Below are 57,671 nucleotides of genomic sequence, written 5' to 3' on the forward strand. Positions count from 1 at the left end.
GGCTGAATATTGACTTAATGGGCGCCGGAGTCAAGGAGAAATACGTGTATCACAAAATGGGCATTCCCTTCCGTCAAATGCACTCCTGGGATTACAGCGGGCCTTATCATGGTTTTGACGGCTTCAAGATTTTTGCACGTGATATGGATATGACCATAAACAGTCCAGTATGGAGCCTGCTGCCGTCCCGGCAGACTGCGGAGGTGCCGGTATGAACGAGCGTCTGAACATTGTCGATCACAATCAGCTGTTTCGGCAGGATAAATATGTGCGCCAGCGTGAGGAGAAACGGGCCTTCGAGGCCCCTTGCTCGCCAGAGGAGGTTACCGCCACCCTAGAGTACACCAAGACCAAGGAATACAAGGATAAGAATTTCGCTCGTACAGCTGTAGTCGTGAACCCGGCCAAGGCTTGTCAGCCGCTGGGAGCGGTTATGGCTGCGCTGGGCTTCGAAAAAACGCTCCCGTTCATTCATGGCTCACAGGGCTGTACGGCTTATTTCCGTAGCCATCTTGCCCGCCACTTCAAAGAGCCTGTTCCTGCCGTCTCCACCTCGATGACCGAGGATGCCGCCGTATTCGGCGGCATGCGCAACCTCATTGACGGTATAGAGAACTGTATTGCCTTGTATCAGCCGGAGATGATTGCGGTATGCACGACCTGTATGGCAGAGGTGATCGGAGATGATCTGTCTGCCTTCTTGGCTAATGCCCGTCAGGAGGGAGCCCTTCCCGAGGATATGCCGGTTCCTTTTGCCAATACCCCCAGCTTCTCCGGTTCACATATTACAGGCTATGACGCCATGCTGCGCTCTGTACTGGAGACGCTGTATAACAAGTCAGGCCGGACGCCGCAGCCTGGTCATGAATTGAAGCTGAATGTACTGCTCGGGTTTGACGGGTATACGGGCAATTTTGCGGAAATGCGGCGCATACTGGGGATGTTCGGCGCTACGTATACCATTCTGGGTGACCACAGCAGTAATTTTGATTCAGGGGCCACTGGAGAGTACAGCTACTATTACGGGGGAACGCCGCTTAAGGATGTGCCCGAGGCCGCAGATGCTGCCGGCACGTTGGCGATCCAGCAGTACTCTCTTCGTAAAACATTAGGCTATATGAAGCGAACCTGGGGGCAGCAGGTGTCTTCCATCTCCACGCCGCTGGGCATCCGCGCTACTGATTGCTTGCTTGAAGAGATCAGCCGTCTGTCCGGAAAGGAAATTCCCGAGGCATTGAAGCAGGAGCGCGCCCGAATTGTGGATGCCATGATGGATTCGCATGCTTATCTGCACGGCAAACGAGTGGCTATGGCGGGAGACCCGGATATGCTCATCGGCCTGATTGGCTTTTGTCTGGAGTTGGGCATGGAGCCGGTGCATATTGTTTGCTCCAATGGGGACCGGAAATTTGAGAAGGAAGCAGAGCTTCTGCTGAAGTCCAGCCCTTACGGTGCAGAAGCCACGGTTCATTCCGGTCAGGATTTGTGGCATATGCGTTCGCTGCTGTTCCAGGACCCGGTGGACCTGGCTATTGGCAGCTCCCACCTGAAGTTCGCGGCCAAAGAGGCGAAAATTCCTTTGCTCCGTGTGGGCTTTCCGATCTTCGACAGGCATCATCTGCATCGTTATCCGATTATCGGCTACCAGGGTGCGCTGAATCTGCTTACCCAATTCGTGAATACCGTACTGGATGTCATGGAAGAGCAGGCTTCGGATCATAGCTTTGATCTGGTGCGCTAATTGCTGTACCGCGTAGATGGAAGTTGGCAGCTATTTCAATGGATTCTATCTGAAATAAGGGGGGTGTGCGGATGGAGCCGGCTGTGTCTAACGGAAGGCTGGAGGTATCCTGCGGCAACAAAATTCCCAAAAGCACGCCCTGTCCCCGGCCTGTGCCGGGGGAGGCTTCGGGTGGCTGCTCCTTTGACGGGGCCCAGATTACACTGATCCCCATTGCAGATGCGGCTCATCTGGTGCACGGGCCGATTGCCTGTCTCGGCAATAGCTGGGAGAGCAGAGGCAGCCTGTCCAGCGGCCCAGAGCTGTCGGCGTATGGCTTCACTACTGATCTTGGAGAACAGGACATCATTTTTGGTAGTGAACAGAAGCTGCATGAATCGATTCGCTACATTGTCAGCCGCTTTGCTCCTCCCGCTGTGTTTGTCTATACAACATGTGTCACAGCCCTCACCGGTGAAGATATCGAGGGGGTCTGCAAGGCTGAATCGGAGCGGATGGGGACGCCGATCATTCCGGTGAACAGTCCGGGATTTGTGGGCAGCAAGAATCTCGGGACCCGGCTGGCCGGAGACGTGCTGTTCCAGCATATTATCGGCAGCACCGAGCCGGAACAGACAACCTCCCATGATATCAATCTCATTGGGGAATACAATATTGCGGGCGAGATGTGGCATATCGAGCGGCTGATGCAGCAGGCGGGAATGAGTATCCTGTCCCGAATTACCGGGGACGGTCGGTTCCGTGAGGTGGGATGGGCGCATCGTGCCAAGGCCAATATGGTCGTATGCAGCCGGGCTTTGCTGGGCCTGGCAGTCCAAATGGAGCGTAAATACGGCATTCCTTATTTTGAAGGTTCATTTTATGGAGCAAAGGAGACGAGTTATTCCTTGCGGCAGATGGCTTACCTGACTGGAGATCGTGATGTAGAGCGACGGGTGGATAAGCTGGCCGCACGGGAGGAAATGAGGCTATCGCTGGAGCTGGAACCCTACCGCAAGCAACTGAAAGGAAAGCGGGCAGTGCTCTATACCGGAGGGGTAAAGAGCTGGTCTGTCATTACGGCTTTGCAAGAGCTGGGCATTAAGGTAGTTGGTGTAGGCACGAACAAGAGTACTGCCGAGGATGTATCCCGGATTGCTGACCGTATCGGAGATGATGCGGAATACATCCCGGAAGGCGGCGCCCGGCAGATTCTCAAGACCGTACGGAGCCGCAAGGCAGACATGGTCATTGCCGGGGGCCGGAACATGTATATGGCGCTTAAGGAACAGATTCCTTTTGTGGACATCAATCAAGAACGGCACAAAGCCTATGCGGGCTATGACGGGCTGTTGTCTCTAGCGAAACAGCTTGTGCATACGCTGCAGCATCCGGTATGGGAGCTGACCGCCAAATTGGCTCCATGGGAGGAGGAGACGGAATTTGCCGATTAAATCCGCCACGAAGCCTGTCAGTGTCAACCCGCTCAAGGTAGGACAGCCTCTGGGCGGCGTGTTGGCTCTGCAAGGGATGTATCGCTCAATGCCTTTGCTGCACGGCGCTCAGGGCTGCTCGGCCTTCTCCAAGGCGCTGCTGACTCGCCATTTTCGAGAGCCGATTGCCGTTCAGACCTCTGCGCTGCAAGAGATGGACGTTATATTTGATGCAGACCGGAATCTGGAGGAGGCGCTGGATCATATCTGGTCTAAGCATCATCCAGATGTCATCGGCGTTATCAGCACGGCTCTCACTGAGGTGGCAGGTGTTGATTTTCAGTCCAGGGTAAAAGCGTTCAAGCGAGAACGGGCCTTGAAGGAAAGTCTGCTGTTTTCTGTATCGCTGCCTGATTTTCACGGTTCTCTGGAGACGGGCTACAGCAGTACAGTAGAGTCGCTAATGGATGCCGTACTCGGGTTAGCCGGAGGCAAGTCCCCCAAAAAACAGCGCCGGACGCAGGTCAATCTGCTGCCGGCTTCTTATCTGACTGCCGGAGATGTCATGGAAATCAAGGATATTATCGCTTCCTTCGGCCTGGAGGTTATCACACTTCCCGATATCTCCACTTCCTTGTCCGGTCACCTGCTGACAGGTTTTTCCCCTTTGACGAGAGGGGGGACTCCGCTGGATTCAGCCTGCCAGATGCTGGAGTCTTCCTGCACCATTGCCATTGGCGCGAGCATGGAGCGTCCGGCGCGCAGGCTGACTCATGCCGCAGGCATTCCCTACCACTTGTTCACGGGTCTGTCTGGCTTGGCCGCGAGCGATGCGTTCATACATTTTCTGCAGAAAATCAGCCGCGAGCCAGCCCCTGTTCGCTTCCGCTGGCAGCGTGAAAATCTGTTGGACAGCATGCTGGATGCCCATTTCTATTATTCCGGCGCTTCCGCTGTAGTGGCGCTAGAACCGGATCATATGCTGTCGACCGCAGCCTGGCTGGAGGAGATGGGAGTGGAACTGAAACGGCTAATTACACCCTGCAGCACGCCCGCACTGCAAAAGACAGAACGGGAAGTCTGGATCGGTGATCTGGATGATGCAGAGGAGAGCGCGCAGGGCGTTGATTTGTGGATCAGCAATTCACATGGAAGAAAGGGAGCGGCACGGGCCGGGGCCTCATTCGTACCGGCAGGCTTGCCGGTGTATGACGAGCTGGGCGCCCACACATCGGTAAGCGTCGGATACCGTGGAACCATGGAGTGGGTGAACAAGGTGGGTAATGTATTGCTTACCGAGAGGGGGAGGGGAGGATGAAGGTTGCATTTGCGACGGAAGACGGTGTGCATGTGAATGCTCATTTTGGGCAGAGTCCCATGTTCACTGTATTCGAAATCCGGCACTCAGGCGTCCAGTTCCTGGAGCATCGGCGGATAGCCCTGGGGAGCGATGAGAACGAGGCGGGCAAGATCGCCAGCCGCATTGGCCTGATTGAGGATTGTGCCTTGATCTTCCTGGTACAGATTGGCGCTTCGGCCGCCGCACAGGTTACCAAACGGACCATTATGCCTGTGAAGGTGGCCTTCGGTAGCACCATTGAGGAGCAGGTCCAGCGTCTCCAGAATATGCTGGCTCGTAATCCGCCCATGTGGCTTGCCAAAATCCTGCACGCTGAGGAGGGCAGCGGCAAAGCCGAATCATGAGCCTTCTGTAAGGAAGAGCAACCGTATATGATGTCAAGATCCTGCGGACCGAATATCTTAAAGGCGGGAGCCGCACATGGAGGGGTGGACGAATGGTACAGCTGTTGGAAGACAGTAGATACGGACGCCAGTTGAAGCTGCTGGGAGTGGAAGGTCAGAACAGGCTAAAGCAGGCTACTGTTATGGTTGCAGGCATCGGAGGATTGGGAGGGACAGCGGCCATGTACCTGGCCGCTGCTGGAGTGGGAAAGCTGATATTGGCCCATGAGGGCGTAATCCATCTGCCCGATATGAACCGACAGGTGCTGATGGACAGCGGACGAATCGGGGAGGAACGGATGGAAACGGCATTGCAGCATTTGCACCGTATCAATCCGGAGACCCAGCTTGAGGGCCACGCCGACAGAATCACGGAAGAATCCTCTCGACCATGGGTAGAAGCGGCAGATATCGTGATTGATGCACGATATGACTTTCCGGAAAGATATGCGCTGAACAGACTATGTGTTCGACATGGCAGACCGATGATAGAGGCGGCCATGTACGCCTATGAAGTATCATTGATGACCATTGATCCCGGTAGGACGGCGTGCCTGGAATGTCTCTACCCAGAAGGAGGACAGCCTTGGGAGCCTCTGGGATTCCCGGTCCTGGGAGCCACCTCTGGCTTGATTGGCTGTATGGCTGCACTGGAAGCGGTCAAATGGATTACAGATGCGGGCAATCTGTTCACTGACCGCATGTACCGTATGAATGTGCTGGATATGAGCAGCTGCACCATAGCGGTCAAACGCAATCCGCGTTGTCCGTGCTGCGGAACGGGAGGGAATACAGATGAGTCGATTGCATATTTGTGATACGACACTTCGTGACGGAGAACAGGCTCCGGGCGTTGCCTTTTCGGCCGAGGAGAAAACTGAAATTGCCATCATGCTGGACTCGGCGGGGGTGGAGCAGGCTGAGATCGGAATTCCGGCAATGGGAGAGGCGGAGTGCAGGTCTATTGCCAGGATTGCTGCTCTCGGACTTCAGATGAAGCTAATGACCTGGAATCGCGCGGTGTTCACGGATATTGATGCAGCTGAATCGACAGGTGTCGGCTGGGCCCATATTTCGGTTCCCGTGTCGACGGTGCAGATGAAGGCCAAGCTGGGTATGAATCCTGAGCAGGTGACGGAGCTGATCCGCAAGTCAGTCGATTACGGTCTGTGTAAAGGATTGACTGTTTCCGTAGGCTTTGAGGATGCTTCAAGGGCAGATGACCTGTTCCTTGAGCAGTTGGCGAATCAGCTCTATAGGGATGGTATCCGGCGCTTCAGATATGCCGACACGCTGTCCGTTCACCATCCCGCTGCCATAGCTGCCCGTATAGACAGATTTGTATCGCGCGTGCCGCAGGATGTGGAGCTTGAGATTCACTGTCATAATGATTATGGCCTAGCGCTTGCCAATACTTTGGCAGCTTTGCAGGCGGGAGCTGTCTGGGCCAGTACCACAGTGTCGGGCCTTGGGGAAAGGGCAGGTAATACGGCGTTGGAGGAAGTGGTGATGTCGTGGAGGGATCTATATCAAGGAACCTGCAGTGTCCGCCCCGAACTGCTGAACCCGCTGGCTGCACTGGTCTCCAAAGCCTCCAACCGAATCATTCCCGAAGGTAAGCCAATTGTGGGAGACATGGTATTCGCCCATGAATCCGGCATACATATCAACGGTCTGCTAAAGGAGCGCGCCGCCTATCAGGCCCTTGATCCGACTGAGCTGGGTGCTGACCATTCGTTTGTACTCGGCAAGCATTCGGGCAGAAGTGCAGTTCAATATATGCTGGAGCAGGAAGGAATCGAGGCGGGCTCCGGTGAAATCAAGTTCCTGCTGGAGCGACTTCGCCTAGTCGGTGAAGATCCCAAGCGTGTCATTCATAGCGCGGATTTAAGGCGCTGGCTGCAGTATTATCCGGCAGAGCTGCCGAAATAATCGAAAAAGCGTTCCCGTCCGGTAAGTGTGACCGTGACTGGAACGCTTTCTTGCATATCTTTTAATTTCACAACCGGAGTCTCCAATTTGCTGGTTAAACGAAGCCGTTCAGAAGGGTATAATAAAATATAGTGCTGTATAAAGTGCGTATATATGGTTTTACAGCAGACAGGTTCGAATCTTATAACCATTACACGCTGATCTGGAAGGACGGCTATGGGCAATTGGAGGAATGCTTGTGGGAATGATGTTTTCTTTTCTAAAAAAATATCGGGTTCCAGCCATCGCAGCGCTCGTGATGATGTTGCTGGAATTGACGGTAGAGCTATCACAGCCATATTTGATCTCTAAAATCATTGATGAGGGCATCCGACAGCAGGATTTGTCCGTCGTCTGGTTATGGGGCAGTGTATTGGTGGGGAGTGCCGTTATCGCTTTTATGGCGGGGATATCCAGCTCTTTTTTTGCTTCACATGCAAGTCAGGGCTTCGGCTATGATTTGCGGGAAAAGCTGTACCGTAAAGTGCAATCCTTTTCGTATCCTGTGTTTAAACGTTTTGCCACTTCGTCGCTGATTACGCGCCTGACCGGGGATGTCACGCAAGTACAGGATACGGTGTTTATGAGCCTGCGTTTTATGACACGGGTTCCGCTTGTAGTCATCGGCAGTATTGTGATGGCACTGGTTGTACATTTCAGGCTTGGACTGCTATTGGCGGTTATGGCCCCAGTGCTGTTCGTGTTTGTGTTGGTGATGATGCGGAGGACGGTCACTTTGTTTAAAGGTGTCCAGCGACGCTTGGATGACGTTAACGGAGTAATTCAGGAGAATCTGACAGGTATCCGTCTCATCCGGGTTTTTGTGCGGATGCGGCATGAAATCGAACGTTTTGCCCATTACGGAGGCGAGTTGATGAAAGGGACGGTGTCCGCTCTACGCTGGACAGAAACGACGATGCCGTTCATTTTGTTTACGATGAATGCAGGGATTATTGCAGTACTTTGGTTCGGACGCGGCCAAATTTCCACTGGGGATGCCAGTGTAGGACAGGTGGTCGCAGTCGTCAATTATTCACTGCGGACAATTGGAGCCCTGTCTGCCTTATCAGGTATCGTTGTTGTATTTTCCCGGGCAACTGCATCTACGGGGCGGATTCGAGAGATATTGGAAACATCTAATGAAGATGGGCAAGAGCTGGAGCCTGTTTCAACACATCATACACAGATTGAGGGACAGGTGGAAATGGACCGGGTAAGCTTTCATTATCCGGGCAGTGATTTGGCTGTCCTAAAGGATATATCTTTTAAGGCGCAATCGGGCGAGCGGATAGCTATTATGGGGGCCACTGGCTCGGGCAAATCCTCACTTGTGCAGTTGATTACACGTCTGTATGAAGAAGATGAAGGTTATGTGCGCTTTGACGGAAAGGACGCTCGTGAACTGGATGCGTCCATATTGCGAGAGGCTATTGGCTATGTGCCTCAGGAGGTACTGCTATTCACCGGCTCGATTCGGGATAATATTGCTTGGGGGCTGGAGAATGCCAGCCTGGAGCAAATTAAGGAAGCTGCACGGATGGCGCAAATCCATAATATGATTGAACGCTTGCCGCAAGGCTATGACACGATGCTCGGGCAGCGTGGCGTCAATCTGTCTGGCGGACAGAAACAGCGGCTTTCGATTGCCCGCGCACTGGTGCGCCAGCCGACAGTGCTGATTTTGGACGACAGCACAAGTGCATTGGATGTAGGGACAGAAGCAGCACTACTGAATGCACTCGATGGCCTGTCCTGCACGACATTTCTCATTACGCAAAAAATCAGCTCGACGGCCTCAGCAGATCAGATTTTACTGCTGGATGAGGGTCGCCTGATGGCAAGTGGAAGTCATGAGCATCTCATGGATAGCTCGGATCTGTATCGGCGTATCTATGAATCACAATACGGAAAGGAGGAGTCGCATGTTCAAGGAACTCATTGAACCGTTCCGTCAGCCTACACCGCCGTCCGGTGTGCTGCGAAATCCGGTGGGAGCGGAAGGACGCCGCAAGGCCAAAGCGAAGAACTGGTCTGGTACGTTAGGACGGATATGGGCTTATCTGGCCAGCCGTAAGGCCAAACTGATGCTGGTGCTGTTCATGGTACTGCTCAGCTCCGGGCTGGCTCTGCTGGGTCCATATCTGGTCGGCGTAGCGGTGGATGATTTTCTCGAAGGTCCGGGTGGACGCACGTGGATTTATTTTCTCATCGGATTAGGAGCTGTATATCTGCTCAACTCGCTGACCTCCTGGTTGCAAAATATCTGGATGATTGAGATTGCCCAAGAGACGGTGTACCGCATGCGTTTCGATCTGTTTTCACATTTGCATCGACTACCGATTCCTTTCTACGGCAAACGTCAGCAGGGAGAGATTATGAGCCGTCTGACCAATGATATTGAAAATGTCAGTTCTACGCTTAACAGTTCCGCCATTCAGATTTTTTCGAGTATATTGACGCTAATCGGTACACTCACGGTGATGCTGTGGTTAAGCCCGCTGATGACCCTGCTGACCTTTATCGTGGTGCCGTTAATGGCTGCCGGGATGCGCTGGATTACACGTCGCACCGGGCCTTTATATAAGGAACGCCAGAAGAATTTGGGCGAACTGAACGGATACATCGAAGAAACACTGTCTGGGCAGCAGATTATTAAAGCATTTTCGCAGGAAAAGAGAGTCATCCGTGGTTTTGGCGAGCGTAATGACCGTATTCGGCTATCGGGCTTCTGGGCACAAACGATTTCAGGCTTTATACCGAAGCTGATGAACGGACTGAATAATCTCAGCTTTGCTATTGTAGCGGGGATCGGTGGGATTTTGGCCATTCGCGGCTCCATCACTATAGGTACAATTATTGTATTCGTAGAATATGCCCGCCAGTTCACCAGACCGTTGAATGATTTGGCTAACCAGTGGAACACCCTGCTGTCCGCTATTGCCGGAGCTGAACGAGTATTTGAAATATTGGATGAAGATGAAGAGTCCAAGGATGAACGCGGCGCAGTGGAGGTAGAGCATGTGGAGGGGGCGGTGCGGTTTACGGATGTTTCCTTCGGTTATGATGAGGGAAGCGCTACGCTGGAAGGTATCTCTTTTGAAGCCAAACCTGGTGAAATGATCGCACTAGTCGGCCCGACCGGGGCAGGAAAAACGACACTGATCCAGCTCCTTTCCAGATTTTATAGCCCCGACCAGGGAATGATTACGCTGGACGGGCGCGATATCACCACCATACAGCGTGAAAGCTTGCGCTCCCGCATGGCATTTGTGCTACAGGACTCCTTTCTGTTTCAGGGGACGATTCGTGAAAATATCCGCTTCGGCAGACTGGACGCCACCGATGAGGAGGTTGAACAAGCATCGAAACTGGCCAACGCCCATTCCTTTATCATGCGGATGAAGGACGGATACGACAAGGTGCTGGAAGCGAACGGCAGCGGCATCAGTCAAGGGCAAAAACAACTGTTGGCTATTGCCCGTGCTATTTTGGCCAACCCTTCCATCCTTGTACTCGACGAGGCAACAAGCAGCATCGACACCATTACCGAGATGAAGATACAAGAAGGACTGGAGCGGCTCATGCAGGGGCGAACAAGTTTCGTCATCGCGCATCGGCTGAATACCATTCGTCAGGCTGACCGGATTCTGGTCTTAAAGGATGGCCGTTTGGAGGAGCAGGGTTCTCATGATGAACTGCTGGCTCACAAAGGCTTTTACAGTAATTTATATTATGGTCAATTGAGTAAGCAAAGCTCTTAAGCCGGCTCGCGATCTACAGATTTACATGCATACTTAAAAGGACTACCTCGGGGGTGGCCCTTTTTAAGTATGCCTTTTTACAGGTACGTACTCTTAAAGAGGCGTTTGAAATGAAGATACTGCTTTCACACCATTAAATATACCCATACCCCGTATATGTATGTTAGTATGGATGTGCAAGAATAAAATCCCACTTCAAAGGAGAGATCATCATGAAAATCGCAATCATGCTTTTCGATGGAATTACGGCATTAGATGCAATGGGTCCATACGATGTATTTGCTGCTACACTGAAATGTGAAGTGAAGTTTGTCGCTAAGAAAAAAGGGTTAATCAAGCTGGACTCAAATATGGGTTATTTGCATGCCGATTACAGCTTTTCTGAAGTTAGTTCAGCTGATATTCTTGTTGTTCCAGGTTGCAGTCCGCCAAATTATAAAACTCCAATGAATGACGAAGAAACGTTAAATTGGATTCGCCAAATACATGAAACTACGAAATGGACCACGTCGGTTTGTAACGGCTCTTTGATTTTGAGCGCCGCAGGCTTGTTAAATGGAACCGTAGCCACCAGTCATTGGGGTTCCTTAGACCTGCTCCAATCTCTTGGAGCCATTCCAACAGATGAGAGAGTGGTTCGTCAGGGCAAAATCGTTACAGCAGCCGGTGTCTCCTCTGGTATTGATATGGCACTCCAGCTATTGGCATGGGAATTGGGAGAAGATATGAGTAAAGGAGTTCAGCTGATTTTGGAATACGATCCTCAGCCTCCGTTTGACACGGGTTCACCAAAGAAAGCACCTGCTATATTGGTAGAACAAATAAGAGGTATGTTACAAGAGTTTGCAAAACAGGAGCCTAATGTGTAAAGCAAGAATAAAAAGATCTCTTTCTGGTATTAGCTTGGCATAATAGGTTTGTAATTTTATTTACAAGGGTCCCTATTTCAACTAATATAGTTTACACATAGTAAAGGGTTACATAGTGTAAATGGTTGAAGGGGGTTACAAACATGAGCAGCTTACCTAAGTCTGCTACATTTCCACTTTTCATTCTGATGCTGAATTTGTTTATTGCTTTATTGGGTCAAGGTATGGTGATTCCCATTCTGCCTGAATATCTGAAACAATTTAATGCGGCAGGAGCTGCTGCGGGGTATCTTATTGCCGCTTTTGGAGCAGCACAGTTTATTTTTTCGCCCCTAGGTGGGCAGCTTTCGGATAGATGGGGGCGGAAATCCATGATCATCACCGGTCTGTTTTTAACCGTCATCTCGGATCTTATGTTTGCTGTTTCTACGACATTGCCTCTTCTATATATTGCCCGATTTATCGGGGGGATAGGTATTGGCTTAATGGTTCCTTCCAATATGGCCTACGTCGCTGATATTACCACTTCTGAAACCCGAGCTAAAGGAATGGGATACTTGGGTGCCTCCATGAATTTGGGTATGGTGCTTGGTCCGGGGTTAGGCGGTATGATCGCTGAGTTTGGCATAAGGGTGCCCTATTTTTTTGCTGGTGGACTTGGACTTGTAGCTACGCTGCTTAGCTTGTATATGCCAGAGACACTACCTAAGGAAAAACGAAAACCCGCTAGCCAATGGGTCCGCCGGGAGCCAATTCGCAACCAAATCCTAAATTCATTTCGGACATCTTATTTTCGTTATCTTCTCCTCATTCTGATCATGACATTAGGTTTGATGAATTATGAAACGGTGTATGCTCTTTTTGTGGAACGAAAATATGGTTTTGATGCCACTAAAATCTCAATGATCATTACGGTCGGTGCAATTATAGGCATCGTTGTGCAGATATGGCTACTTGATTATCTCATCAAGAGACTTGGTGAGATAAAGCTTATACGTCTCTCTTTGATCATGACAGCCATCGCTTTACTGTTAATGATAATTAAGGTCAATTTAGGTTATCTTCTGGCGGTATCGGCGCTGTTTTTTGCTTTTAATGCCTTCCTAAGGCCAACCGTAAGTACAATGATCGCGAACTCAGCTCGTGATCGTCAAGGATATGCCGCCGGATTGAATACGACGTATACCAGCCTAGGCAACATATTGGGACCCATTTTGGCGGGTTTGATGTTTGACAAACACATTCATATTCCTTATATTTTTGGTGCACTTATCCTTGCATCTGCCCTTTTCTTAACCTTACAAAAATCGAAAAATGAGAAACGGATGGTTGTTAATGACTGAGAACTGGCACCAGAATTTGAAAAATAAAAATCGGGAAGAACTCATTGCGGCTGCCAAGGAACTTTTTATGAAGCAAAGCTTTCTCAAAGTTAATATTAAGGATGTATGCAACGTGGCTGGTGTAAGTCGGGTCACATTCTATAAGCACTTTCAGTCCATGAACGAACTGATCTTTGAGGTTCAGATGGAAATCCTTGAGAGCATGACCGAATTTGTTAGAAGGGCACCTTCAGCCGAAATGAGCGGTAAGGAGATGCTTACTTCGATGCTTGATGCATGGATTGATTACGCTCGGCAACATCCAGAATACATCAAGTTTATTCTTCTATTCGATCTGCATTACGAAGCTTATGATTCAAATCAAGAACTCAAAGAACAGTACAAAAATTTTGTTAGCCGGGAAAAGGAACGACATTTCCTGATGGATGCTCTGGAAGTTGGATTCCAAGATGGATCATTAAAGTCCGACACAGAACCCTTGAAGACCGCTCATTTTATCTTCACGTCTATGATGGGTATACTACAGAAAATGAGTCTGACGTCCAAGGACGATTGGAATAACGAACTTGATGATATAGAAATTGCTAACCGATTTGCGGGAATGTTGATTCAGTATTTAAGTCCAAAAAGTGATAAATCCCCAACCTTTTAGGCAGGAGTCGCCTGCCATATTCCAGAGGATTTCAGATCGTCCGATGGAGTGAAATAGAAGTACAAGACTCAGTCTGTTAAACTGTGAAAATAGAGCGGTTGCAGATACGTTGTCGTGTTAGCCTTATCTATTTTTGTGGAGGTGCGGGGATGAACGGAAGTCTGTTTGAGCCACGGCTGCGTGACGGGGATTATATTCCCCGTTTTTTTGCTTACTATTACAAGCAATGGCATGACTACACCATGTCTTACCACGATCATCATTCTACCGAAATTATGTACATGATTTCCGGCTTTTGCAGGGTAGATGTACAAACGGGAGAGAATGTGGAAGAAAGCATCACGCTGCGTAAAGGCGAGTTTATTATGCTGGACGCAGGTGTACCGCATCGACTAGTGGTGGAAGGAGAACAACCGTGCCGGATGCTAAATGTAGAGTTTGGTTTTACGGAGGGAGTGAGGGTAGGGCCGTCTATCCGACAAATGGCAGCAGAGGAGCAGGAGGTCACGACTCTCATGTCACGTCCGTTCCCGTATCTGGTACTATCGGACCCAGAAGAGGTATATTATGCGCTGAAAAGTCTCGTGCTGGAGCTGGACCAACGAAAGGAACAGCCGGGTGCAATGGCAGAGATGCTTTTTATGCAATTGCTAGTACGAATTGCACGTCTACGGGAAGAGGCAGAGCGCAGCAACACGCAGCAAACGGATATGTACATCAAACGATGCATTGAATTTCTCCATCTGAACTATGACCGAGATATTGTGGTTAAGGACATGGCGGCAGCTGTGAATCTGCACCCAGGTTATTTGCACCGTATTTTCAAAAAACATACTGGGCAAACGCTTACCGCGTATTTAACGATGCTGCGAATGGACAAGGCCCGTATGCTTCTTCAGCAAACGGACATTCCCATTCAAGAAATTGCCGATTATGTAGGCGTGGCCAGCAGGCAGTATTTTCATATGTTGTTCAAAAAGCACACAGGCAAGACGCCTGTTGAATACCGCTCTGCTGTAGAGCGCAATGTGAGGAACTATGCGGAGGAGGATGGGAGCTGATAATAAGAAGCCTCTGAACCATTGCCGATTTAGGTCGGTATGACTCAGAGGACGTGTGTTTTGAAGCATTATAACATGTGTCCGGGCTTCTTGAGAGCTAAAGTTGGGTCATTTCCCAAGCCACATATTTTCCATCTGTTCAAGTGATCTCCCCTTGGTTTCGGGAACCTTGCGCCATATAAAGACCACGACGAACAACGAGATGGCTCCGAATAACCAGAAGGTGTTGGACGGACCGGCTGAACTCAGCAGAGGAGGGAATGCTTGCGATACCAGATAATCGCCGGCCCACAATGCCATCGAAGCGATGGCGACCGCTTTGCCGCGAATGCGGTTCGGAAAGATCTCCGAGATCATAACCCATACGATCGGCCCAAGCGATATAGCATAGGAGGCCACGTAGATCAATATCATGATGAGTACGAGCGGTCCGGTGGTCAAACCCATTTTGAATGCGGCTCCAATAATGACCAAACAGAGGGTCATCAACGAGGTGCCAATTATCAGCAGGACTTTTCGTCCCGCTTTGTCGATCAGCCATACGGATACGATGGTGAACAACACATTGATCAACCCGATCCAAATGGTCTGGGTCAAAGAAGCGTCCGTACCGAGTCCCATTCCTTTAAAGATAACCGGCGCGTAATACAAAATGGCATTGATGCCGGTAATATGCTGCATAATGGCGAGCATAACACCGATAAAGAGAGCGACCCGAATACCAGGAGCGAACAATTGTTTCAATGAGTTGTTCTCATTTTTGAATGATTCCTTGATATCAAGCACTTCCTGCTTAGCGGCTTCTTCACCGTGAATTTTCAGCAAAATCGGCAGCGCTTCATAAGGCCGATTCTGTTTAATAAGCCATCTCGGGCTTTCGGGTATGAAGAGCATCAAGAGCATAAAGATCAGTCCCGGAACGGCTCCCACTCCGAACATCCAGCGCCAGGCTGTTGAGACACCCCAGGCTTCATCTCCCATGCTGACGATCCACGAATTCTGAAAATAAACCAGGAAAATCCCTGTTACGATCGCCAACTGATTTAAAGCAACCAAACGACCTCGGTATTTGGCGGGAGCGATCTCCGCGTTGTACACCGGACAAACGGTGGAAGTGATTCCTATGCCAATGCCGCCGATCATGCGAAAGATAACATACCCGGTGAACGTGTCTTGAAGCGCAGAGCAGATCGAGCCGACGACGAATAAAAATCCGGCGGCCAGCAATACCTTTTTCCTGCCGATCTTTTCACTCATGTAGCCGGAGAGAGCCGCTCCAGTGACACTCCCGACAATCAGACTTGACACGGCCCAACCAACCTGAAATTCGCTCAGCGAAAAACGCTGCTGTAGGAATTCAACGGCTCCCGAAACAACCGCGATATCAAAACCGAACAGGATACCTCCGAGCGCAGCTACGATGGATACCAACGTCACAAAAAGCATATTGGGTTTTTCTGATTGCAGCGCTTTCTGTTGAGCGCTTTCATTATTGATGATTACTGCCATATGATCATCTCCCCTCCAGATCTCTGGAACCTCATTCCGTTCTTCGAGGAGAAGTATAACATGCGCTTATAAAAGAAAGGCCGGTTATCGTCTTCATTAAACGGACCTTTTCATGCACGATTTTGGCTTCGATTCCCGAATCGGGGATGGAGGGGCTGAACCTAGCATTACCTTGTCATTCGAGCTTAAAAAAATCCATGCCGATAGTCGGCATGGATGAATCTCTACTATTTTTGGCCTTTGAACTCAGTGGGAGGAACGCCCGTTATCTTCTTAAAGACGCGGCTAAAATAGTTCGGGTCCTTATAACCCACTTCAAAGCTGATTTCCTTAAGAGTAAGGTTGCCGGCCTTAATCAGAGAGATGGCTTTATCAATCCGCAGCCGGGTTAAGAAGTCGATGAAGGTTTCTCCGTATTCCTGTTTGAAAATTTTGCTGAAGTAGTGAGGATTCAAATGGACAAAATCAGCCACTTCTTCCAGCGAAAGATCATCGTTGAACCGTTCCTCGATATACATTTTCGCCCTACCCAGCATAGTCAGTGTTTGAACCTCTCGCTGTTCGCGTATCCGTTGCAGTGCTGACATGACGTACGTCTGCTGAAGCATTCCATTCTCCGCTTTGATGGCAAGCAAAGAAGCGTTTCCAGCCTCTGATGACTTCAGTTCGTCAAAGTGGCAGAAACCTCCATCCCGCTTGCGTAGGGTGGAGGCAAAAACGGCTTCGAAATAGGACTTGCGAAGTCCTTCCTCGCCGCTATGCAGCGATCCGATTCCAATGGCCGTCTTTATACCAAGTTGCTGCTGGGCAAGCTCGGAGAGCTGCTGAACAAGGTGATTCACCAACTGCCGCCAGTCGTTTTCGCCGGTGACAGGTGGCTTTCGTAAAAAAGTGGCTACATGATGGTCGATCAAGGAGCTTACAATGGCATTCGGGCCATGCGTTTTTACATAGCTTCGGAAATGATCGTAAATTTTCTTTTTATCCTGCTCGTCCGTATATCCGTCAAAGGCGGCAATGATGGCGCTTCCCTGATCAAGAGGAAAGTCCAGCCATTCCGATAGCTGGGAAGCGCTTGAATCCACGGTCTGGTCGACCATAAGCATTAAAGCCAGCTCATTTTCTGCGAGCGGCATCAGCTGTGAGATTTTGTGCCTAAGCTCCAATTCTTCCGTACGTGCCCGCTTCTCGCACTCAATTTCTTCAATCAGTCGTTTCAGTGTACCGATGATCAGTTCTCGCTTCGCTGGCTTCAGAATATATTCTTTCACACCCAAAGAGAGCGCCTCCCGGGCATAGGCAAAATAATCATAGGCAGTAACGAGCACGAATCGGGTATCGGGAAGCCGCTCCTTTAATTCACGAAGCGCCGCAAGCCCGTCAATTCCAGGCATATTGATATCCAGAATGGCAATATGGGGACGGTGCTCTTCCGCACATTCAATCGCCATGCGGCCGTTGCCGGCATGAATAAACCGGAATATCCCCGGCATCGCCCGTTCCACTGTCAATTCCAGTCCTTCTCTCTCCAAAGCCTCGTCATCCGCGATCAACAACCGATACATCAGTCTGCTCACTCTCCTTCTTGACTGGAATTCGTATTGTTATGGTAGTACCTCGTCCGATATTGCTATTGATTTCAACCATTCCTTCCTTTCCGTAGAACAACTGCAGCCGCCTAAACACATTTTGCATTCCAAGTCCTGTTGAACTGCCGCTTTCGACTTCGCCTTTAAGATGGAGTACGGACAGTCGGGTTTCCTCCGTCATGCCCTTTCCGTTGTCCGAAATTTCAATTTGTACATCTTCGTTTGCTCTCGACAGCGTTAACATGATAATGGCTCCGTCTTCCATATCTGCCACACCATGAAGAAAAGCGTTTTCAATAAATGGCTGGATCGTCAGGGCCGGAATTTGCTGCTGAAGTACGGAAGCGTCAAAGTGAAGATCAAAGCGAATTCTGTCCCTGAAGCGCGCCTGCTGGATGGTTACGTATTCGCGGATATGATCCAGTTCCTCCTGGAGAGTTACGGGTTTGTCCAGCTTCTGCAGGCTGTACCGTAGCAGATTGGACAGCGAAACGATCAGGTCGCTGGTTTTCTCCGCCCCTTCCAGGATCGCCAGCTTGGAGAGCACATTTAAGGTATTGAATAAAAAGTGCGGGTTAATTTGATTTTGCAGAGCCAGAAGCTCCAGTTCCTTCACAAGCCGCCGCATTTCCAGACTCTGTTTATCCTTCTCGATAAGGATACTCAAATCGGTGGACATTTGCGAAATGGCGTCCGACAGTACGCCTAGCTCGTCATCCCGTCGCGGTTGGGGCTTGATATTCAGATCACCTGTGGCGATTCGCTTCGCCAGTCCGACAAGTCTGCCGACAGGGCCAGTAATGCTGCGCGAGACCCAGATTGCAAGCAAAACCCCCATCAGCGCGTTCATGCCGAACAACGCCACTCCCCATCCGTTCATTCGCTCATTCTTGTTCCGGATGTTCTCAATGATTGGCCGGTAATAAGCCAGTTCATCATCGATCAGTTGCTGACCCTCCTCATGAATATAGCTGACGGTTTTCTCCGCTTCAATATAATGTTCAAAAGCCGATTGAGGATCTTGTGCCTTTGCATCCAGAACTGCGGCTTGTTTCTCTTTAAGAAATGTAGCCAACAGATTCACGTAGTCCTCCTCGGCGAAAGAAGGGTCGGTCGAGGAGGAGACTTCCTGAATTCTGCCTTTCAACTGCATCAATTGGTATTCTGTCGGGCCCTGCACAGCCTTATCGCCTCTTGGATTAAGCAGATAGGCATATAGGAGATTTAAGTTGCTCTCCGCCGATTCGGAGGTTTGCTCGATGAGAAGAATGCGGCCAAGCATTTCATCGTAGCTCTGTTGTACGACCTTTCCGCTTTGGAATACAAAATAAGCGATGATATTGGCGAACACAACTAGAAGAGGGATGAACAGAAGCAGCTTCGTTCTGATCGTCATCGTCTGTCATCTCCGGTCATGTTGTCGGGAGTGTCCGCATGCATCTCATATATCCTGGTGTATGTTAATTCCTGGGGGGGATTCCCCTTTAGATAATCATTCAGTAATTTTATGGACTTAGCCCCCATTTCCTCTGGCTGTTGAACAATGGTCAGTTCGATTTTGCAATCTCTGATGGCTTTCAACGTCTCGGCCATATCGTCAAAAGCGAAAATCTGCAAATTCCGCGCTCCGCGTCGCTCCGAGGCTTCCAGAATACCAAGGCCGTCCAGCGCACTGAATCCGACCATGTAGCGGATCTGCGGATACCGGGTGAGCATGTTCTGAGCTTGCTGTGCTGCCTGAAGCCGTGAAATATTTGAGGAGCGAATCTCCACAATGCGGAGCTTGGGATAGCGACCGATCACGGAACGAAATCCAGCAAGCCTGAGTCGCTGATTCTCGACGCGCTCGCTACTGATCATAACTCCAATGTCGCCACGCTCTCCAGAGGCTTTCGCTAACAGCGCGCCCATCCGTTTTCCTGCTCCTTCGTTATCCGTTCCCACGTAAGCTAGTCTCCGGGAGTCTGGTTCATCCGTATCGATCGTGATGACGGGGATGCCAAGTCCGGCTGCTTTGTCGATTAATCGGCGATACTCTGGATCATTTATTCCTTGAACCAGAATTGCATCCGCCTTACTGGCGATCGCTTTATCCAGCAGTTTGACCTGCTCGGACGGATTAATGCGGTCCGGCCCGATATAATCGAGCCGCATACCGTACTGTTCCGCTTCTTTTCGGGCTCCTTGTTCGATTGACCGCCAGTAATAATTATCCAACTCCTGGGATATCAGTACGACTTTTGTATCGGAAACCCCGTCTTTTGGAGAAACCGTCTTCAATAACTCTGCAAATTGGTGAATTTGAAAAGAAGACAGAGTGAACTGGAAGAGCAGCCAGGCAAATAGCAGGAAGACTGGGATAAGGATAAATGTCCATTTACGGTTTGACATGTCTTGCTCCTTTGTAAATATTTACAGACTCACTCATTATACAGCAACAAAACAACCGCACGCAGCTATCGTCAGCATAAGCGCGGTTATTGAGGAGGAATTCCATATTTTAATCAAGGTACATGACCAAAGTAGAAATCTTGAAGGATAAGCAACAACAGATATTTGAAGAATGGTTTGCCCATCTTAGCATTGGAGATAGGCCCCTGCCAGTAGAATTAGGAATTTTTAAGTCCAGAAACTACTGCAGGGGCTTAAGTATAAAAAAATTACATCACTAAATCAGACCATGCTTTTTAAAGCTGTGAAACAGTCCATCTTCATCCACAGCATCCGTAATGTCATCTGCAATGGCTTTGAGGCCCGGTTTGGCATTTCCCATAGCAATTCCTAGCGCACAATATTCAATCATTTCAGCATCGTTCATCCCATCTCCGATAGCAATGGTGTCTTCTTGGGATCTTCCCAAATGCTCAATAAGCTTTTCAATAGCTACGGCTTTGTGAATACCGGGAACCATTAGCTCGCCGCTGTCTTGCCCGAAAGCAGATACAGTACATTGAATAACCTCAAATTTCCCTGCAAATTCCTTTTTGATCTGTTCGAAAGGAACATTTTTGTTTTCCAAAAAGCATGCTTTGTTCACGTCACTACGATACAGGTTGTCCTCTCCTATAGTTAGGCCAGTGATAAAAGGATGCGGACGTTGTTCTTTTTTTTCTCTGGCTACGGGATCATTGTCCACATCACCATAGATAAGCCGTTCCACATGGGGCAAAAAGTTTTTACTCGCAAACAGTCCCCCGTTCGATTCCAAATAAAAGTCCAAATCATGTTCATCAAAGTAATCGACCATATGTTTAACATCTTCATCCGATACTTTGTGGTGATATAACATCTCGCCTTCGATTTCTACAAAGCCCCCGCCAGCTCCGATGATCCCGTCAAAACCGACCTCCATGATAAAATCATAAATCTCCGCTTTGGATCGGCCAGTGCATAAATAAATCAGATGTCCGTTCTTTCTCGCTTCGATACATGCTGTTTTTGCAGATTCGGGAATCATACCATCATCATCCACTAGCGTTCCATCTATATCTAAAAAGATAATCTTTTTGTTCATCTTAGGCTGCTCCTTGCTCTCCAATGTTTTCTTTTATGTTACTACATTTACCGCACTTAAAGTACATATTGAACTGAAAAAACACTAGATAGAAAGAGAGAAACGGATGGAACGAAATGGAAATCGGCAACCCTCTGCTAAAGCGAAAGTTAGGATTTTTGACACCTAAATACGAAACTGGTCATGATTTTGATAACGCTTTCCGCAGACCTATTGCTACAATGACGGTATATACCAATTCTAATTAACGGAGGTTGAATGCCGTGTCATTTAAAGTAGCTTTTATTGGAGCAGGAAGCATCGGTTTTACCCGTGGAATTTTACGAGATCTGTTATCGGTGCCGGAATTTAACGATATTGAAGTGGCTTTTACGGATATCAGTCAGCACAATCTGGATATGGTTACTGAGCTATGCCAGCGGGATATTCGTGAGAATGGTTTGTCCATACAAATACAGTCCTCTACGGACCGAAAGATAGCTTTAAAGGATGCCAAATACGTCATTTGTACGATCCGGGTTGGCGGGCTGGAGGGCTTTGCAACCGATGTGGATATTCCGCTGAAATATGGCGTGGATCAATGCGTGGGCGATACATTGTGTGCAGGAGGGATCATGTATGGTCAGCGTGGTATTGCTGAAATGCTGGCCATCTGTAAGGATATCCGCGAGCTAAGTGCACCGGATGTATTGCTGCTGAACTACTCGAACCCGATGGCGATGATGACGTGGGCCTGCAACAAATACAGCGGTGTGCGTACAATCGGTCTATGTCACGGCGTCCAGCATGGGCATCACCAAATTGCTGAGGTGTATGGTCTGGAGAAACAGGATGTGGACATTGTGTGCGCCGGAATCAATCACCAGACGTGGTACATTCAGGCGTCACATGAAGGCAAGGACCTGACAGCTGGACTGCTGGAGGCTTTTGAAAAACATCCCGAATATAGCCGCACCGAAAAGGTACGCATCGACATGCTTCGTCGTTTTGGCTATTACAGCACAGAGTCGAATGGCCATCTAAGTGAATATGTACCTTGGTACCGGAAGCGTCCGAATGAAATTCTGGACTGGATTGATCTAGGCAGCTGGATCAACGGAGAAACAGGCGGCTATCTGCGTGTATGTACAGAAGGACGTAATTGGTTTGAAACAGATTTCCCCAACTGGATGAAAGAAGACCCATTGGAGTACAAGGCGGAAAATCGCGGTGAAGAGCATGGTTCATACATTATCGAAGGTCTGGAAACCGGACGTGTATACCGGGGGCATTTTAATGTCGTAAATAACGGTGTGATTTCCAATTTGCCGGACGATGCGATTATTGAAGCGCCTGGATATGTGGATCGGAATGGTATCTCCATGCCACATGTAGGAGACCTTCCGCTCGGTCTTGCTGCCGTCTGCAATGTAAGTATTTCCGTCCAGCGTTTGGCTGTTGAAGCGGCTGTGCACGGAGATGATAAGTTGCTGCGGCAAGCGTTTATGATGGATCCGCTAGTGGGCGCGGTGTGTAATCCGAAAGAAATTTGGCAGATGGTCGATGAAATGCTGGTGGCCCAGGAAGCATGGCTGCCGCAATACGGAGCAGCAATTGTCGAGGCGCGTCAACGTCTGGCTGCAGGCGATCTGATTCCAACCCGACCTTATGAGGGAGCAGCGCGACTTAAGGTGAAGACGGTTGAAGAAATGCAGCTGGATCGGGATGCCGCCAATAAAAATGCAGGGCAATCTGACAAGGGCAAGGATCGCGAAAAAGTGTAGAACAACAAGAGCATAGATTGACTTCACAACAATAAAAGGGTGTTTTCACGGTCATGTGGCCTGAAAACACCCTTTTGCTGTCGATAGATATAACGATTTGGCATAGTTGGCGTTCTGGAGTTTATCATTGTCGATTTAGGCTGACGGAAATTAAAGAATACAGTCTTGCTTTTTTTGAATTCGCTCTTTTGCTGTCGATCCTAAATCTCCTGAGAGCTTGTCATAGCAGGGATGTTCAACAAATGAAGGAACCGGTTTCAGAAAAAGAGGTGCCACAACGAACCGTTAGAGTGGCAATTCATATGCCTAATTAATAATGTAGTCCTTAATTTATTCAATTTACAGCAGATTTCCAGCTCACTATAATCTAACATAGGAGGTGACAAAAAGGGGAAAATGTGAGCGCATGGACAAATAGAAAGCGCTTACCTTTCGCAACTATGAACGCCGCTTTTTTTTGGAGAGTAGGCGTAACTCACATTTAATCATGTAACAATCAGGTGCCGACATAGGAAGATTCAACAAAATCCACGGAAAGATAGGTGAAGCAATTGAAAACAAAGCAAGTGCTTCGTAAAAGCATGAAGTATGCTTTTGCGCTATCACTCGTCGCAAGCAGCTTTCTACCAGGTGCAGGATTTACGGATAAAATACATGCAGAATCCCATGTGGACAATCCTTACCAAGGGGCGACAAAATATGTTAGTCCTGATTATGCGGCTAGTGTTGATACATCGATTGCCAAGATTACGGATGCCAATCTGAAAGCAAAAATGCAAACGGTCAAAACATTCCCGACAGCCGTATGGCTTGATCGTATCGCTGCTATTAACGGCGGTGGAGGCAAGCTTGGCCTGGAAGCGCATTTGGACCAAGTATTGGCGCAAAAGAAAGGCAGCACACCGATTACGGCGGAATTTATTGTGTATGATCTGCCCGGACGGGATTGTCATGCCTTGGCTTCCAATGGTGAATTACCGCTGACTCAGGCAGGGCTGGAAACATATAAAAAGGATTATGTTGACAAAATTGCTTCTATTTTCGCAAATCCCAAATATAAGGATATTCGTATCGTAGCGATCATTGAACCAGATAGTTTGCCAAACCTGGTAACCAATCTGGATGATCCTAAATGTGCGCAAGCCAAGTCTACAGGGATTTATGAAGCTGGTGTTAAGTACACAATGAATAAGCTGAACGAGATTCCGAATGTGTACAAATACGTAGATATCGGTCACTCTGGCTGGTTAGGTTGGGATAACAACCGTGCAGCAACGGTATCCCTGTTTACAACTATCTTCAAAGACACTAGCAAAGGTCTGTCCAGTGTAGATGGCTTTATCACGAATACAGCCAATACTTCACCGCTGACAGAACCTAATTTGCCTGATCCAAATCTGAATGTCGGCGGACAACCGATCAAATCGTCCAAGTACTATGAATGGAATCCTAATTTCGATGAATCGGATTTCGCAGAGTCATTGCATAGAGATTTTGTCAGCGCAGGCTGGCCGAGCTCACTCGGTATGTTAATTGATACAGGCCGTAACGGATGGGGCGGACCTAACCGTCCGACTTCCGCAGTCGGCAATGATATTAACTCCTATGTAAACTCAGGCCGTGTTGACAAACGCTCGCACCGTGGTAACTGGTGTAATAACAGCGGAGCAGGTATGGGAACACCGCCACAAACGGCTCCAGCTGGCCATATTGATGCCTATGTATGGGCGAAACCTCCGGGTGATTCCGATGGTTCCAGCTCACTCATTCCGAACGATGAGGGTAAAGGCTTTGACCGTATGTGTGATCCTACCTATACAACCAAGGATGGCACATTGACAGATGCTTTACCGAATGCACCTATTTCAGGAGCATGGTTCCATGATCAGTTTGTGATGCTGGTACAAAATGCGTACCCTGCAATCGTGCCTTCCACTGGTGGTGTGGACCCAGCGCCTACAGCTCCAGCTGTACCGTCAGGCTTAAAGGCTGTTGTGGGCAATGCTCAAGTAACACTGACTTGGAATGCGTCTACTGGTGCCGATAGCTACACGGTAAAACGTGCCACTAGCGAAGCAGGTCCTTTTACAGCCGTTGCGCCTCTTGTAACGGAAAGAGAGTACACGGATAAGGGACTGACGAACGGAACAACTTACTTCTATGTTGTAAGTGCTACGAATGCGAAAGGAACAAGTAAGGATTCCGCAACGGTAAGCGCTGAACCTAAAGGTACACCGACTGATCCAACCGACCCTACAGAACCAGCGGGTGATCTGGTTGTAATGTACCGGGCTGGTGACACCGACCCAGCTAATAACGCAGTCAAGCCTTTCCTTAACCTGAAAAATAAAGGTACAACACCCGTGAAGCTGAGTGAGCTGAAAATCCGCTATTACTTCACGAAGGATGGCAGCCAAGAGCTGCAATCTGCAGTAGACTATGCGCAAGTAGGCAATGATAACGTGCTGCGTACCATTACAGACAACTATATTGAAATTGGTTTCAGTGCTGCTGCCGGCACGCTTGCTGCTGGAGCGCAAACAGGTGATATTCAGATCCGCATGAACAATAGTGACTGGTCTAACCTGAACGAATCCAATGATTACTCCTTCGATCCAACTAAAACCTCTTATGCAGAATGGAACAAAGTAACGTTGTTCCACAATGATAAGCTGGTGTGGGGAATCGAGCCTTAGGATTTAGCCAGAACAAGTGCCCTTGAGTGATTGAAAAGTATTAAAAGAAGGCTACGGCATAGCTGTCGTAGTCTTTTTTTACGTCTTCGAATAAAGAATTTGATGACCAAGGGAATAAGCATTGAAATTGTGTATAATGAAAAAAAGAATGCTGTTCTACTGTGGAGGGTCATCATGAGCAAAAAGTTAATCTTAGATGTAGATACTGGCATTGACGACGCGCTTGCTATTGCGTACGCGGTCCATTCGCCGGAATTGGAGCTACTCGGTATTACAACCACCTTTGGTAATATCTCGGTGGAGGAGGCAACACGTAACTCACTGATTCTGCTGGAAAAACTAGGGGTAGAGGCTCCGGTCGTGTCTGGCGCTCACAAGCCGTATGCTCGTGAGCTGTTCAAACCATATTCCCGGCATATTCACGGTGAAGACGGTATTGGCAATCAGTTGAAAGGAGCTCCCTCCCGTCAGGCTGCGTCTGGGGATGCCGCTGACTTTATTATCGGACAGGCTCGTCGCTATGAAGGCAAACTTACCCTGGTAGCTGTGGGACCGCTAACCAATCTTGCGATTGCATTGGATCGCTGCCCCGAATTTCCCCAATTGCTTGACCGCCTGATCATCATGGGCGGCGCGGTTACAGTGAAAGGGAATGTAACTCCGACGGCTGAAGCGAATATTTATGCCGATCCAGAAGCCGCAGCCTATGTGCTGGGAGCGGGCTTTCCGCTTACGCTGGTTGGGCTGGACGTCACGATGCAAACACTGCTTCCCCAGCAGGATGTGGACAAATGGCGTGAGCAAGGGACCGAGCTGGGCGCGTTTATGGCAGATATGACAGACTTTTATATGGAAGCCTATCGCAATTTCAGACCTGGTATTGCAGGCTGTGCTTTGCATGATCCACTGGCTGTAGGATTAGCGATAGATTCTAGCTTTGTGGAGACGCGTCCAATGCACATTGCCGTTGAGGTGGGGGATTCCGCCGAGGTTGGTCGCACCCGTGAGGTGCAAAATGAGAACGAAGCTCAAGCCCTGACTACGGTTGATGTGGCACTTAAAGTCGATGCGGAGCGATTTTTGCGTCATTTTCTTAGCCGGGTGGTATAAAAAAATAATTCGAAGATTGCCGATGAACCTGCATCGGCAATCTTTTGTGCATACATGTTTTAAGGGCCTTATCTAGAGGTGGACTCACTGCTATAAAATCCCATATCATGTTAGAATAGGTGTAGTTAGAAAAACTGCCGGACCACAAAGGAGGAGATTCATTGTGTTTTCTGCTGCTCGACGACTGCCTTTGCTGGAACATATGTATAATCATGCCCCGACAGGAATCGTGATTTTGTCGAGGGAGGGGAAGTGCCTGTACGTCAATCCCGCCTTTTGCAAAATGGTCGGATATGAGCAGGAGGAATTACTGGATATCCGATATTACCATCTCTTGTATAAAGAGGCTCAGGATCAGCGAGGGTTGAGGGAGGCTTACGCAGGTTGGCTAAAGGCTACGGATCAAGTCTATAAGACAGAGCTGCGTTTGAAACATAAAAGGGGAACATCCGTCTGGCTATCGCTGGAATTAACCATATTTGATGATGAGGCTACCGAACAATCTTATTTGATTGCGTATGCAATGGATATCACGGAGAAAAAAGATATGGAGCAGGTGCTCTCGGATAATGAGGATTTGTACATGCTGATTACGGAAAATACGCCGGATGTTATCTCATATAGCACGGCGGACGGCATACTCCAATATATTTCTCCTTCGGTGGAAAAACTCCTAGGCTATACAAAGCAGGAAATGCTCGGCAAAAAGCGGCTCCAATTCTACCATGTTGAAGATGCCGATTATATGCGTGTACATGGACTCTTCAAGGAAACAGGCATCATGAAGCGGCGTGTTCGTCATAAGGACGGGCACTATTTGTGGCTGGAAGTATCGTACCGCATTATTCGGGATGAACAGGGCAGAATCAAGCGAGTACTGTCCATCGGACGCAACATCACAGAGCGCCAGAAGAGCGAGGAGAATTTGGCAAAAGCTCAAAGGTTGGCGATGTTCGGCTCATGGGACTGGGATCTGGTCAACAATGTTATGCATTTCTCCAAGGAATTTCGCAGCATTTTTGGTTATCGTGTCAAGTCGGTTGAAACAAGTATTGACGCGTTCATGGCGGCTGTTCATCCAGAAGATACAGAGCGCATGAAACAGATTATCACCAACGTTATATTAAAGGGAGTTCACGAAGAAACCTTTTACCGGATTGTATTGCCGAATGGGGAACAAAAGGTACTGCGTTCAATCTGGGAAGCTGAAATGGACGAGCATGCAGGCAAGCCCGTTCAAGTGGTTGGAATGATCCAGGATGTTACAGAGCACCGGGAAATGGAGCAGCGTCTGCGCGAAAGTGAAAACCGTTATAGGTCACTGTTTCAGCATAATCCACTCGGGATATGCGCCGTGAATATGGAAGGTCATATCTTGAGCGTGAATCCGAGCTTGGAGGAGCTTACGGGTTATACGAAGGATAAGCTGCTTGGGGCTGACATACTCATCATGGCTTCCTCTGAGGAACAGGACAAAATCAAGCGTCACATGGAGCTGGCCAAGCAGGGTGAGACGCAAACCTATGAATCGGAATTTATACATAAGGAGGGGGAGCGTCTATTCATCAAGATGACGAATATCCCGATTTTCGTGCAAGAGGAAATTGTAGGCTGCTACGGGATTATAGAAAATGTTACCCCTCTTAAAAGCTACATTGCTCAAATTGAAAAGCTCAGTAATGAGCATTCGCTTATTTTGAATGCCGTATCCGAAGGAATTGTAGGTTTAAGTACCGAAGGACATGTCCGCTTTATGAACCCGGCAGCTGTTGAGATGTTTGGCGTAGGATCTGCCAATCCGCTGAATGGCGCTTGCATAGACATGATCCTCCATGCTGACGAAATTGGCAGTCATTTTCCGGACGAACAGTCCTCTATTCTTCAAGCGATTCGAAGCGGAGCCTCTTATCAGGCAGAGGAAGCTGTATTTTGGAAAAAAGGCGGGTCCAGCTTTCTGGCCTCCTATCGAATCAGCCCTTTGATGGATAATGGCGAGCGAAAAGGGGCTGTGATGGTTTTTGTAGACAGGACGAATGAAAAGGAGATCATTCGGGCCAAGGAGTCTGCCGAACGCGCCGATCGGGCCAAGTCAGAGTTTCTTTCTGTGATGAGTCATGAGCTCCGTACACCGATGAACGGCATTATAGGCATGGCGGGGTTACTGGCAGATACTGAATTGGATGAGGAGCAGCGTAGCTATATAGACATTATTACCAGTAGCAGCGGTGCTTTAATGCAGATATTGAACGAGATACTGGATTTGAGCAAAATCGAAGCTGGCAAAATGTCTTTGCTGCACGAGTCCTTTGTGCTAGATGATGTGGTGGGCAGTGTGGCTGACCTATTCATGACGCAGGCTATGGAAAAAGGCATTGAGCTGGAATGGCATGTGGATCAGGAAATCCCGGGGATGCTGGTCGGCGATCATGTGCGTATTCGACAGGTGCTGGTGAATTTGGTGAGCAATGCGATCAAATTTACGGAGCGAGGGCGTGTAAATATCTTTGTGGAGAGAAAGGCTTACAGCCGTCGTAAAAATAGATGCCTGATTGAGTTCAGTGTAACGGATACTGGAATCGGTATCCCAGCAGACCGCCAGCATCTATTGTTTCAGCCTTTTTCCCAGCTTCATCCGGCACTGAACCGAAAATATGGAGGGACAGGACTGGGATTGTCCATCTGTAAAAACTTGGTCAAGCTGATGGGGGGGTCCATTGGTGTGGATAGCGATGAGGCCAGAGGAGCGACGTTCCGGTTCCAGCTGGATCTTAAGCTGCCGGATGGTTCAACGCTCGCGAATATAAGCCGTGATGAACCTTATGAGTCAAAGGAAGGCTAAAAAGAGATAGCCGTGATGCATCATGCATCACGGCTATTTTTTTTGTGAGAAATCCCCAAAGAAAAGATTGACAAACTGTTCTAACTGTACTATTAATTATAGTACAGTTAGAACAGCTGAGCATATACAAATGAATCAGATTAAGTCTTGAAAGGAGGAAGTCCATGTTCGAGCTGGATATCCGCAGCCGCAAGCCGATCTACGAACAGCTTATGGACAGGGTAAAGGAAATGATCGTGTATGGGTCACTTCAGCCGGATGAGCAATTGCCTTCTGTGCGGACATTGTCCGCTCAGCTAACGGTGAATCCGAATACGATTCAGAAGGCGTATCGCGAGTTGGAACGAGAAGGATACATTTATTCCGTTCAGGGCAAAGGCAGCTTTGTCACACCTGCCCAACATCAGCCACAACAAATCAAGCGAGATGAGATTCGGGCGGCGTTGTTAAAACAGATGATTGTAGCCGTCCATTTCGGTTTTACACAGCAGGAAGTGGACGACATGTACGTGGAAGCTATACAAACAAAGGAAAGGGGGATGTCCCTTGATTGAATTAAGGGAAGTCACAAAGACATTTACAGAAGAAAAGGCTGTCGACCAGCTCGCCCTTAGAGTGAAGAAGGGCTCCATTTTTGGACTGCTGGGCTCAAACGGGGCGGGGAAAACAACACTGCTCAAAATCATCGCCGGGATTTACCGACCGGATGCAGGAAAGGTACTGATTGGCGGACAGTCCGTATATGAGCAGCCAGAAGTCAAGCAGCACATTCTGTTTATGCCAGACACCCCCTATTTTTTTCCGCAAGCGACAATTCGTCAGATGGCCCGGTTTTACCGCTCCATTTATCCGAGCTGGAGCGAGGAACGCTACATACAGCTTACGGAGATTTTTAAGCTAGATCCTAAACGAAAGCTCCACCGTTTTTCCAAGGGGATGAAGCGCCAGGCTGCTTTTTTGCTTGCCTTGAGCTGTATGCCTGAGCTGCTCATTTTGGATGAACCGATTGATGGGCTGGACCCGGTGATGCGTAGAATGATCAAAAATTTACTGTTCCAGGAAACCGCTGCACGCGAGATGACCGTCGTGATCTCATCTCATAATTTGCGTGAAATAGAAGACATGTGTGATCACGTCGGCATTATGCACCAGGGGCAAATGCTGTTGGAAAAAGAGGTCGACGACCTCAAGTCTGATACGCATAAGGTGCAGGTTGCCTTTCGTGAAAGCACGCATGAGGAAACCGTATGTGGACAACTTTCGGTTGTACATAAGGAGCGGAGGGGCAGTGTTCTGCTGCTCATTATCCGGGGGGAACGAGAGCGGATTGCAGAGACGATTGAGGCGTATGAGCCGCATGTGTTTGATTTGCTGCCGTTGACGCTTGAAGAAATTTTCATTTATGAAATGGAGGACGCAGGTTATGACATCCAACCGATTCTTCTGTAGCGGCGGCGTAATTCGCCAATGCCTGAGACAGCATGGCTGGATCGGTCTATTGTACTTGGTAGGATTGCTGTTTACAGTACTGCTGCCATTGTTTATGAGCATTGGTGATGAACAACCACGAGTGGTTTTAAAAAGCTTGTTTGATAACACAAGCTCAGGTAATGAATTGCAAAAATTAATCTTAACGACCGTACCCGTGCTGGCAGGTGTGATGCTGCTTCGTTTTGTTCAGCGACAGGGGTCATCCGATTTGTATCACAGCCTACCTTTGCGTAGAGAGCATTTATTAACATCACATTTAATTAGCGGTCTTATTCTTTTACTTGTACCTGTATGGCTGACTGCGGGAGTAACTGCTTGGGTTAACACGTCAGTCGAACTGCCTTATATTTTTCATATCCATGATATTGGATCATGGGCACTGGTCGTATCTGTCCTTACGATTTTCCTGTTTACTTTTACTGTGTTTGTAGGGATTTGTGTGGGACAATCGTTGCTACAGATCGTAGTAGTGTATGTTTTGCTGCTATTGCCTCAGTTTCTATCCATGATGATAGGGCGTTTTCTGGAACGTAATTTATACGGTTATGTGCAAGTGCGAGAAACCATTGTTCAATATATTAACGGCTCGGAGTTTCGCAGCAGTAATAATGTCTGGGATAACTTATCGCCGTTTGTACGCATTATGGACAATTTGCCGCATCGCGCCTTTTCCTACATGGAGCTGCTTGCCTATATAGGTATCTCCCTGCTGTTTGTCGCCTTGAGTTATGGTTTGTACCGTAAACGCTTGGTCGAGAAGGCGACTCAGGCCATGGCGTTTTCTTTCTTTCAACCTTTGTTCAAGGCAGGGGTTATACTATGCGCCATGCTTGTAATAGGCGATTATTTTTATAATGCAGGTACAAGAGGAGCAGCAAATTGGTCGATTTTTGGGTATGCACTTGGAGCTGTTCTAGGCTATATCGTTGTAGAGATGGTCGTCCGCAAGACGTGGCAAATTGTGCGTGTTCGAGCTTTGGTGGAAATGGTCGTGTACGGTGTGATCATGGGGCTGGTACTATATATCCCGATATCAGGTTGGTTGGGTTATGAGGGGCGGATTCCAACAGCACACTCCGTAGAAAAAGTTTATGTCGGGCAAGAGGAGCCTCTAGGGGGAAATGCAGAAAAAGAAGCTTATTACTCCCAAGACAGGGCCTATATTGCCTCTGTGCTGAATTTACATCGTGAACTCGTACGTGCACATGCAGCTGGCGAGAAAACATTGTCCAAAAACCTGGCCGTCGAAAGGGCAGTCATAATCTACCGCTTGGATGATGGTTCCACCATGACTCGCCGCTATACATTCCCGGAGAAGCCTTTCCGGACAGAACTGACTAAAGTGATGGAAGCAGAGCCTTATAAAACGGTAAGATACGAGCTGGATAAGCTGCAAGGAAAAGCAGAGACGATTAATATCCAATCCGTAGATGATAATGAAAGACGAGTGGTTTTGACCAATCCCAAAGAAACTCGTGAATTTGAAGATATACTCAGAGAAGAAGTATTAAATATGAGTTATAGCGAAATGCAATCACATCGATATCCCCTAGGGAGTGTTTCTATTACAAACAAAGAGTCATCCTTTACCAATAACGAACCGAGCTGGCATCGTGAATTTTCATTTGAATGGCCGGCTTCCTATCACAAGCTTACAGGTTGGCTAGAGCAAAAGGGGTATGCGGATAAGGTGATCATTGATTCCAAGGATATTTTTTCGATACGGGCTGTTCCTATTATTGCTGAAGAGCTTGAACCTTATCAACCCAATCAGTATATTGAAGACTATAAGCTATTTAAAAGCATCCAACAGAAGCATAAAGCAATAACGATTGAAGATCCGAAGCTCTGGAGCACTGTACTGGAAAAGCGCAGACCCTATAGCTATACTCCAAATAGGGCGAAAGGCACTTACCTGGTTCAGGTCAAGATCAAACCTTTATTTAGTTCAGACCCCCATACACGCTATTGCTATTTAACTCCAAAAGATATGACACCGGAGCTTGCAAAGGCTTTACCAGCAATTCCTTAAGCCCACGATATGGCTATACAGGATGACGATTCCCTCCCGTTTGGCGATGCCGGGTTCGACCTCGTGCTGAATAAGCATGAGTCATTTTCGCCAACGGAGGTACGACGTATTTTGCGCTTGTCTACTATTTAAAAGCTATTGAATGGCAGATTGCAGACTTTCAGCCAGAGAAATATATAGAACAGCTGTATGGTCTGTATTTGGATATCCAACGTGATGGGTACTGGGACGTGAAGCAGCACCGTTTTTTGATCCATGCCAGAGCAATATAAAGAAGATTCGATACCAAAAAGGCCTTTCCCGTGGGGGAGGCCTTTTTTGCCATAAGCATTAGGGTAAGAACAATATCAGAAGCCACATGGCGGTTGGCAGTGAAATACCAACGGCTATCGCTATATAGGGCAAGGGAGTTCGAAAGTAGTTTTTACAGTCCGCCTCCTTGTCCTTTTTCTCGTGATAGAACGCTACCTGGGTTGCAAAGCTGTGAAGTAGCTTGAGTGCTTCATCGCTGGGAATATGCTGTAAGGAAAGCCATAGATCATCGTGTGCTTTCCGGAGCAAGGTTACATCAGATGTATTATTCGGATGATCGGATAAGGACATTTTTATCCTCCTCTCGTATACTAATCTTTACCATAATTGTACAATGAAGAAGCAATGGCTTACAGTCTCATTTCATTCATTAGTTATAGGGGGATGTACATGTCTGATCCAAAGGAAGTTATAACCAAGCCGGAAAAGAATGAGTCTGTGCGGATAGCATGGTTTTGGCCATGGCTGGGTGGTACGTTTATGTTTGGATTGTTTTCAGTCATGTTTAATGTAGTTTGGAGTATGGTTGTGGCACCCCAAGTGCAGCTTCTGCTGAGGCATGAAGGTGTCACAGATACAACTGTGTTTGTAATACTACTTCTATATGCATGGATTATCGGTCTCATTTTTGCAGCTTATGGTGCCTTGAGTGCGCGTATGTCCAGCATGGGCAAGCTTTCGCTGATGCTGACCGGGCTATTATCATTATTATGTGGGCTGTGGTTGTGGATTGTAGGCATACAAGGGTCTGGTGGCCAACCTGCTGAAGTGGGAGGGGCGTGGGAGCTCTTTTCACTCTATCACGCTTGGGCGGAGCCTGTGTTGGAGGTATTGGGGCCATATACACAGCATGGTGAAATCTGGTTTCTACTGGCTGCACTGCTGCCGATAGCTGGCATGGTAATAGGAGTTGGGGTGAATCGTTATCCAGCGGTGACCGACAAGAATGGTAAGGTGGATCATAGATGGCAATGGAGTGTTGCCGCAATATCTGCTGCGCTCGTCATTGTGCTGACGATTACACTGATGCTTCCTCAACGCCCGTACATTGCAGAGAAGGATTTTCCGGTAGTTGACGGGGCTACGGCGGCCATTCCGTTTGCGCAGGATATGCTGCATGAACTGACTGGAATGAGCAAGGCGCGAGCGGCGCACGAGCTGAGATTCAACACGACCCATCAGGCATATGTCAATTTAATCGAAAAGAAGGCGGATCTGATTCTGGTGGCCGGTCCTTCCGATGAGGAACTGCGTCTGGCGAAAAGTCGGGGAATACAAATGAGGCTCACGCCCATTGGGTGGGATGCGTTTATTTTTCTCGCTCATCAAGACAATCCGGTTAAGGGACTTTCTTCGGAGCAGGTTCGTCGTATATATGAAGGGGCTATCCATAATTGGAATGAAGTAGGGGGCAAGGATCAGCCGATCATTGCTTATCAGCGAGAAGAAAATTCAGGCAGTCAGACATACATGCAAAAGAAAGTGATGGCAGGCCATGAGATGGCTGACCCGCCACGTGAACTACAAATTGGCATTATGGGTGGTATGATTAATGCAGTCGCAGATTTTAACAAGGATCACAACGCGCTCGGATATTCATTTTATTATTTTGCAAATGTGATGCATAATCGTCAAGAGGTCAAATTTTTGTCTATTGATGGAGTAGAGCCGAACAAAGAACACATTCGCTCGAAGCAATATCCATTCACAGCTCAACTGTTCGTGGTCACACGGGAAGGCGAGAAACCAAGCCCTTCGATGCAACGATTACTCGAATGGCTGCAAAGTGAAGAAGGAACTCGGGCCATCGAAAAAGGCGGCTTTGTTCCTGTAAACTCGTAAACCTGAAACGATGGTTCGCATACAGTCACCCGTATATTCACCTTAAGAGTGAAACGAAGACAGCAGGGTAATACATAGAATATACTTTGCTGTGAATACAATACCCGCACAGCATGTATATCACCAACATAAGGGGATGAACGAAAATGAAGAAAAAAACATCGGTCTGGGTGCTTTTGCTCGCCGTTGCCATAGTGACAGCGGGGTGTGAAACAGGCTCGCAAACAGGACAAACGGCTCAAAATGAGCAAAAGGGTGCTGCCTCGGCACAAGCGAATGGTTCGGGAACGACTGTAGATACACCGAAAACAGGAGGACAAGCAACCACAGACTCTACTATAGCGAAGGTCCGCATGGACAATATTACCGCGCTGCGTTTGATCGACGGTCAATCCGGCTGGATCGGCGGAAATGGCTGGATTGCCCGAACGGACGCGGCTGCATCCGATTCAGTCGGATCGACGTGGAATGTGCAATATCAGGGCCAAGGTACGGTTCAGCAGATTTTTGCCTTGAACGGACAGCAGGCCTGGGCTGTTATGGCAGACAGCGGATCGCTGCTGGCCACTCGCGATGGCGGCAAACGCTGGGAGGTTGTGGGGACTGTACCTGAGCAAGGGCAAGCGGGCTTTTTACACTTTGTATCGTCCAAGGAAGGGTTCAGTGGCAGCCAATATACGAAGGATGGCGGGCATAGCTGGTCTTCGCTCCCCATGCCTGGCCACATGGTAGGACAGCCATATTACCATGATCGGCAAAACGGCTGGGCGGTTACGCAGGACACAGACCGTTCGTTTCAGATTTTACACACTGTTAACGGGGGCCAAAAGTGGACTACTGTCATGTCACGCACAACGGAGGCGCCTCTAAATGGAGCCATTATTCGTTCGGTAGAACGTGGCAACGCATGGATCGAGCTGGTTGGAGATACGGGGATGAATCAGACGTCGTATTCGCTTTGGCATACTGCCGATAGTGGACAAAGCTGGCGTGCTGTGCTGGCGAATGCCACCGCTGGCGGCGGTCCGGCACCAGGTATTAGCCAGCAAGAGAACCAGGTTGCCAAAAATGAAGGGACGGCACCAGGTATGCTCTATCCGGTTAATAGCAGTACCGCATGGATGGGTGGCTACTGCGCACCGTGCGACAAGCCTAATACGATCGGCTGGACGACTGACGGCGGCAAGACGTGGAACAATGGCAAGCAAGGCTTTGACGGTTATGGCGGTCAGCAAATCGGGATGGCAAATGCCAAGGAAGGCTGGGCTATTTTCTCAGATTCAGAACAGGCCCCAGTTATGTATACCACCTCGGATGGTGGACAGCATTGGACGCAGAGCCATGTATTTGACAAGCCTGTGGCATCAGGATCCTAAGGAGGGATGAATATGAGCCAACATAAGAAAAGTGTGATTAGATGGACTGACGGTCGTGAAGTACCACTAATCGGGCAGGGCACGTGGCATATGGGGGAAAAAGCGTCACTCCGGCAGGAAGAGGTGCGCGCGCTTCAACTTGGCTTGGAGCTGGGTATGACGCTGGTGGACACGGCTGAAATGTATGCTGAGGGCGGCGCAGAAGAGATCGTCGGAGAGGCCATCCGGGGTCGCCGGGACGATGTCTATCTTGTTAGCAAGGCTTACCCTCATCATGCGGACCGCCAAGGACTGGCTCAAGCGTGCGAAGCGAGCCTAACCCGAATGGGAACGGAGTACGTGGACATGTATTTGTTGCATTGGCGTGGGAATATTCCGCTGGAAGAGACGATACAAGGTATGGAAAAACTGCGTGAGCAGGGCAAAATTCGTAGCTGGGGAGTGTCCAATCTGGACAAGTCCGACATGGAGGAGCTATGGAGCTTGAGTAGAAGCGAAGCCTGCGCTGTTAACCAAGTGCTGTATCACGCAGCTTCGCGTGGCATCGAATATGATCTGCTACCTTGGAGCCGTACGCATGGGGTGCCTGTGATGGCCTATTGCCCGATTGCCCAAGGTGGCCGCCTGCGACGGGGTCTGTTGGAGCATCCTGTTATGGTAGACATTGCTGCCAGCCACGGGGTAACTCCATCCCAAGTTGCGCTTGCGTGGGTCATACGGGACGGTGATGTCTGGGCAATTCCGAAGGCGGTGCAGGAATTGCATGTACGACAAAATGCAGCGGCAGCCAGTATTCGGCTCACTCCTGAACAACTTCAACAAATAGACAAAGCTTTTCCTCCGCCAACGCGGAAGCAGCCGCTGGATATTGTTTGAGGAAGGAGGAGCCCATGACAGAGCGAGAGACAGAACTGCATGAGGTAGATGATCATCTGGATTATGGATTATCCGTTGTATTCATCGGCTTTAATCCCAGCTTGAAATCAGGCGAGGTAGGACATCATTATGCGAATCCGCGCAACCGCTTTTGGCGCATACTGGAGGGAGCAGGCTTGACACCTCGCTTGTACGATCCATCGGAAGATCGGGAGCTGCTGAAGCTGGGCTTCGGATTTACGAACATTGTTTCCCGTCCCACGAGGGGAGTAGAGGACATTGCACGCGAGGAATACGCCGAAGGACGTCTGAAGCTATACGAGAAGCTAAAGGAATACCGCCCGAGGGTTGCTTGCTTTGTCGGCAAAGGCGTGTACACCGAATACAGTAAAAAATCCAAAGTAGATTGGGGATTTCAGCCTGAACCGCTAATTCCCGAGATGCATGAATTTGTGGCACCTTCGTCTAGCGGACTGGTGCGCATGTCGCTGGAAGAAATCACAGATATTTATCGCCATCTTCAAACGTTCCTTTCGTCAGAGATCGTCTGAAATGCAGTAAGTATGGTGAATACAGCTAGCACAAAAAGAACCACACGCTCCAGTCCCTGCTGGGAAGAGTGTGTGGTTCTTTGAGCTGTTTCTATTGTAAGGCTTTCGCCTGCCATGCCTGTTCCACGGGAACATAAGGATATCCCAGATCACGTGCGACCGCTTCGTAGGTAATATGTCCGTTCAGGACATTGGTGCCGCTAAGCAGTGGCTTGCTTCTGCGAAGCGCCTCCTGCACACCCAAATCTGCGAGCTGGAGAGCAAAGGGGAGCGTCGCGTTCGTCAGAGCGAGCGTCGAGGTTTGCGGTACCGCGCCCGGCATGTTTGCTACCGCATAGTGAATGACGCCATGCTTCACATAGGTAGGCTGGTCGTGTGTCGTGATGTGGTCAATCGTCTCGACTATGCCGCCTTGGTCGATGGCGACATCCACAATCACAGAGCCGGGCTGCATCGTCTGTACCATCGCTTCCGTTACGAGCCGCGGGGCTTTGGCACCAGTGATCAGGACAGCACCGATCAGCAAATCACTTTGCGCCACGGCTTCAGCAATGTTGGACGGGGTGGACACCAGCGTATGGAGCTGATTGCCAAAAATATCGTCCAGTTGGCGCAGTCTTTGCAGGCTCAGGTCGATCAGTGTCACATCTGCCCCGAGACCGATGGCGACCTTGGCAGCATTGGTGCCGACCACCCCTCCGCCAATAATGGTCACTTTACCGCGTTTGACCCCCGGCACACCTGCCAGCAGGATGCCTTTGCCACCCTTTGGTTTTTCCAGCAGTTGTGCTCCAATTTGTACAGCCATTCGTCCGGCAACCTCACTCATCGGGGTAAGCAGCGGGAGGCTGCCTTCAACATCTAGCGTCTCATAGGAAATGGCGGCTACGCCGTTGTCTGTTAAAGCGCGGGCCAGTGCTGGCTCGGCAGCCAAATGCAGATAGGTGAATAAAATCAATCCTGGTCGAAAATACCCGTATTCAGAGGGGAGCGGCTCTTTTACCTTGATAATCAGATCCGCCTGGGACCACACGTCCGCAGCTTGTTGCACAAGAGTCGCACCCGCAGTGGCATAATCTCCATCCGTAAAGCCGCTTTCAACACCTGCATGGCTTTCCACAAATACGTGATGTCCGTGTTGAATCATTTGAGCTGCACCTGCAGGCGTTAGAGCGACACGATTTTCGTTGTTTTTAATCTCTTTCGGAATCCCAATTTTCATTTCATTCACCTCTCCTAAAAATAATTGTTAAGAAAATTACACTATCATTTTTGTGCAGTTTGCCGATTAGTTACATGGACTCAAGCCGATAAATGCAATTCATGTTAGATTAGGTACAGTTTACAAGGGGGGAAGCTCCTTGACATCATACATTTTGTCGGATTATCTGACTTAAAGGCTCGACTTTTTGATGAATATATGTCATATAAAATGACATAAAGACATATACATAAGGAGAATGCCGATGAACGGTAAAAAAACATTTACCATTGCGGATGTGCTGGAACGTCCCGTTTTCCGGCGGGCAAAACTGGCGGCGGGGGAACAGGGCGTAAATCGCCGTGTGGGTTGGGTACATGTACTAGAAATCACAAATGTTTCTCCGTTTGTGAGCCGTCATGACTTGATTTTGACGACCGGCCTGTGGCTCACACGGAAGGGGGAAGAGCGTGCCGAGTATATGGAGCAACTGATCCGCTCGGAAGCTGCGGGATTGTGCGTGGAGCTGGGCACGAGCATTCATGAAATCCCCTCTGAAATTCTGGAGTTGGCGGAACGACATCACTTCCCGGTCATCGTATTTGAGCAGCCAGTGCGTTTTGTTGAAATTACACAAGATATTCATTCCCTACTTATTAACCGACATCATGAACTCCTAAAAGATCTGGAGCGATTTTCACGTCAGCTTCAGCAGGAGACCCTGCGCAGCACTGATATGAACGCCCTCTTGCGTGTGCTTCATGACTATGCAGCCCGGCAGGTCATCTACATGTCTTCCATTGAAACCAATCGATTCGTACCTTCCGTCCAGCCGGATCTAGCGGACCGTATTGCAGATTTTTATGCCAATGAAGTGGAATCTAGTATGACAGCCGATCGGGAGGGGCATCTGCTGTTTCACCTGAATGAATCCACCGCCGTCTTGTTCCAGCCCGTTGTATGCTTCGGTCAGGTGTTTTCCGCAGTAGGTTTGGTGCTGCATAGTGAAATGCCAACGGAAGAAATGTCGCTGTTACTCGATTACACTGCCAAGGCAGCCGCTACATTGGTGCTGAGAACACAGTTTCTTGAAGACCGATTGCTGCGTAATCAAAATGAATTGATTCAGGATGTATTGAGCGGACAGCTTCCCAGTGAAGAACAGGCCCAGACCCGAATGGGCCTGCGATTGTTATCGAAGGGGCAGTATTTATTTTGGGCAGGGGTCATCGAGGTGGAACATCAGGACAAGGATGCCAGTCAGGTACGCAAGGAATCCATCAATCAGGATGTGCTGGTGCTGCTTCGTTCATTGTTGAAAAAAGAAACGTTGCACAATCTGCTGATGATGAAGGGGAGTCAATGCTACATCCTTTGTGCCAAGGAGGAATTAACACTGCGTTCCGCAGCGCAAATGAAAAAAGTGCTTGCCCATACTGTTCAATATATTCAGAATTATGCCGCAGGACAGCTTGATAAGGTGCGCATTCATGCAGGCTTTGGTAAAGTAAGGCATCGCATGACGGGGACGGATCGCAGTTTTGAAGAGGCATATGAGGTCATTGAAGTGGCACGAAGCGTCCCAGTCATGAAGGATCGGTTATTTTACGACAGCATCGGAATCTATCAGTTGTTGAAGGCGGTGCCCCGCATTCCTTTTCTACAAGAGTTCGTAGAGGACCATTTGGGCGGGCTGATTGCGCATGATCGTGAGCACCATATGCAGCTTCTGGATACACTGGATGCCTATTTTCAATCCCATGGCTCCAAGCGTGATACCGCCGGAATTTTGTACATTCACAGACAGACCCTTTATAATCGGCTGGATAAAATTAATGAAATCATAGAGGGAAATCTGGCAGACCCTGACAAACGTCGTTGCCTAGAGATGGCGCTACTGGCTTACCGAATGCTGCAGGCTGAAAATTGATCCTAAATAACTAGTTCTATTTTCCATTCTACTCATTTACAATGCGTGTTAACACTGAGATAATAGAAGAGATAACGGAAATATCTTGAAAGGGGATTAATATGAATATAAAAAAATGGATCGCCGTCCCTCTTATTCTGTTAATGGTAGCTTTGACAGGTTGCCAGGCAGTAGGTGGATTTGATGTAAGTAAAAATTTATTGGGAACACTTGATGTGAAATCCCAGCAAACAACGGAGAAAATCTCTCTTAAATTGACTCCAAAAGAAGGAATCACGCAAGGAGATAAAGAAATCGTAGATTTGATTAATTCGATTTCCGTCACTGTGGATGAAGCCAAGGTACAATCGGAGGAACTTGCTTCTGCCAAAGGTACATTGCACATCGATAAGTATAATTTGCCGTTTGAACTTGCTTTAGACCGCCAAGGTTTGGCTATTCAACTGGAAGGTGCCAAAAAACCTTATTACATATCTTTGAACTCGCAAGAGAGTTTGAGCGGTCTGCCTGCTGGATTTGATCCATATGTATATTCCAAAGACGTGAGAGAACTGACGAAAACAGCCGCTGCACTTATGCTCAAGCATGCGCCTAACCCTTCTACCATTTCTGCAACGTCTGTAACCGAGGAAGTATACGGTGAAAAAGACAAAGTGAAACTGACCCATCTGCATGCTGAACTTCGTGGTGATGAGCTGGTAACATTGGTAAAACCGTTCCTGGCGAATCTGGCGAAGGACGAAGCAGGCTTGAAAGAGCTGATCGGGCAAGCCATTGATATGACTAAAACGATTGCTTCCGGCATGAATATTGAAGGTAGTGATAAAGTAACAACGGAACTGAGTGCTAACAAAGAAAAAATGGTCAATGAGGCTTATACCGAAGTTAAAAAGTATTTGGATCTGGCCGTTGATCAGTATGATGTAGGCGTTAGCACCATGTATGCACAGTCCCCTGAAATCAAAACGGTTCTGAGTGCTAACACGGTTCTGAAAAGCGACATGTATTTTGATGAAAAAGGAAATGTTCGCAAAGCGGCGACAGACTTGACAGTTGCTCTGCCAGATGTGGACGGTCTTCCGGTGAAGTCCTTCACAATTCTGACCGAAACTCAATCTTGGAACGTCAATGGTAGTGTGACGGCTGATAAAGTGGATATTTCTAACGGTGTTATTGACTTGAATAAACAAGCTGAATTAACTCCGGGAGCGACGCTGCGCAATTTTGAAGCGAATTCTCCGATCTACAACATTTTAAAAAATGATTTGGAAATTACAAAAGTAGAAACCATTTTCGATCCTAAAGACGATTACTACGTCTTGGAGAATCGTGGTGGCACTGCCTTTATTCCATTGCGTGAACTGACGAGCGAACTGAACTCCGAGTTAAAATGGGATGCAGCTGCTAAACAAACTACTGTAATTGATGATATTACAGGTAAGACGATTAAGCTGAAAAGTGGCTCCAAACAGGCTGTATTGGAAGGAAGCACATTGACGCTGCCACAAGCTCCATATACGGATGAATATGGCACATTGTATGTTCCTTTCAAATCAGTTGCCGAGGCGCTTGGCGCCACAGTAACTCGTAACAATGATGGGGAATATGTACTGAAACGCGACTAAAAAAGATATTCAAGGAACCGGCCCAATTAGGGCTGGTTCTTTTTTAGTTAAATTGGTAAAATGCTCAGTAAAGCGATTAAAATAAGCGCTTACAAATTTTAAAAGTGCCATACTTTTATACAGGGAAAATTGAGATAATTATAGTATCATTCCAGCATAGGAAAACACATACAATTAGGGGGATATACGATGAAAGATATGGAACTATTGAATTCCAGAGAGGGACAAATGGTGCTTGCCCGAATGTACGGTCAACAGCAAATCTCTGAGCAAACGACTCGATATGAATCACTTATACAGGCGTATCGGGAGCATTTTGGTGTAGGGGATATTGAACTGTTTAGTGCTCCGGGACGTTGCGAAATTGGTGGAAATCATACAGACCACAATCACGGGAAGGTGCTGGCAGGCAGTATAACACTCGATACCATCGCTGCAGCTTCTAAAGTGGAGGAGTCTGTAATTACATTCTTTTCTGAAGGCTATAAGACGAAGTACGTCATCGATTTAACCGACTTGTCGCCAAAACCGGAGGATGACAGTACGATGCTGCTGGTTCGTGGTATTGCCGCTGGTCTACTTGAATTCGGATACCGTATCGGGGGATTCCAAGCTTATATATCAAGTAATGTATTCTCTGCTTCAGGTTTAAGCTCTTCCGCTTCTTTTGAAATGTTGATATGCACGATATTAAATCATTTTTATAACGAGGGAGCGTTAGATGCAGTTGCTAAATCCAAAATTGGTCAGTATGCGGAAAATAGCTATTGGAACAAGCCGTCGGGGCTGCTTGATCAGATGGCTTGCGCGTATGGCGGCTTGATTTCCATTGACTTTGAAAATCCCAAGGAACCGATCATAAATCCTGTTCATTGGAATTTTGAACAAAACGGATATTCCCTCGTTATTGTAAATACAGGCGGAAATCATGCTGATTTAACGGACGATTACGCGGCGGTGCCCAACGAAATGTTTGCAGTGGCTCAATCTTTAGACGCTTCGGTTTGCCGTGACTTATTGCCAGAGGATCTATATGCCAACCTTAAAATGGTCAGGGAAAAAGCAGGAGACCGTGCAGTACTGCGGGCGTTGCATTTTTTTGAAGAAAATAGGCGTGTGGATGAACAGGTGAAATCACTGGAGGAGGGGCGCTTTACTGATTTCCTGAGGCTCATTACCGAATCTGGTAATTCCTCATGGAAATGGCTCCAAAACGTATATAGAAGTGGGGGTGCGCGGGAACAAGACGTATCGGTTGCACTGGCTTTAACGGAAATGTATTTAAAATCAATAGATAACAGCGCATGCAGGGTACATGGGGGTGGCTTCGCTGGTGTCATCTTGACGATTCTTCCGAATGATCATGTGGATGATTATAAGGAGTGGATCAGCGGAATGCTGGGAACTCCGGTACTTGTTGTCAACGTCCGTGAGGACGGTGCCGTTAATGTTAGTGATTTGATAAATGTTGAACGGACTCATTGAGAGTTTACAAACTAGTCAGTCAGTAGAAGACTTTAACCCATGGGTTAAAGTCTTTGTCCTTTTTATCGCCGATACAGCTTAGGTTTGCGTTATAATAAAGAGATGATAGTTTTAATGAAGGAGGGCCTGTCATGGCTATATACCCGTCCTGGTCCTATTCGCAATCGAGGGCTCAAACGTTCGATGAATGCTTACGCAAATACTATTATCATTATTACGGCTCGCATAATGGCTGGAATTCGGCACAGGGCACTGAAGAGCAAGTTACGTTGTATCGGCTCAAGCAACTGAGCAACTTATATATTTTATTCGGGAATATCACGCATCAAATGTGTGAATCAGTCATACGTGGATGGATGGAAAAAGGGGCTATCCCGCGTACAGCATACCTCGAGACAGCTATGAAGAACATGTTGAATGACAGCTACAAGGAATCGCTACACCGTGAGCTATGGCTACAAGATCCGAAAAATCGCGTCATGCTGGCGGAGGTTTATTACGACGACGAGGTGCTTTCGGAACGAATCGCCCTTATTAAGGAGCGACAGCACGCGGTGATACACAATTTATACCGTACTGCGGTTTGGCATGAACTGCAACAGGGAAAGGCCCGAATTGTAGAAGTGGAGAAGTGGGATACGATGCTCCTTCACGAGACGAAAGTGTATGTCAAAATGGATTTGCTCTACCGTAGAGACAATGGAGACTTGGTCATCGTGGATTGGAAAACAGGCAAGGAAGGCGATTTTTCCGACCAACTTTTTTTGTATGCTTCCTATGTGCAGGAGCACTATCAGCTTCCATTGGAGAAGATCGAGGTACGTGTGGAGTATCTGATGACAGGAGAGCATGAGGTGTATCGTCCCGCGCAAGAGGATATCGACAAAGTGGTTGGTAATGTCGGACGATACATCGAGGAAATGAAGTCCTGTCTCGATGACGATTACTATAATCGCCCCAAGCCTGAATCTTTCTTCACTCCGATGCCTTCACGCAGAGCGTGCGGAGGCTGTAATTTTCGTGAGGTGTGTAAGTACCGAGCGATGTGAAATGACTTGATCGCCTTTGCCACCGGATTCCTACCCTAATTAAAGCTAGTGAATCCGGCCATATGGCAAATCTATAATTCTTCTATGTTTTGAAACCGCTTTATAATTTAGAAGCTGCGAGGTATGATAAGGGTATTATTGGAAAATGCGAAGGAGGAAGTTAGGAAGATGACGAGTATAGAACACGCACGTATTCTTTTTCAGGGAGATTCTATAACAGACGGAGGAAGGGGACGAAATGAGGACGCGAACCATTGGCTGGGTCAGAGCTATGTGTATCTGATCGCAGGTGCGTTGGGGAGCCGTTTGACTACCACGCAGCCAGAGTTTGTGAACCGGGGAATTTCGGGGGATCGAGTTTCGGATTTGTATGCACGTTGGAATGAGGACACGTTTAGCCTGAAGCCGGACCTGCTCAGTATTCTAATCGGAGTGAACGACGCCTGGCGGATCGTGGAGCAGGAGCCGTCCGGGGTGACGGACCGATTTGAACGAGCCTATCGCCACCTTCTGGAAGAAACGCATGAAGTGATGCCTGATCTGGGACTCGTGCTGTGCGAGCCGTTTATTTTGAAAACGGGAGCTACCGAGGCGCGATGGGACATTTGGCAAGAAAAAATAACGAGATACCAGCGTATTGTACGTCAGCTTGCGGACGAATTTGGGACCGTGTTTGTGCCGCTCCAGAGCATGTTGAACGAAGCCGCTACCCAGGCGGACGCCTCCTATTGGCTGCATGACGGGGTTCATCCGACAGCGGTTGGGCATCAGTTGATAGCTGATCAATGGATAGATATTGTGCAAAAGAGTCCGCTGGCGATTCGCTAACAGGGGCATACATAGTCTACTCCTTGTCATTTTTGGGTAATACACGATTATGGACATCATTACTTATGTTATGGTTCCATCCAAAAATGAATGTCAAAGGGGGGCTTCTTGCTTCGTCATGAACGGAGCAAGAGAGGGCTATGGAAACGATAAATATCATTCTGGTTATATTGCTTATCGCATTAACTGCTTTTTTTGTGGCCTCGGAGTATTCCATTATTCGTGTGCGGGTATCTCGCATCAATCAATTGGCCTCTGAAGGCAACAAAAATGCGAAAGCCGTTAAAAACATTCTGTCTCGGCTGGACGAGTATTTATCTGCTTGTCAGCTCGGAACCACATTAACCTCAATGGCGCTAGGCTGGCTAGGGGAATCTACTGTTGAACATCTGCTACATCCCCTGTTTGTGTTGGCTCATATTCCAGCAGGCCTGACGGGAGTGCTCTCCTTTTTGCTGGCTTTTCTAATCTTGACCTATTTCGAGGTGGTCATTGGGGAGTTGGTACCGAAAACATTCGCCATACAGATTGCGGAACCGATGGCATTGTTTTTTGCCCGTCCGATCACGATATTCTATAAAATGACCTATCCCCTGAATTGGGTGCTCAGTCGTTCATCGCGTGTCATTACGGGTCTCTTCGGGCTCAAAAGGGTATCTGAAGAAGATGCGGCACTCAGTGAAGCCGAGCTTCGCTTGGCGTTATCTGAAGGCTTTCGTAGTGGTGAAATTACACCGACAGAATATCGATATCTAAACAATGTATTTGATTTTGACGACCGTGCGGCGCAGGAAATTATGGTACCGCGCATCCACATCCGTTCCATCTCCCACCAGGCAACAGTGGCCGAGTTTATGGAGCTGATCGAGGACAAGGTTTATAATTTTCTACCTGTAGCTGAACATGGCGACCGGGATCGTATTATCGGGATGATTCGCGTCAAGGAAGCCCTGCATGATTTGGCACGTGGGCACAGCACAGGGAATACGACGATGGCTTCTTATATTCACCCGGTGCTTCAGGTTATCGAGACGGTTCAGGCTCGGGATCTGCTGATTCAGATGCAAAAACGACGCATTCCTGTAGCGGTGCTGGTGGATGAATATGGTGGAACGTCAGGACTTGTGACACTAGAGGATATTATGGAGGAGATTGTTGGAGACATTCCTTCCTATACCGACACCGAAACCCCCGCAGCGTTAACTCCACTCATTACAAAAACAGATGATCATCGTTACATACTCAAATCACAGGCGCTCATTCATGAGGTCAATCGACGCTTGGAGACGGATATTGAGGCCGGGGACGTATATACAATTGGGGGATGGATGCTTTCAGAGCGTTTTGATATCCAGCAAGGAGAGAAGCTGACCATCGGTTTATGGGAGTTTACTGTACTGGAAAAAAACAGTCACCAAATAGACACAATTGAAGCGATTAAGAAAGTAGTCGTTGAACAGAAAAATGACAATGATTTTTAATAATGGAAAATGACTTTGTCGAGTAACAGCTCGCTTAAGATGTGACGAATGGCCTGTAAAGCTTGTGACAGCGCGATTCGTCCGTTTTAAGATGCAAGCTGCTACCTGGTAACATATTGTTTTTTGTGATTAGGATAGGGGACTTAAGACTCTGTATCTTTATGCTCATGAATATATCTGTCTATGAAAAATACTACTAGAAATGTAGCAATTTTATGGTAAAATGGAATCAAATTTGAGTTTTTTGGGGTGGGCTACAGTACATGAAGATGTCACTAGGTACGAAAATGGTTACTGCATTTGTCTCAATTTCTGCAATAACCTATGGAACAAGCGCTTTTTTTATTTTTGTACTCAAGGACTGGCTTGCTCAAGGTACACAAGAATGGGTGTACACTTCGATCATTCTGTTATTGGGTGTTCTGTGGAGTGGCATTTTGGGCTGGTTGATCTCAAAATTACTCACACGGCCAATTGTTAGGTTGGCAAAGGCGGCAGAGGAAGCTTCGGCGGGGAACCTGTCTGTTGTGATTCCTGAACGTCGTTCGGAGGATGAAATTAAAGTTCTGTATGATGCATTTCGGCATATGATGCTGAACATTAAAGATATGTTCAATGAGATCTCGTACAGCACCAGAACAACTTCGCAAAGTGCGGAAAATCTGAGCTTGGCTATTGTGCAGGCTACCACACAAATTGAGTCCATGTCTTCGGTGGTAGAAGATATTTTGAATGGCGTGGAGCAGCAAAAGCAAGCATCTGCCCAATCTATTAAAACAGCAGACCGAATGCTGGGCGATTTTAAAATGATGCGTAGCAAATCGGGGCATATGCTGGAACTGTCAGGCCATATGGAGCATTCAGTAGATTCGACGCAGACCGTATTTTCATCCCTGATGGATGGAATGGGAGAGCTGACAGCATCACATGGTCGTTCGCAGCAGGTAATTGCCCGACTGGAAAAAGAAGCTTCCCAAATTGAAGCGATTACAAGCACCGTGAAGGATATTGCGGAACAGACCCATTTGCTGGCGTTAAATGCTTCCATAGAAGCGGCGCGTGCGGGAGAAGAAGGGAACGGGTTTGCTGTAGTGGCTCACCAAATTCGCGCACTTGCTGCCCAAAGTACGGAGTCTGTGCAGCAAATAAATGCCATCGTTAGCCGTGTCCAGTCACAAATCGTAGAGACAGTGCAGTTGATGCATCAGCAGACGTCATTGGTCAGTGCTGAGGCGGAACGGACAAGCTCTGTGGATCAGACGCTGAACCGTTTGAACGCTATTGTACGTGAATTTGTCGAGAGCATCCGTTTAATGGAAGAAGCCGTGACGGAGCAGACGAACCGGGTAGATCAAACCTTTGAGCAGATCCATCGTATTCAGCAAATGTCAGGGGCCTTCTCTGAAGGAGCTCACAAAATTTATACAGCTGCTCATGAGGAGACAGCAATTATGCAGGAAATTTCGTCTTCTTCCGAGGATTTGAAAGTGCTTACGAATAAACTCATGATGAAAACACGGGGAATGCAACTATAACAGAAACCGTCATGTGAGGCATGATATATACAAACAAAATATAGCCGCTATACACCGGAAAACGAAGCAAAATGGTTCCCCGGTGTGTAGTGGCTATTTTTTAATTTCAAAAAACTCACATTGTTTTCTGGGGTGGTAAGCCAGATCACTGACGCTGGATTGCACGACAATGGTTTGATCGTCGAAACGGATTATGATTCCGCCAGAGCCAATCAATTGGTCATCCTGAAATACTCGGACACGAAGATGACGTTCCAGTGCCTCATTGAAATCCTGATCTGTAATTAATCGGCGATTAATGGCCATGAGGGTTCTCCTTTAAATATAATATCTTTTATCATAAAGGTAAGGTATTGAACAAGCAAGAAACACGGCTAGAACATAATCGGCTATTGGGTATAAAATAGAATGCAACGAAGAGAGAAAGAGATCAAAGGGGGCTAGCTATGGATAGGTCGTGGTCAGGGTCTTGGTTTGATGCCAATGCGCCAGAAGGGTTCGAGGCTTTTACTCCGTCACATGGGTTGGCTATATTGGGACTCATTGTATGCGCTTTGATGCTGTGGCTGACTCGGGGATGGATTCGATCGAACAAGCCTGTAAGCGAGGGAATTCGCTGGTTGTTAATTACAGTTCTCATTCTGTCAGAGGTGACTCTGAATATTTGGTATGTGATACAGCATATTTGGGATGTCCAGACCTCATTGCCATTAGAACTGTGCAGTGTGACACTGCTGCTGTCTATCCTGATGCTTATTTTTCGAAGCCGCTGGTTATATCCGATCATCCTTTTTGCTGGAATTGGAGGGGCGCTCCAAGCCGTACTGACGCCTAATTTGGCATACACATTTCCGCATTATCGTTTTATCCATTTTTTCGTAGCTCATAGTGCTATTATTTTGGCAGCCTTGTATATGACCTGGATAGAAGGACTCAAACCGACATGGAAGAGTGTGGGGGGAGTTATGCTTTTTCTGAATGGCTTGGCGCTGATGGTGTGGATCGTAGACGATGCTCTCGGTGCTAACTACATGTTTCTAGCTGGAAAGCCGTCGACACCGTCGATATTGGATGTTTTGGGGCCATATCCTCTGTACATTCTGGCAGAAGAAGCCATTGCACTGCTGTTCTTTTCGCTTCTGATGCTGTTGTTCGAGGTGCTTCCGGGAGGGAGGCTGTATGTCCGCTCGCGTAAAGGAGCTGTGCATAGTGCTGACAGGTCGACATAAAGTCGTTGTAAAGCCATACAAAAGCAGCCTATTCCACAAGTATATGACTAGGGATAAGGCTGCTAAGAATGCCAAAACAGTAGTATGGGTATAACGTTCCCCATTCTAATACTTAACGCAGTAGTGATTCTGCTCCGTCTACATAAATTTCCGTACCCGATACATGAGATGACTCGTCTGAGGCGAGAAACAGGACCAGATTGGCAACCTGCTCTGGCTCACCAGGGGCATCCTCTAGCGGATGCTCTCCGCCCTTCGGAAATTCGACTGGAATTTGTACCTTCTTCAAGTCTTCCGAAGGGTACGTGTTATCGTCAATTTCCGTGTCGATAGCTCCCGGGCATATCGCGTTGACCCGAATTTTGTAACGTGCCAGCTCCAGCGCTGCCATTTTCATAAAAGCAACCTGAGCTGCCTTGGTGGAGGCGTAGGCTGAGAATCCAATACCCGAAAAGGTTCGATTACCGTTGATGGAGCTGGTAATGATAATGCTGCCACCGCGTTCTTTCAGGTAAGGGACGGCATATTTAACGGTAGCAAAGGTGCCGCGAAGATTAATGTTCATCGTGCGGTCCCATTCCTCCAGCTCCAGTGTCTCAATAGGGGCCATGGTGCCGTTAATGCCTGCGTTGGCGAATACTATGTCAAGCTTTCCGTACGTTTCCACGACTTTAGCGAACCCCTGCTGAATCATGTCCGGCTTGGAAATATCACATTCCAGTACAAGTGCCTCGCCGCCAGCCTGCTCAATGATTGCTTTGGTCTCCTCTGCATGCTTGGGTGTCCGATCCAGCATGACCACCTTGGCGCCTTGTTCTGCAAAACGGATCGCGGTTGCCTTGCCGATCCCTGAACCTCCACCACTGACCACTGCTATCTTCCCTTGCAATCTCTGCTCTGCCATTGACTATTCCTCCCATTCCGTTCATAAACTAAACCTGACTCGTTATTCCATACCTCTGTACGTTGATGGTGAAACAGTCACACTGGATTTCATCCCATTTGCGAAATATGGTAACATAGGCGAACCAGCAGGAACTTATAGCAAAAACATATAGCAGGAACAAGTATGGAGAAGACCGAGTGACGGAGGTGGATCGAATTGAGCTATAACGCAAATGACCGACCCGAATCGACAGACGCTATAGCACTGACCGGAAAAATGAAACCGTGGGCACTGAACGGCCCCAGTATTCAAATCGATCCGTTGTTTCCCTATTACGCCAACCGTTCGCGGGACAGTATAGCAGATGAGATCGCCCTTGCGGGCTACCAGACCGTTCATTATTTTGTCGTGCGTGAAAATGAAGTGGATGGAGCGCTTGTTGCTGCTTTTCAACGCAGAGGCATAGCGGTGTGGGCGATGGTGCTAGGCAACGGTTCTTTTGGCGTGTCCCAGCTGCCGCCAGAGTGGAAAGAATGGCGCATGGAGCTGCTGCGCGAACCAAACGACGGATTTCAGCGGCTTTCGCATTTTGCTCAGGAGTATGTGGAATGGAAAAAGAAAGCCGCTGCCCGGCTCGTCACCGACATTCCGTTCGACGGGTTCGAGGTGGCGGAGCCTTATTTCCCCGAATGGAACGGGCTGCGCAGTGGAGTGTACGGGGATGTTGGGCCGCATGCACAGCGTGCCTTTCGCGAGCGTAGCGGTGAGGACATTCCGGATTTCCGCGACAAGCATGCGCGGAATTATTACCGGAAGGTTCCGAAGCTGTACGCGCAGTGGGTTGATCTGCGTGTGGACGCCGTGAACGGCCTGATCAGCGAGCTGGTGAACGGCGCGGGCGGTGTACGTGATGTCCGGCCGGACATCTGCGTGGCGACATGGTCGCTTGCTGTGAGCGGACGCGGCGATGTCCCAGGCCAGCTGCGGGAATGGCAGGGGCTGGACGCGGTAGCTATGATCGGGTGCGTTGCCCCGGATATGCACGTACTCCAGACCCATTGGCCGGACTGGATGCGCCGCCGTCTACCGCCACAGTATACCCGGGGCTATGCTCGCATCGCGCAGTCGATACGGGCCGCTTATCCGGGCCTGCCCCTCGGGGTGCAGGCGGATATTGGCTCCCTCGCGCGTATGGTACGTGACCGCGAGTGGACGCAGCGGTTTGGGGCTACCGCCCTTGAGGGCGGCTACGACGCCTGGACCGCCTATGAATACCATTTGGGTGGTTACATGTACGATGAGCCGCCCAAACCGCTTAAGGCGGAACGTTCAGCCGAAGATGAGGTAGTTATTTCTTTCAGCAAGCGGATTGCCACACCGTCTGTAGATGAGCTGCGTATTTGGAGCCGGGAGGACAGAGCAGGTACAACACGCGAGCTGAGCCGCCACCTAAGAAACGATTCACTAACGTTGCTGGAGCTTGTGGATGCCGTAGCAGACGGAAACCGTCTATTGCTGCGTATACGCAATTTACCAGCGGGGGCGTTCAGCTTGCGCCTTGATGGTGTACAGGATACACCGGAGCTGTGGTTGCTCAAGGGGAGGAAGCTACATCGCAATCTGCCAGAGGATGAAGTGAGGGTTCCTTAAAATTTGGGTAATAACAAAATAACAGCTGTATAAACGGCTCATTTGCCATAGCATTTTAGAATTGTATATTTTTGAGGAGCAGCATCTTTTCAAAACATAAACGATAGTGGAGTGAAAAAAGTATGTGGGATTGGGATTACCTGATTCGGGTCATGTTTGCCGGACTATGCGGCGCCTTAATTGGCTATGAGCGCAAAAGTCGCATGAAAGAAGCGGGCATTCGCACCCATTTCATTGTCGGTATTGGCGCAGCGCTCATGATGGTGGTATCCAAATATGGTTTTCAGGATCAAACCGTCTGGTCGAACCTGTCGCTGGACCCTTCCAGAATAGCAGCACAGGTTATAAGTGGAGTCGGCTTTATCGGCGCAGGGATGATTTTTACACAAAAAAATAGAATTAAAGGACTGACCACTGCCGCAGGCATCTGGACTACCGCCGGAATCGGTATTGCCGTAGGTGCAGGGATGTATGGGCTTGGTGCAGGTGTAACGCTGTTTATTTTAGCGGCTCAGTCCTTGCTCCATAGTCGTTTTTATCAGATGGCTACCCCGTCTACGCGACAAGTAGTTGTTCAGGTCGACAATGAGCCGGGCGTACTGAATCGGATCAAAGAACTGCTGGAGCACAAGAAGCTGACGATTCACAGCTTTCACGCCGAGCGCATCAATAACGGTGAGCAGTTGGTTATTCATATGCTTGTAAAGCTGTCCCGGTCAGAGGGAGTGGAGGAACTGCTGTCACTGCTGCAAGAGATGGAAGGTATTCGTTCAGTCGAGACTAAGTCCAATTAGACGAATTTACTGCTTATTTAGTAGCTTTTTTGTCGAACGCTGGCGGCTTTTATAACGGAAAAAACTTTAAAAATAATGATTGAAAACGCTTCCTTTTGTGTATATACTCTTACTACATCACAGAGACAGCAGCTTAGAAAGCATCAGGGGATAAGCAAAAACGACCTCATGCGTATGCACAAGGTCGTTGCTGTTATCCCGTTTTGAAAGACTGATTTGATGTCTTACTTTACTTTGACTGGAGCTGGATATTTTTTACCCAGCGTATCCACAGTGACTTTTTTCATCGTAGCCGGTTTGATCGGTTTGTCATTGCTATCTCGTTTGGAATTGACGATAGCATCGACCACATCCAACCCGGACGTTACTTTACCGAAAGCGGCATATTGACCGTCGAGGTAGTCCGCATCGGCAACCATGATGAAAAATTGCGATCCGGCCGAATCCAGATCCGCTGAGCGGGCCATGGATAATACGCCACGTGTATGTTTGAGTGTATTGTTAACACCATTGCTCTTGAATTCGCCTTTGATACTGTAGCCGGGGCCACCTGTACCGTTACCTTGCGGATCACCACCCTGAATCATAAAGCCTGGGATGACACGGTGGAAAATGGTACCGTTATAGGCTCCCTTTTGCACCAAAGAAATGAAGTTGTTAACCGTGTTCGGTGCTACTTCCGGATACAGCTCAAGCTTAATTTTCTTGCCATCATTCATGACAATCGTGACAATCGGATGGGAAACAGCCTTGCTTTTGTCTTTAGTCGCAGCAGGAGTTGTAGTGCTTGTCCGGCTGGCAGCTTCCACATCGGCCGCTTTTGTGCCGCATCCAGCAACCAGCACGAGCATGATGGCCAGCAGGCACAGCGTGTACCATGGGCGTATCGTTTTTCGGTTCATTGATATTCCTCCTGAAAGGTTGGATGGTGTAACATCCTAAATTATAGTTTGGGGGCAGCGCAGAACACTTTTCCATTTTCTATCATACCTTTTTTGCTGGGGATAAGGAAATACGGGTTTGAAAGCCGTATTCTTGACCCATACTGCTGCTATTCCCAAGGAAAGGGGCAGGATCATGATGGAGGTAGACAAAAAGCTGGCGAAAGGTCTCATATGGGGTATGGCGTTCAGTCTGCCGGTTTGGGTAGGGGTGCTGTACTCAGTACAACATATTCGTGACTGGCTATAACATAAAGCGTAAAGATAGGCCAAAACCGTTGTGGTTTTGGCTTATTTATATTTGTGCCAGTCCAAATTGCTGTTATTCAGTAGATGCTCGAAGTTGTTATCCAGCTTCTTCTGTTCAGCTTTTTTTGCTTCGACGGCACGCTGCCGTTCGTCTTCTTTACGCTTGTCCTGTTCTGCTTGGGCTTCATTGGCTTGAGCCTTAAGCTTATTCAGCACATCCTGACTCAACAGATCTTTTAACGTAGCAGGTTTGTCCTGAGCCGCAGGAGCAGGGGAAGACGAATTTCTCTTCTTAGCCATGTCATCATCTCCATTCCATTCGATTATATCAGCTTCTGCACGGTTGTTCCACGATTGAAGGATGAGCTGGGCGGTAGACTTTTCTAATTTAGAGGGTAATAATGGAATGAGCAGAAGGGACGTGTGGCATCATGCATCTATATTGGAAGCGAAACCTGGTCATTTTGTGGATTGGAGTATTGTTTTGCAGCATGGCCTATTCCGTGTCTATTCCGTTTTTACCTATTTTTCTGAATACGGAAATGGGCGTAAATGATCATCTGGAACTGTGGTCGGGGATTGCCTTTGGAGTCACTTTTTTAGCCAGCGCGCTGATTGCCCCATTTTGGGGTTCGCTTGCAGATAAGTATGGACGTAAGCCGATGTTGATTCGTTCAGGCTTTAGCCTGGCGGTGTTGTACCTGATATGTGCTTTTGTGACAGATCCGTATGTGTTCGTAGGAGTACGGTTGTTTCAAGGCCTTCTATCCGGGTTTATTCCTGCTGCGATTGCGCTGGTCGGAACGGGCTCGCCTGAGGAGAAAACCGGCTATGCACTCGGTATTATGGCGACCGCTGGGGCGACAGGCAGCATTATAGGTCCGCTGATTGGCGGTGTAGTGAGCCATTATTATGGCAATCGAAATGCCTTTTTTTTCTCTGCAGCTCTTGTGCTGGTATCTGCGTTAATCGCGACTTTTGGCGCTAGAGAGGACAGCTTCAAGGGAACCAGTACCCGCTCGCATGTTCGTGATGATATCAAGGAGGCTATTGCTAATCGGCCTTTGTGCTTTTTGCTTATTCTGGCGGGATTAAGTACCTTTTCCGTCATGATATTGGAACCGTTAATTACGGTATATGTGCTTGAAATGGGAGTTGACCGTAGCCGGGCGTCTTTAAGTTCCGGGATTGTATTCTCAGCCGTTGGTATTGCGGCGGTGCTCATGGCTCCCCGATGGGGACGGATTGGAGGCCGGACCGGATTTGCACACGTGCTGCTGATTGGACTGATCGGTTCGGGAATCGGGAACATCTTACAATTTTTTGTAACCAACTTTGTTGGTTTTGGTGCGCTTCGGTTTGGATATGGATTATTTTATGCGTCCGTCATGCCGGCTATCAACGCAATGACTGTGGAGGTCACCAAGCCGGAGTTTCGCGGACGAGCCTTTAGCTTGAGCCAATCAGCTACTCAACTCGCGACCATGGCGGGGCCGTTGATTGGCGGTATGCTTGGCAGCTGGATGCCAATCCGCTGGATCTTTGTGTTAAACGGAGGCATACTGCTGCTTGCAGCGTTGTTGCTATGGGCGAAGGGAAAAAACGTGTTCCCAGTTTCAGCCAGGAAGAACGTAACGGATCAGGATATTCATTCTGCCGGATAAGCGAATCACACAGGATTGTCTAAGAGGACAACCTTAGAGCTCATAGAGCAGGTCTTTTTTTTTGTGCTATTAGATAATTATCCCAAACCTTTACTTTTAGTATACTTATTCATAACCCTCTACACTGATAATATGACAAGGAGGGATATATTATGATAAGAGACGACATTTTGCGTCAACAGCTTGAGAAAGCTCGTCAAAAGCTGTATATTTTGCAAGCAAAACATGGCTTTAATCATGCCAGTGTGCTCAGACAGTCTGTAATTATGGATAACCTCATCAATCAATATAACCACCTTTTTTATATAAAAGAAAAAAAGCCGACTGCATAAATGCAACCGACTGGGCGAGAAACTTTTGGTGAGGTCACTCGCCCTTGTACTGTAGCGCTAATACCTATACAACGATGCTTATCTTAACTTTTATAACTAGTGTGCAATCTATCATTTTAGGTACGGTTCGTTTGATGAGCACTCAGTAGGACACCTATAATGACGACCAAACCACCAATGATTTGGCGCCATGTAATCGTTTCTTGCAAAAGCAACACAGAAAATAAGACTCCAAATATCGGAACCAAATTCATCAGAGAAACGGAACTGCTCGGTGACAGCTTGATTAATCCGTAATTGTAAAGTAAAAATGCGATAACGGAGCAGAATACGCCCAGATATACTAACAACATAAACGATCCTGTTGTCGGAGCCTGCCAACTATCCTTTTCTAATAGAGCCAACGGTATAAAAAAGATACTTCCTGCAACAGTTTGATAAAAAGATAACGTCACAGGCGGATATTTGTCCACTACCTTGCGCGTCATGAAAGTGTAAAACGCCCACGCAAAACCCGTTCCAATCAATATTAAATTTCCGATTAGTTGATTCTTACTATCCGAGCTTTCGCCAACTGAAGTCAAGAAATATACCCCGATCATGGCCAATGCTATACCGCAAATTTTATATTTGGATATTTTCACTTTATACAAAATAAGTTCAAGCAGCGATGTAATTGCGGGATATGATGCAACAATTAATGCTGCGTTGGAAGCGGTAGTCAAGCTAACCCCTATAT

At 48.2% G+C, this 57,671-nt stretch carries 48 protein-coding genes and 1 pseudogene (2 of these 49 only partly in view); 37 read left to right on the forward strand and 12 right to left on the reverse strand.

Translation table 11 applies throughout. The features are described 5' to 3' along the window. The 13 genes from nifD to MKY24_RS05490 all read left to right on the forward strand — a co-directional run. Window positions 1-215: the 3' portion of a nitrogenase molybdenum-iron protein alpha chain gene (gene nifD, locus MKY24_RS05430; protein WP_339201545.1), read on the forward strand. 1,234 nt of this gene lie to the left of the window's left edge; 215 of the gene's 1,449 nt are visible here — the last part of the coding sequence; its start codon lies beyond the left edge, outside the window; the stop codon is at window positions 213-215. Then, entirely contained in the window at window positions 212-1,741 is a 1,530-nt protein-coding gene (gene nifK, locus MKY24_RS05435) for a nitrogenase molybdenum-iron protein subunit beta (protein WP_339201546.1), read from the forward strand. Before nifD ends, nifK begins: the two co-directional genes overlap by 4 nt. Before the next feature lie 71 nt (window positions 1,742-1,812). Then, the gene (nifE, locus tag MKY24_RS05440; protein WP_028543222.1) at window positions 1,813-3,174 is read left to right on the forward strand and encodes a nitrogenase iron-molybdenum cofactor biosynthesis protein NifE; all 1,362 of its coding nucleotides are present in this window, start codon (window positions 1,813-1,815) and stop codon (window positions 3,172-3,174) included. Further along, entirely contained in the window at window positions 3,164-4,471 is a 1,308-nt protein-coding gene (nifN, locus tag MKY24_RS05445) for a nitrogenase iron-molybdenum cofactor biosynthesis protein NifN (protein WP_053324762.1), read from the forward strand. Before nifE ends, nifN begins: the two co-directional genes overlap by 11 nt. Beyond that, window positions 4,468-4,857 (forward strand): NifB/NifX family molybdenum-iron cluster-binding protein, encoded by a 390-nt coding sequence (locus MKY24_RS05450; RefSeq protein WP_028543220.1) that lies wholly within the window; start codon window positions 4,468-4,470, stop codon window positions 4,855-4,857. The genes nifN and MKY24_RS05450 overlap by 4 nt, the downstream gene beginning before the upstream one ends. 92 nt (window positions 4,858-4,949) lie before the next feature. After that, entirely contained in the window at window positions 4,950-5,714 is a 765-nt protein-coding gene (locus MKY24_RS05455; RefSeq protein WP_023987276.1) for a HesA/MoeB/ThiF family protein, read from the forward strand. Then, window positions 5,692-6,828: a homocysteine methyltransferase gene (locus MKY24_RS05460; protein WP_076264452.1), complete on the forward strand. Its 1,137-nt coding sequence runs from the start codon at window positions 5,692-5,694 to the stop codon at window positions 6,826-6,828. Before MKY24_RS05455 ends, MKY24_RS05460 begins: the two co-directional genes overlap by 23 nt. Window positions 6,829-7,072: 244 nt before the next feature. After that, a complete protein-coding gene (locus MKY24_RS05465; RefSeq protein WP_080751604.1) occupies window positions 7,073-8,809 on the forward strand; it encodes an ABC transporter ATP-binding protein in 1,737 nt (578 codons plus the stop codon). Beyond that, complete coding sequence (locus tag MKY24_RS05470) at window positions 8,790-10,628, forward strand: ABC transporter ATP-binding protein (RefSeq protein ID WP_339201548.1); 1,839 nt, start codon at window positions 8,790-8,792, stop codon at window positions 10,626-10,628. The genes MKY24_RS05465 and MKY24_RS05470 overlap by 20 nt, the downstream gene beginning before the upstream one ends. 212 nt (window positions 10,629-10,840) lie before the next feature. Further along, the gene (locus tag MKY24_RS05475) at window positions 10,841-11,497 is read left to right on the forward strand and encodes a DJ-1/PfpI family protein (protein WP_023987280.1); all 657 of its coding nucleotides are present in this window, start codon (window positions 10,841-10,843) and stop codon (window positions 11,495-11,497) included. Between the two features lie 143 nt (window positions 11,498-11,640). Further along, on the forward strand, window positions 11,641-12,840 hold the full coding sequence (locus MKY24_RS05480) for an MFS transporter (RefSeq protein WP_339201550.1): 1,200 nt from the start codon (window positions 11,641-11,643) through the stop codon (window positions 12,838-12,840). A gap of 16 nt (window positions 12,841-12,856) precedes the next feature. Beyond that, on the forward strand, window positions 12,857-13,492 hold the full coding sequence (locus MKY24_RS05485; protein ID WP_339201551.1) for a TetR/AcrR family transcriptional regulator: 636 nt from the start codon (window positions 12,857-12,859) through the stop codon (window positions 13,490-13,492). Window positions 13,493-13,641: 149 nt separating this feature from the next. After that, entirely contained in the window at window positions 13,642-14,553 is a 912-nt protein-coding gene (locus MKY24_RS05490) for an AraC family transcriptional regulator (RefSeq protein WP_068938471.1), read from the forward strand. Between the two features lie 108 nt (window positions 14,554-14,661). Here MKY24_RS05490 and MKY24_RS05495 read toward each other — a convergent pair whose 3' ends face one another. The 5 genes from MKY24_RS05495 to MKY24_RS05515 all read right to left on the reverse strand — a co-directional run bounded on the left by MKY24_RS05495 (window position 14,662) and on the right by MKY24_RS05515 (window position 21,165). Continuing rightward, a complete protein-coding gene (locus MKY24_RS05495; protein WP_023987284.1) occupies window positions 14,662-16,062 on the reverse strand; it encodes a sugar porter family MFS transporter in 1,401 nt (466 codons plus the stop codon). Window positions 16,063-16,289: 227 nt separating this feature from the next. Further along, window positions 16,290-17,627, reverse strand: coding sequence for an AraC family transcriptional regulator (locus MKY24_RS05500; protein ID WP_071559104.1), 1,338 nt, complete (start codon window positions 17,625-17,627; stop codon window positions 16,290-16,292). Beyond that, the gene (locus tag MKY24_RS05505; protein ID WP_071559103.1) at window positions 17,602-19,047 is read right to left on the reverse strand and encodes a sensor histidine kinase; all 1,446 of its coding nucleotides are present in this window, start codon (window positions 19,045-19,047) and stop codon (window positions 17,602-17,604) included. The genes MKY24_RS05500 and MKY24_RS05505 overlap by 26 nt, the downstream gene beginning before the upstream one ends. Next, the gene (locus MKY24_RS05510) at window positions 19,044-20,042 is read right to left on the reverse strand and encodes a sugar-binding protein (protein WP_023987287.1); all 999 of its coding nucleotides are present in this window, start codon (window positions 20,040-20,042) and stop codon (window positions 19,044-19,046) included. Before MKY24_RS05510 ends, MKY24_RS05505 begins: the two co-directional genes overlap by 4 nt. Window positions 20,043-20,319: 277 nt before the next feature. Continuing rightward, window positions 20,320-21,165 carry a Cof-type HAD-IIB family hydrolase gene (locus MKY24_RS05515; protein WP_023987289.1) on the reverse strand — a complete coding sequence of 282 codons (846 nt, stop codon included), beginning with the start codon at window positions 21,163-21,165 and terminating at the stop codon, window positions 20,320-20,322. A 263-nt stretch (window positions 21,166-21,428) separates the two neighbouring features. Between MKY24_RS05515 and MKY24_RS05520 the strand changes: the two genes are divergently transcribed. The 8 genes and pseudogenes from MKY24_RS05520 to MKY24_RS05555 all read left to right on the forward strand — a co-directional run. After that, entirely contained in the window at window positions 21,429-22,928 is a 1,500-nt protein-coding gene (locus tag MKY24_RS05520) for an alpha-glucosidase/alpha-galactosidase (RefSeq protein ID WP_023987290.1), read from the forward strand. 542 nt (window positions 22,929-23,470) lie between these two features. Further along, window positions 23,471-25,624 (forward strand): glycoside hydrolase family 6 protein, encoded by a 2,154-nt coding sequence (locus MKY24_RS05525; RefSeq protein WP_081047454.1) that lies wholly within the window; start codon window positions 23,471-23,473, stop codon window positions 25,622-25,624. Window positions 25,625-25,798: 174 nt separating this feature from the next. Beyond that, window positions 25,799-26,734, forward strand: a complete 936-nt coding sequence (locus tag MKY24_RS05530; RefSeq protein ID WP_053324774.1) for a nucleoside hydrolase — start codon at window positions 25,799-25,801, stop codon at window positions 26,732-26,734. A gap of 163 nt (window positions 26,735-26,897) precedes the next feature. Further along, window positions 26,898-29,573 carry a PAS domain S-box protein gene (locus MKY24_RS05535; protein ID WP_339201554.1) on the forward strand — a complete coding sequence of 892 codons (2,676 nt, stop codon included), beginning with the start codon at window positions 26,898-26,900 and terminating at the stop codon, window positions 29,571-29,573. 164 nt (window positions 29,574-29,737) lie between these two features. Then, complete coding sequence (locus tag MKY24_RS05540) at window positions 29,738-30,127, forward strand: GntR family transcriptional regulator (RefSeq protein ID WP_025723754.1); 390 nt, start codon at window positions 29,738-29,740, stop codon at window positions 30,125-30,127. Further along, a complete protein-coding gene (locus MKY24_RS05545; RefSeq protein ID WP_339201557.1) occupies window positions 30,120-31,022 on the forward strand; it encodes an ABC transporter ATP-binding protein in 903 nt (300 codons plus the stop codon). The genes MKY24_RS05540 and MKY24_RS05545 overlap by 8 nt, the downstream gene beginning before the upstream one ends. Continuing rightward, on the forward strand, window positions 30,997-33,096 hold the full coding sequence (locus MKY24_RS05550; protein ID WP_339201559.1) for a multidrug ABC transporter permease: 2,100 nt from the start codon (window positions 30,997-30,999) through the stop codon (window positions 33,094-33,096). The genes MKY24_RS05545 and MKY24_RS05550 overlap by 26 nt, the downstream gene beginning before the upstream one ends. A gap of 3 nt (window positions 33,097-33,099) precedes the next feature. After that, window positions 33,100-33,368, forward strand: a pseudogene (locus tag MKY24_RS05555) (hypothetical protein); the annotation flags it as partial. A gap of 58 nt (window positions 33,369-33,426) precedes the next feature. Here MKY24_RS05555 and MKY24_RS05560 read toward each other — a convergent pair. Beyond that, window positions 33,427-33,699: a hypothetical protein gene (locus MKY24_RS05560; RefSeq protein ID WP_069079703.1), complete on the reverse strand. Its 273-nt coding sequence runs from the start codon at window positions 33,697-33,699 to the stop codon at window positions 33,427-33,429. Window positions 33,700-33,798: 99 nt separating this feature from the next. Here MKY24_RS05560 and MKY24_RS05565 point away from each other — a divergent pair, with 99 nt between their 5' ends. The 4 genes from MKY24_RS05565 (at window position 33,799) to MKY24_RS05580 (ending at window position 38,053) form a co-directional block, all read left to right on the forward strand. Beyond that, a complete protein-coding gene (locus tag MKY24_RS05565; RefSeq protein ID WP_279832050.1) occupies window positions 33,799-35,250 on the forward strand; it encodes a substrate-binding domain-containing protein in 1,452 nt (483 codons plus the stop codon). Between the two features lie 146 nt (window positions 35,251-35,396). Continuing rightward, a complete protein-coding gene (locus MKY24_RS05570; RefSeq protein WP_339201561.1) occupies window positions 35,397-36,626 on the forward strand; it encodes a hypothetical protein in 1,230 nt (409 codons plus the stop codon). A 12-nt stretch (window positions 36,627-36,638) separates the two neighbouring features. Next, window positions 36,639-37,502 carry an aldo/keto reductase gene (locus MKY24_RS05575; protein ID WP_339201563.1) on the forward strand — a complete coding sequence of 288 codons (864 nt, stop codon included), beginning with the start codon at window positions 36,639-36,641 and terminating at the stop codon, window positions 37,500-37,502. Between the two features lie 14 nt (window positions 37,503-37,516). Then, complete coding sequence (locus MKY24_RS05580) at window positions 37,517-38,053, forward strand: mismatch-specific DNA-glycosylase (protein WP_028543200.1); 537 nt, start codon at window positions 37,517-37,519, stop codon at window positions 38,051-38,053. A 91-nt stretch (window positions 38,054-38,144) separates the two neighbouring features. On the opposite strand, the gene ald is transcribed toward MKY24_RS05580, so the two are convergent. Further along, a complete protein-coding gene (gene ald, locus MKY24_RS05585) occupies window positions 38,145-39,275 on the reverse strand; it encodes an alanine dehydrogenase (RefSeq protein WP_023987303.1) in 1,131 nt (376 codons plus the stop codon). Between the two features lie 244 nt (window positions 39,276-39,519). On the opposite strand from ald, the gene MKY24_RS05590 reads away from it, so the two are divergent. The 7 genes from MKY24_RS05590 (at window position 39,520) to MKY24_RS05620 (ending at window position 49,187) form a co-directional block, all read left to right on the forward strand. Beyond that, window positions 39,520-41,184 carry a PucR family transcriptional regulator gene (locus tag MKY24_RS05590; RefSeq protein WP_028543198.1) on the forward strand — a complete coding sequence of 555 codons (1,665 nt, stop codon included), beginning with the start codon at window positions 39,520-39,522 and terminating at the stop codon, window positions 41,182-41,184. 101 nt (window positions 41,185-41,285) lie between these two features. Next, window positions 41,286-42,809 (forward strand): copper amine oxidase N-terminal domain-containing protein, encoded by a 1,524-nt coding sequence (locus MKY24_RS05595; RefSeq protein ID WP_023987305.1) that lies wholly within the window; start codon window positions 41,286-41,288, stop codon window positions 42,807-42,809. Window positions 42,810-42,998: 189 nt separating this feature from the next. Continuing rightward, complete coding sequence (locus tag MKY24_RS05600) at window positions 42,999-44,294, forward strand: galactokinase family protein (protein WP_339201566.1); 1,296 nt, start codon at window positions 42,999-43,001, stop codon at window positions 44,292-44,294. 131 nt (window positions 44,295-44,425) lie between these two features. Next, window positions 44,426-45,343: a PD-(D/E)XK nuclease family protein gene (locus MKY24_RS05605; RefSeq protein WP_028543196.1), complete on the forward strand. Its 918-nt coding sequence runs from the start codon at window positions 44,426-44,428 to the stop codon at window positions 45,341-45,343. 168 nt (window positions 45,344-45,511) lie between these two features. Next, complete coding sequence (locus MKY24_RS05610; RefSeq protein WP_339201568.1) at window positions 45,512-46,171, forward strand: SGNH/GDSL hydrolase family protein; 660 nt, start codon at window positions 45,512-45,514, stop codon at window positions 46,169-46,171. Between the two features lie 140 nt (window positions 46,172-46,311). After that, window positions 46,312-47,652, forward strand: a complete 1,341-nt coding sequence (locus MKY24_RS05615; RefSeq protein WP_279832029.1) for a hemolysin family protein — start codon at window positions 46,312-46,314, stop codon at window positions 47,650-47,652. 263 nt (window positions 47,653-47,915) lie between these two features. Continuing rightward, the gene (locus MKY24_RS05620; protein ID WP_023987309.1) at window positions 47,916-49,187 is read left to right on the forward strand and encodes a methyl-accepting chemotaxis protein; all 1,272 of its coding nucleotides are present in this window, start codon (window positions 47,916-47,918) and stop codon (window positions 49,185-49,187) included. 93 nt (window positions 49,188-49,280) lie between these two features. Here the strand turns inward: MKY24_RS05620 and MKY24_RS05625 are convergent, their stop codons facing one another. Beyond that, window positions 49,281-49,493, reverse strand: a complete 213-nt coding sequence (locus MKY24_RS05625; protein WP_013309048.1) for a hypothetical protein — start codon at window positions 49,491-49,493, stop codon at window positions 49,281-49,283. Between the two features lie 140 nt (window positions 49,494-49,633). Between MKY24_RS05625 and MKY24_RS05630 the strand changes: the two genes are divergently transcribed. After that, window positions 49,634-50,416, forward strand: a complete 783-nt coding sequence (locus tag MKY24_RS05630; protein ID WP_339201569.1) for a TIGR02206 family membrane protein — start codon at window positions 49,634-49,636, stop codon at window positions 50,414-50,416. A gap of 112 nt (window positions 50,417-50,528) precedes the next feature. Here the strand turns inward: MKY24_RS05630 and MKY24_RS05635 are convergent, their stop codons facing one another. Then, window positions 50,529-51,320: an SDR family NAD(P)-dependent oxidoreductase gene (locus MKY24_RS05635; protein ID WP_023987312.1), complete on the reverse strand. Its 792-nt coding sequence runs from the start codon at window positions 51,318-51,320 to the stop codon at window positions 50,529-50,531. Window positions 51,321-51,578: 258 nt separating this feature from the next. Between MKY24_RS05635 and MKY24_RS05640 the strand changes: the two genes are divergently transcribed. Both MKY24_RS05640 and MKY24_RS05645 read left to right on the forward strand, forming a co-directional pair. Beyond that, window positions 51,579-52,952, forward strand: a complete 1,374-nt coding sequence (locus MKY24_RS05640; RefSeq protein ID WP_339202275.1) for an N-acyl-D-glucosamine 2-epimerase — start codon at window positions 51,579-51,581, stop codon at window positions 52,950-52,952. Window positions 52,953-53,074: 122 nt separating this feature from the next. Beyond that, window positions 53,075-53,746 carry an MgtC/SapB family protein gene (locus MKY24_RS05645; protein ID WP_023987314.1) on the forward strand — a complete coding sequence of 224 codons (672 nt, stop codon included), beginning with the start codon at window positions 53,075-53,077 and terminating at the stop codon, window positions 53,744-53,746. 224 nt (window positions 53,747-53,970) lie between these two features. Here the strand turns inward: MKY24_RS05645 and MKY24_RS05650 are convergent, their stop codons facing one another. Together MKY24_RS05650 and MKY24_RS05655 are read right to left on the reverse strand one after the other, a co-directional pair. Continuing rightward, entirely contained in the window at window positions 53,971-54,648 is a 678-nt protein-coding gene (locus tag MKY24_RS05650; RefSeq protein WP_023987315.1) for a peptidylprolyl isomerase, read from the reverse strand. A 330-nt stretch (window positions 54,649-54,978) separates the two neighbouring features. Continuing rightward, window positions 54,979-55,236 carry a YqkE family protein gene (locus MKY24_RS05655; RefSeq protein WP_023987317.1) on the reverse strand — a complete coding sequence of 86 codons (258 nt, stop codon included), beginning with the start codon at window positions 55,234-55,236 and terminating at the stop codon, window positions 54,979-54,981. A gap of 131 nt (window positions 55,237-55,367) precedes the next feature. Here MKY24_RS05655 and MKY24_RS05660 point away from each other — a divergent pair, with 131 nt between their 5' ends. Next, entirely contained in the window at window positions 55,368-56,600 is a 1,233-nt protein-coding gene (locus MKY24_RS05660) for an MFS transporter (protein ID WP_023987318.1), read from the forward strand. Window positions 56,601-56,752: 152 nt separating this feature from the next. Then, the gene (locus MKY24_RS05665; protein WP_025723205.1) at window positions 56,753-56,932 is read left to right on the forward strand and encodes an aspartyl-phosphate phosphatase Spo0E family protein; all 180 of its coding nucleotides are present in this window, start codon (window positions 56,753-56,755) and stop codon (window positions 56,930-56,932) included. A gap of 116 nt (window positions 56,933-57,048) precedes the next feature. Here the strand turns inward: MKY24_RS05665 and MKY24_RS05670 are convergent, their stop codons facing one another. Then, window positions 57,049-57,671 carry the 3' portion of an EamA family transporter gene (locus MKY24_RS05670; protein WP_023987320.1) on the reverse strand. Its footprint extends 280 nt past the window's final position, so 623 of the gene's 903 nt are visible here — the last part of the coding sequence; its start codon lies beyond the right edge, outside the window; the stop codon is at window positions 57,049-57,051.

Source organism: Paenibacillus sp. FSL P2-0322, from assembly GCF_037975315.1.
Taxonomy (GTDB): domain Bacteria; phylum Bacillota; class Bacilli; order Paenibacillales; family Paenibacillaceae; genus Paenibacillus; species Paenibacillus polymyxa_B.

Coding starts and splice junctions, on each gene's coding strand:
- nifK (WP_339201546.1), top strand. CDS start 212: ATGAACGAGCGTCTGAACATTGTCGATCACAATCAGCTGTTTCGGCAG.
- nifE (WP_028543222.1), top strand. CDS start 1,813: ATGGAGCCGGCTGTGTCTAACGGAAGGCTGGAGGTATCCTGCGGCAAC.
- MKY24_RS05450 (WP_028543220.1), top strand. CDS start 4,468: ATGAAGGTTGCATTTGCGACGGAAGACGGTGTGCATGTGAATGCTCAT.
- MKY24_RS05455 (WP_023987276.1), top strand. CDS start 4,950: ATGGTACAGCTGTTGGAAGACAGTAGATACGGACGCCAGTTGAAGCTG.
- MKY24_RS05460 (WP_076264452.1), top strand. CDS start 5,692: ATGAGTCGATTGCATATTTGTGATACGACACTTCGTGACGGAGAACAG.
- MKY24_RS05465 (WP_080751604.1), top strand. CDS start 7,073: ATGATGTTTTCTTTTCTAAAAAAATATCGGGTTCCAGCCATCGCAGCG.
- MKY24_RS05470 (WP_339201548.1), top strand. CDS start 8,790: ATGTTCAAGGAACTCATTGAACCGTTCCGTCAGCCTACACCGCCGTCC.
- MKY24_RS05475 (WP_023987280.1), top strand. CDS start 10,841: ATGAAAATCGCAATCATGCTTTTCGATGGAATTACGGCATTAGATGCA.
- MKY24_RS05480 (WP_339201550.1), top strand. CDS start 11,641: ATGAGCAGCTTACCTAAGTCTGCTACATTTCCACTTTTCATTCTGATG.
- MKY24_RS05490 (WP_068938471.1), top strand. CDS start 13,642: ATGAACGGAAGTCTGTTTGAGCCACGGCTGCGTGACGGGGATTATATT.
- MKY24_RS05495 (WP_023987284.1), bottom strand. CDS start 16,062: ATGGCAGTAATCATCAATAATGAAAGCGCTCAACAGAAAGCGCTGCAA.
- MKY24_RS05500 (WP_071559104.1), bottom strand. CDS start 17,627: ATGTATCGGTTGTTGATCGCGGATGACGAGGCTTTGGAGAGAGAAGGA.
- MKY24_RS05505 (WP_071559103.1), bottom strand. CDS start 19,047: ATGACGATCAGAACGAAGCTGCTTCTGTTCATCCCTCTTCTAGTTGTG.
- MKY24_RS05510 (WP_023987287.1), bottom strand. CDS start 20,042: ATGTCAAACCGTAAATGGACATTTATCCTTATCCCAGTCTTCCTGCTA.
- MKY24_RS05515 (WP_023987289.1), bottom strand. CDS start 21,165: ATGAACAAAAAGATTATCTTTTTAGATATAGATGGAACGCTAGTGGAT.
- MKY24_RS05530 (WP_053324774.1), top strand. CDS start 25,799: ATGAGCAAAAAGTTAATCTTAGATGTAGATACTGGCATTGACGACGCG.
- MKY24_RS05540 (WP_025723754.1), top strand. CDS start 29,738: ATGTTCGAGCTGGATATCCGCAGCCGCAAGCCGATCTACGAACAGCTT.
- MKY24_RS05550 (WP_339201559.1), top strand. CDS start 30,997: ATGACATCCAACCGATTCTTCTGTAGCGGCGGCGTAATTCGCCAATGC.
- MKY24_RS05560 (WP_069079703.1), bottom strand. CDS start 33,699: ATGTCCTTATCCGATCATCCGAATAATACATCTGATGTAACCTTGCTC.
- MKY24_RS05565 (WP_279832050.1), top strand. CDS start 33,799: ATGTCTGATCCAAAGGAAGTTATAACCAAGCCGGAAAAGAATGAGTCT.
- MKY24_RS05570 (WP_339201561.1), top strand. CDS start 35,397: ATGAAGAAAAAAACATCGGTCTGGGTGCTTTTGCTCGCCGTTGCCATA.
- MKY24_RS05575 (WP_339201563.1), top strand. CDS start 36,639: ATGAGCCAACATAAGAAAAGTGTGATTAGATGGACTGACGGTCGTGAA.
- MKY24_RS05580 (WP_028543200.1), top strand. CDS start 37,517: ATGACAGAGCGAGAGACAGAACTGCATGAGGTAGATGATCATCTGGAT.
- ald (WP_023987303.1), bottom strand. CDS start 39,275: ATGAAAATTGGGATTCCGAAAGAGATTAAAAACAACGAAAATCGTGTC.
- MKY24_RS05590 (WP_028543198.1), top strand. CDS start 39,520: ATGAACGGTAAAAAAACATTTACCATTGCGGATGTGCTGGAACGTCCC.
- MKY24_RS05595 (WP_023987305.1), top strand. CDS start 41,286: ATGAATATAAAAAAATGGATCGCCGTCCCTCTTATTCTGTTAATGGTA.
- MKY24_RS05600 (WP_339201566.1), top strand. CDS start 42,999: ATGAAAGATATGGAACTATTGAATTCCAGAGAGGGACAAATGGTGCTT.
- MKY24_RS05605 (WP_028543196.1), top strand. CDS start 44,426: ATGGCTATATACCCGTCCTGGTCCTATTCGCAATCGAGGGCTCAAACG.
- MKY24_RS05610 (WP_339201568.1), top strand. CDS start 45,512: ATGACGAGTATAGAACACGCACGTATTCTTTTTCAGGGAGATTCTATA.
- MKY24_RS05615 (WP_279832029.1), top strand. CDS start 46,312: ATGGAAACGATAAATATCATTCTGGTTATATTGCTTATCGCATTAACT.
- MKY24_RS05620 (WP_023987309.1), top strand. CDS start 47,916: ATGAAGATGTCACTAGGTACGAAAATGGTTACTGCATTTGTCTCAATT.
- MKY24_RS05625 (WP_013309048.1), bottom strand. CDS start 49,493: ATGGCCATTAATCGCCGATTAATTACAGATCAGGATTTCAATGAGGCA.
- MKY24_RS05630 (WP_339201569.1), top strand. CDS start 49,634: ATGGATAGGTCGTGGTCAGGGTCTTGGTTTGATGCCAATGCGCCAGAA.
- MKY24_RS05635 (WP_023987312.1), bottom strand. CDS start 51,320: ATGGCAGAGCAGAGATTGCAAGGGAAGATAGCAGTGGTCAGTGGTGGA.
- MKY24_RS05640 (WP_339202275.1), top strand. CDS start 51,579: ATGAAACCGTGGGCACTGAACGGCCCCAGTATTCAAATCGATCCGTTG.
- MKY24_RS05645 (WP_023987314.1), top strand. CDS start 53,075: ATGTGGGATTGGGATTACCTGATTCGGGTCATGTTTGCCGGACTATGC.
- MKY24_RS05650 (WP_023987315.1), bottom strand. CDS start 54,648: ATGAACCGAAAAACGATACGCCCATGGTACACGCTGTGCCTGCTGGCC.
- MKY24_RS05655 (WP_023987317.1), bottom strand. CDS start 55,236: ATGGCTAAGAAGAGAAATTCGTCTTCCCCTGCTCCTGCGGCTCAGGAC.
- MKY24_RS05660 (WP_023987318.1), top strand. CDS start 55,368: ATGCATCTATATTGGAAGCGAAACCTGGTCATTTTGTGGATTGGAGTA.
- MKY24_RS05665 (WP_025723205.1), top strand. CDS start 56,753: ATGATAAGAGACGACATTTTGCGTCAACAGCTTGAGAAAGCTCGTCAA.